At 71.7% G+C, this 56,479-nt stretch carries 53 protein-coding genes (1 of these 53 cut by a window edge); 37 read left to right on the forward strand and 16 right to left on the reverse strand.

Annotated elements, in window-relative coordinates; genetic code table 11:
• Positions 1–172 precede the first annotated feature (172 nt).
• Positions 173–520 carry a histone-like nucleoid-structuring protein Lsr2 gene (locus tag AC2CHE_RS16675; RefSeq protein WP_484505799.1) on the reverse strand — a complete coding sequence of 116 codons (348 nt, stop codon included), beginning with the start codon at positions 518–520 and terminating at the stop codon, positions 173–175.
• Between the two features lie 264 nt (positions 521–784).
• Between AC2CHE_RS16675 and lon the strand changes: the two genes are divergently transcribed.
• The gene (gene lon, locus AC2CHE_RS16680) at positions 785–3,121 is read left to right on the forward strand and encodes an endopeptidase La (protein WP_484505800.1); all 2,337 of its coding nucleotides are present in this window, start codon (positions 785–787) and stop codon (positions 3,119–3,121) included.
• An 87-nt stretch (positions 3,122–3,208) separates the two neighbouring features.
• On the opposite strand, the gene AC2CHE_RS16685 is transcribed toward lon, so the two are convergent.
• The gene (locus AC2CHE_RS16685) at positions 3,209–4,951 is read right to left on the reverse strand and encodes a DEAD/DEAH box helicase (protein ID WP_484505801.1); all 1,743 of its coding nucleotides are present in this window, start codon (positions 4,949–4,951) and stop codon (positions 3,209–3,211) included.
• Positions 4,952–5,345: 394 nt separating this feature from the next.
• Between AC2CHE_RS16685 and AC2CHE_RS16690 the strand changes: the two genes are divergently transcribed.
• The 3 genes from AC2CHE_RS16690 (at position 5,346) to AC2CHE_RS16700 (ending at position 7,367) form a co-directional block, all read left to right on the forward strand.
• A complete protein-coding gene (locus AC2CHE_RS16690; RefSeq protein WP_484505802.1) occupies positions 5,346–6,302 on the forward strand; it encodes a DUF5715 family protein in 957 nt (318 codons plus the stop codon).
• Between the two features lie 15 nt (positions 6,303–6,317).
• Positions 6,318–6,479: a hypothetical protein gene (locus AC2CHE_RS16695; protein WP_484505851.1), complete on the forward strand. Its 162-nt coding sequence runs from the start codon at positions 6,318–6,320 to the stop codon at positions 6,477–6,479.
• Between the two features lie 69 nt (positions 6,480–6,548).
• On the forward strand, positions 6,549–7,367 hold the full coding sequence (locus AC2CHE_RS16700) for a MerR family transcriptional regulator (protein WP_484505803.1): 819 nt from the start codon (positions 6,549–6,551) through the stop codon (positions 7,365–7,367).
• A gap of 279 nt (positions 7,368–7,646) precedes the next feature.
• Here the strand turns inward: AC2CHE_RS16700 and AC2CHE_RS16705 are convergent, their stop codons facing one another.
• Both AC2CHE_RS16705 and AC2CHE_RS16710 read right to left on the reverse strand, forming a co-directional pair.
• Positions 7,647–7,868: a DUF2188 domain-containing protein gene (locus tag AC2CHE_RS16705; RefSeq protein ID WP_164447321.1), complete on the reverse strand. Its 222-nt coding sequence runs from the start codon at positions 7,866–7,868 to the stop codon at positions 7,647–7,649.
• A 135-nt stretch (positions 7,869–8,003) separates the two neighbouring features.
• On the reverse strand, positions 8,004–9,461 hold the full coding sequence (locus tag AC2CHE_RS16710) for an LVIVD repeat-containing protein (RefSeq protein ID WP_484505804.1): 1,458 nt from the start codon (positions 9,459–9,461) through the stop codon (positions 8,004–8,006).
• Positions 9,462–9,600: 139 nt separating this feature from the next.
• On the opposite strand from AC2CHE_RS16710, the gene AC2CHE_RS16715 reads away from it, so the two are divergent.
• Complete coding sequence (locus tag AC2CHE_RS16715) at positions 9,601–10,308, forward strand: DUF305 domain-containing protein (RefSeq protein ID WP_484505805.1); 708 nt, start codon at positions 9,601–9,603, stop codon at positions 10,306–10,308.
• 20 nt (positions 10,309–10,328) lie between these two features.
• Here AC2CHE_RS16715 and AC2CHE_RS16720 read toward each other — a convergent pair whose 3' ends face one another.
• Together AC2CHE_RS16720 and AC2CHE_RS16725 are read right to left on the reverse strand one after the other, a co-directional pair.
• Positions 10,329–11,591 (reverse strand): nucleotide sugar dehydrogenase, encoded by a 1,263-nt coding sequence (locus AC2CHE_RS16720; protein ID WP_484505806.1) that lies wholly within the window; start codon positions 11,589–11,591, stop codon positions 10,329–10,331.
• Between the two features lie 105 nt (positions 11,592–11,696).
• On the reverse strand, positions 11,697–13,082 hold the full coding sequence (locus AC2CHE_RS16725) for a serine/threonine-protein kinase (protein ID WP_484505807.1): 1,386 nt from the start codon (positions 13,080–13,082) through the stop codon (positions 11,697–11,699).
• Between the two features lie 492 nt (positions 13,083–13,574).
• On the opposite strand from AC2CHE_RS16725, the gene AC2CHE_RS16730 reads away from it, so the two are divergent.
• The 9 genes from AC2CHE_RS16730 (at position 13,575) to AC2CHE_RS16770 (ending at position 21,187) form a co-directional block, all read left to right on the forward strand.
• A complete protein-coding gene (locus AC2CHE_RS16730) occupies positions 13,575–14,204 on the forward strand; it encodes an RNA polymerase sigma factor (protein WP_484505808.1) in 630 nt (209 codons plus the stop codon).
• 19 nt (positions 14,205–14,223) lie between these two features.
• A complete protein-coding gene (locus AC2CHE_RS16735) occupies positions 14,224–14,949 on the forward strand; it encodes a hypothetical protein (RefSeq protein WP_484505809.1) in 726 nt (241 codons plus the stop codon).
• A 289-nt stretch (positions 14,950–15,238) separates the two neighbouring features.
• On the forward strand, positions 15,239–16,474 hold the full coding sequence (gene egtA, locus AC2CHE_RS16740; RefSeq protein ID WP_484505810.1) for an ergothioneine biosynthesis glutamate--cysteine ligase EgtA: 1,236 nt from the start codon (positions 15,239–15,241) through the stop codon (positions 16,472–16,474).
• Positions 16,471–17,805 carry an ergothioneine biosynthesis protein EgtB gene (gene egtB, locus AC2CHE_RS16745; RefSeq protein ID WP_484505811.1) on the forward strand — a complete coding sequence of 445 codons (1,335 nt, stop codon included), beginning with the start codon at positions 16,471–16,473 and terminating at the stop codon, positions 17,803–17,805. Before egtA ends, egtB begins: the two co-directional genes overlap by 4 nt.
• A 22-nt stretch (positions 17,806–17,827) precedes the next feature.
• Positions 17,828–18,574, forward strand: a complete 747-nt coding sequence (gene egtC, locus AC2CHE_RS16750) for an ergothioneine biosynthesis protein EgtC (protein ID WP_484505812.1) — start codon at positions 17,828–17,830, stop codon at positions 18,572–18,574.
• 54 nt (positions 18,575–18,628) lie between these two features.
• Positions 18,629–19,594 (forward strand): L-histidine N(alpha)-methyltransferase, encoded by a 966-nt coding sequence (gene egtD / locus AC2CHE_RS16755; RefSeq protein ID WP_484505813.1) that lies wholly within the window; start codon positions 18,629–18,631, stop codon positions 19,592–19,594.
• 269 nt (positions 19,595–19,863) lie between these two features.
• On the forward strand, positions 19,864–20,451 hold the full coding sequence (locus AC2CHE_RS16760) for a TMEM165/GDT1 family protein (RefSeq protein WP_484505814.1): 588 nt from the start codon (positions 19,864–19,866) through the stop codon (positions 20,449–20,451).
• 95 nt (positions 20,452–20,546) lie between these two features.
• Positions 20,547–20,897 (forward strand): DUF1622 domain-containing protein, encoded by a 351-nt coding sequence (locus AC2CHE_RS16765; RefSeq protein WP_484505815.1) that lies wholly within the window; start codon positions 20,547–20,549, stop codon positions 20,895–20,897.
• Positions 20,894–21,187: a hypothetical protein gene (locus AC2CHE_RS16770; protein WP_484505816.1), complete on the forward strand. Its 294-nt coding sequence runs from the start codon at positions 20,894–20,896 to the stop codon at positions 21,185–21,187. The genes AC2CHE_RS16765 and AC2CHE_RS16770 overlap by 4 nt, the downstream gene beginning before the upstream one ends.
• A 13-nt stretch (positions 21,188–21,200) precedes the next feature.
• Here AC2CHE_RS16770 and nhaA read toward each other — a convergent pair whose 3' ends face one another.
• Positions 21,201–22,532, reverse strand: a complete 1,332-nt coding sequence (gene nhaA, locus AC2CHE_RS16775) for a Na+/H+ antiporter NhaA (RefSeq protein WP_484505817.1) — start codon at positions 22,530–22,532, stop codon at positions 21,201–21,203.
• A gap of 371 nt (positions 22,533–22,903) precedes the next feature.
• Between nhaA and AC2CHE_RS16780 the strand changes: the two genes are divergently transcribed.
• Positions 22,904–24,370, forward strand: coding sequence for a tyrosine-protein kinase domain-containing protein (locus tag AC2CHE_RS16780; protein WP_484505818.1), 1,467 nt, complete (start codon positions 22,904–22,906; stop codon positions 24,368–24,370).
• Here the strand turns inward: AC2CHE_RS16780 and AC2CHE_RS16785 are convergent.
• Positions 24,351–24,905 carry an arsenate reductase/protein-tyrosine-phosphatase family protein gene (locus AC2CHE_RS16785; protein WP_484505819.1) on the reverse strand — a complete coding sequence of 185 codons (555 nt, stop codon included), beginning with the start codon at positions 24,903–24,905 and terminating at the stop codon, positions 24,351–24,353. The two genes, AC2CHE_RS16780 and AC2CHE_RS16785, sit on opposite strands and share 20 nt — an antisense overlap.
• Before the next feature lie 162 nt (positions 24,906–25,067).
• Between AC2CHE_RS16785 and AC2CHE_RS16790 the strand changes: the two genes are divergently transcribed.
• The 6 genes from AC2CHE_RS16790 to AC2CHE_RS16815 all read left to right on the forward strand — a co-directional run bounded on the left by AC2CHE_RS16790 (position 25,068) and on the right by AC2CHE_RS16815 (position 30,830).
• Complete coding sequence (locus AC2CHE_RS16790; protein ID WP_484505820.1) at positions 25,068–26,321, forward strand: glycosyltransferase family 4 protein; 1,254 nt, start codon at positions 25,068–25,070, stop codon at positions 26,319–26,321.
• Positions 26,322–26,401: 80 nt separating this feature from the next.
• The gene (locus AC2CHE_RS16795) at positions 26,402–28,186 is read left to right on the forward strand and encodes a DUF4012 domain-containing protein (protein WP_484505821.1); all 1,785 of its coding nucleotides are present in this window, start codon (positions 26,402–26,404) and stop codon (positions 28,184–28,186) included.
• Positions 28,187–28,199: 13 nt separating this feature from the next.
• Positions 28,200–28,826, forward strand: a complete 627-nt coding sequence (locus AC2CHE_RS16800) for a hypothetical protein (RefSeq protein WP_484505822.1) — start codon at positions 28,200–28,202, stop codon at positions 28,824–28,826.
• A 3-nt stretch (positions 28,827–28,829) separates the two neighbouring features.
• On the forward strand, positions 28,830–29,081 hold the full coding sequence (locus AC2CHE_RS16805; RefSeq protein WP_484505823.1) for a hypothetical protein: 252 nt from the start codon (positions 28,830–28,832) through the stop codon (positions 29,079–29,081).
• Between the two features lie 85 nt (positions 29,082–29,166).
• Complete coding sequence (locus AC2CHE_RS16810; protein WP_484505848.1) at positions 29,167–30,117, forward strand: pirin family protein; 951 nt, start codon at positions 29,167–29,169, stop codon at positions 30,115–30,117.
• Between the two features lie 302 nt (positions 30,118–30,419).
• On the forward strand, positions 30,420–30,830 hold the full coding sequence (locus AC2CHE_RS16815; protein ID WP_484505824.1) for a DUF2267 domain-containing protein: 411 nt from the start codon (positions 30,420–30,422) through the stop codon (positions 30,828–30,830).
• A gap of 77 nt (positions 30,831–30,907) precedes the next feature.
• Here AC2CHE_RS16815 and AC2CHE_RS16820 read toward each other — a convergent pair whose 3' ends face one another.
• On the reverse strand, positions 30,908–32,074 hold the full coding sequence (locus tag AC2CHE_RS16820; protein WP_484505825.1) for a CaiB/BaiF CoA transferase family protein: 1,167 nt from the start codon (positions 32,072–32,074) through the stop codon (positions 30,908–30,910).
• Between the two features lie 243 nt (positions 32,075–32,317).
• Between AC2CHE_RS16820 and AC2CHE_RS16825 the strand changes: the two genes are divergently transcribed.
• The 6 genes from AC2CHE_RS16825 (at position 32,318) to AC2CHE_RS16850 (ending at position 37,212) form a co-directional block, all read left to right on the forward strand.
• Positions 32,318–33,331: a TerC/Alx family metal homeostasis membrane protein gene (locus AC2CHE_RS16825; protein WP_484505826.1), complete on the forward strand. Its 1,014-nt coding sequence runs from the start codon at positions 32,318–32,320 to the stop codon at positions 33,329–33,331.
• A gap of 78 nt (positions 33,332–33,409) precedes the next feature.
• Positions 33,410–34,009 carry a sulfite oxidase-like oxidoreductase gene (locus tag AC2CHE_RS16830; RefSeq protein WP_484505827.1) on the forward strand — a complete coding sequence of 200 codons (600 nt, stop codon included), beginning with the start codon at positions 33,410–33,412 and terminating at the stop codon, positions 34,007–34,009.
• Positions 34,010–34,017: 8 nt separating this feature from the next.
• On the forward strand, positions 34,018–34,740 hold the full coding sequence (locus AC2CHE_RS16835) for a ferredoxin reductase (RefSeq protein WP_484505828.1): 723 nt from the start codon (positions 34,018–34,020) through the stop codon (positions 34,738–34,740).
• A 13-nt stretch (positions 34,741–34,753) separates the two neighbouring features.
• Entirely contained in the window at positions 34,754–35,035 is a 282-nt protein-coding gene (locus AC2CHE_RS16840) for a DUF6510 family protein (protein WP_484505829.1), read from the forward strand.
• A 125-nt stretch (positions 35,036–35,160) separates the two neighbouring features.
• Positions 35,161–36,462: an NAD(P)/FAD-dependent oxidoreductase gene (locus tag AC2CHE_RS16845; RefSeq protein WP_484505830.1), complete on the forward strand. Its 1,302-nt coding sequence runs from the start codon at positions 35,161–35,163 to the stop codon at positions 36,460–36,462.
• A gap of 447 nt (positions 36,463–36,909) precedes the next feature.
• Complete coding sequence (locus AC2CHE_RS16850; protein ID WP_484505831.1) at positions 36,910–37,212, forward strand: hypothetical protein; 303 nt, start codon at positions 36,910–36,912, stop codon at positions 37,210–37,212.
• Between the two features lie 163 nt (positions 37,213–37,375).
• Here the strand turns inward: AC2CHE_RS16850 and AC2CHE_RS16855 are convergent, their stop codons facing one another.
• Positions 37,376–37,717 (reverse strand): STAS domain-containing protein, encoded by a 342-nt coding sequence (locus AC2CHE_RS16855; RefSeq protein WP_484505832.1) that lies wholly within the window; start codon positions 37,715–37,717, stop codon positions 37,376–37,378.
• Between the two features lie 65 nt (positions 37,718–37,782).
• Positions 37,783–38,124, reverse strand: coding sequence for an STAS domain-containing protein (locus tag AC2CHE_RS16860; RefSeq protein ID WP_484505849.1), 342 nt, complete (start codon positions 38,122–38,124; stop codon positions 37,783–37,785).
• 250 nt (positions 38,125–38,374) lie between these two features.
• Between AC2CHE_RS16860 and AC2CHE_RS16865 the strand changes: the two genes are divergently transcribed.
• From AC2CHE_RS16865 to AC2CHE_RS16875, 3 genes are all read left to right on the forward strand, one after another.
• On the forward strand, positions 38,375–40,129 hold the full coding sequence (locus AC2CHE_RS16865) for a PP2C family protein-serine/threonine phosphatase (RefSeq protein WP_484505833.1): 1,755 nt from the start codon (positions 38,375–38,377) through the stop codon (positions 40,127–40,129).
• Positions 40,126–41,172, forward strand: coding sequence for a cobalamin B12-binding domain-containing protein (locus tag AC2CHE_RS16870; protein ID WP_484505834.1), 1,047 nt, complete (start codon positions 40,126–40,128; stop codon positions 41,170–41,172). Before AC2CHE_RS16865 ends, AC2CHE_RS16870 begins: the two co-directional genes overlap by 4 nt.
• Positions 41,173–41,374: 202 nt before the next feature.
• A complete protein-coding gene (locus AC2CHE_RS16875; RefSeq protein ID WP_484505835.1) occupies positions 41,375–41,821 on the forward strand; it encodes a response regulator in 447 nt (148 codons plus the stop codon).
• A 40-nt stretch (positions 41,822–41,861) separates the two neighbouring features.
• Here the strand turns inward: AC2CHE_RS16875 and AC2CHE_RS16880 are convergent, their stop codons facing one another.
• The 3 genes from AC2CHE_RS16880 to AC2CHE_RS16890 all read right to left on the reverse strand — a co-directional run bounded on the left by AC2CHE_RS16880 (position 41,862) and on the right by AC2CHE_RS16890 (position 44,477).
• Positions 41,862–42,716, reverse strand: a complete 855-nt coding sequence (locus tag AC2CHE_RS16880; protein WP_484505836.1) for a hypothetical protein — start codon at positions 42,714–42,716, stop codon at positions 41,862–41,864.
• A 331-nt stretch (positions 42,717–43,047) separates the two neighbouring features.
• A complete protein-coding gene (locus AC2CHE_RS16885; protein ID WP_484505837.1) occupies positions 43,048–43,470 on the reverse strand; it encodes an OsmC family protein in 423 nt (140 codons plus the stop codon).
• Positions 43,471–43,529: 59 nt separating this feature from the next.
• Positions 43,530–44,477 carry a serine/threonine-protein kinase gene (locus tag AC2CHE_RS16890; RefSeq protein WP_484505838.1) on the reverse strand — a complete coding sequence of 316 codons (948 nt, stop codon included), beginning with the start codon at positions 44,475–44,477 and terminating at the stop codon, positions 43,530–43,532.
• Positions 44,478–44,640: 163 nt separating this feature from the next.
• Here AC2CHE_RS16890 and AC2CHE_RS16895 point away from each other — a divergent pair, with 163 nt between their 5' ends.
• The 5 genes from AC2CHE_RS16895 (at position 44,641) to AC2CHE_RS16915 (ending at position 50,475) form a co-directional block, all read left to right on the forward strand.
• Positions 44,641–44,865: a hypothetical protein gene (locus AC2CHE_RS16895; protein ID WP_484505839.1), complete on the forward strand. Its 225-nt coding sequence runs from the start codon at positions 44,641–44,643 to the stop codon at positions 44,863–44,865.
• A gap of 314 nt (positions 44,866–45,179) precedes the next feature.
• Positions 45,180–45,329: a hypothetical protein gene (locus tag AC2CHE_RS16900; RefSeq protein ID WP_210825305.1), complete on the forward strand. Its 150-nt coding sequence runs from the start codon at positions 45,180–45,182 to the stop codon at positions 45,327–45,329.
• A 10-nt stretch (positions 45,330–45,339) separates the two neighbouring features.
• On the forward strand, positions 45,340–46,815 hold the full coding sequence (locus AC2CHE_RS16905; RefSeq protein ID WP_484505840.1) for a class I SAM-dependent methyltransferase: 1,476 nt from the start codon (positions 45,340–45,342) through the stop codon (positions 46,813–46,815).
• Entirely contained in the window at positions 46,812–48,941 is a 2,130-nt protein-coding gene (locus AC2CHE_RS16910) for a sulfatase-like hydrolase/transferase (RefSeq protein WP_484505841.1), read from the forward strand. Before AC2CHE_RS16905 ends, AC2CHE_RS16910 begins: the two co-directional genes overlap by 4 nt.
• 250 nt (positions 48,942–49,191) lie before the next feature.
• A complete protein-coding gene (locus tag AC2CHE_RS16915; RefSeq protein WP_484505842.1) occupies positions 49,192–50,475 on the forward strand; it encodes a citrate synthase in 1,284 nt (427 codons plus the stop codon).
• Between the two features lie 119 nt (positions 50,476–50,594).
• Here the strand turns inward: AC2CHE_RS16915 and AC2CHE_RS16920 are convergent, their stop codons facing one another.
• Positions 50,595–51,164 carry a hypothetical protein gene (locus AC2CHE_RS16920; RefSeq protein WP_484505850.1) on the reverse strand — a complete coding sequence of 190 codons (570 nt, stop codon included), beginning with the start codon at positions 51,162–51,164 and terminating at the stop codon, positions 50,595–50,597.
• A 164-nt stretch (positions 51,165–51,328) separates the two neighbouring features.
• Positions 51,329–52,732, reverse strand: coding sequence for a glycosyltransferase family 4 protein (locus tag AC2CHE_RS16925; RefSeq protein WP_484505843.1), 1,404 nt, complete (start codon positions 52,730–52,732; stop codon positions 51,329–51,331).
• 357 nt (positions 52,733–53,089) lie between these two features.
• Here AC2CHE_RS16925 and glgX point away from each other — a divergent pair, with 357 nt between their 5' ends.
• Positions 53,090–55,207, forward strand: a complete 2,118-nt coding sequence (gene glgX / locus AC2CHE_RS16930) for a glycogen debranching protein GlgX (RefSeq protein WP_484505844.1) — start codon at positions 53,090–53,092, stop codon at positions 55,205–55,207.
• Between the two features lies 1 nt (position 55,208).
• Positions 55,209–56,479, forward strand: the 5' portion of a protein-coding gene (gene treY / locus AC2CHE_RS16935) for a malto-oligosyltrehalose synthase (RefSeq protein WP_484505845.1). Its footprint extends 1,015 nt past the window's final position; only the first 1,271 of its 2,286 coding nucleotides appear in the window; its start codon is at positions 55,209–55,211; the stop codon falls past the right edge of the window.

Consider the following 56,479-nt stretch of genomic DNA (forward strand, 5'->3'; position numbering starts at 1 on the left):
CCGCGACCACCACACCCCCCCCCCCCCGCGCCCCCCCCCCCCCCCCCCCCCCCCCCCCGCCCCCCCCCCCCCCCCCCCCCCCCCCCCCCCCCCCCCCCGCTGCGTGGAGGAAAGCCGGCGCAATCCTGTCGTGACCCGATTCCTAACCGCGCCAGAGCGACATTTCCGCTGCTCAGCGGTTCTTGTACGCCTCGACCACCTCGACCGGGATGCGACCACGTTCGGAAATCTTGTAGCCGTTCCGGACCGCCCATTCGCGGACGGCACGGTTCTGCTCGCGGTTCATTCCGGGGGTGGCCGAACCGATGCCACGACGTGGGTTGCGGCCCGTGTCGGCGGCACCACGGCCCAGTCGCCGGCCGGCATCGATAAACGGATCCAACGCCTTCCGCAGGACACCCGCGTTCTCGTCGGAAACGTCGATCGTGTACGCCACGCCATCCAGGCTGAACTCGACCGTGCGGTCGGCCTTTCCGCCATCGAGGTCGTCAGTCAGCACCGTGATTACTTGTTTGGCCATCGTCGATTACTCCCTGTGTCTGACGGGGTGTGCTCAAAGTTTGACTGATCGTCCGCCAATTACGCAACAAAAGCGCGCCCTGCGGCGGTTCGCGTTTTGCGTGACATCGAAATCCCCGATTTCGGATCTGCTCGGCGTGGGCGCGGTCCACCCCTGTGAGCCTCGGCCGACCCCAGTCGTGTGCTGGATCACATCGCGGAACAACCGAGGTCCGGCGCGACTTGAGCCAGACACGCTCAACTCATATGCGATAGCAGGTGTTCGATGGCGACTCTTCCGGTACTTCCACTGACCGACGCCGTACTACTGCCCGGCATGGTCATTCCGGTGACCCTCGACCCGACCACCCAGGCCGCGGTCGACGCGGCGCGTGCCTCCGGCGACCGCAAGCTGCTCGCCGTGCCCCGCCTGGACGGCGAGTACGGCTCAGTCGGCGCGATCGCGACCATCGAGAAGGTCGGTCGGCTGCCCAGCGGCGAACCGGCCGCCGTGATCCGCGGCCTCGCCCGCGCCCGCATCGGCTCCGGGGTGCCCGGTCCCGGCGCGGCGCTGTGGGTCGAGGCGTCCGAAATCGATGATCCGGCCCCGGCCGGCAAAGCCCGGGAACTGGCCCGCGAGTACCGCGCTCTGGTCACCTCCGTCCTCCAGCAACGCGGCGCGTGGCAGGTCATCGACGCGGTGGAGCGGATGACCGACCTCAGCGAGCTGGCCGACTCGGCCGGCTACGCGCCGTGGCTGAGCCTGGGGCAGAAGACCGAGCTGCTGGCCGCCGCGGACGTCACGGCCCGGCTGGAACTGCTCGTCGGCTGGGTCAAGGACCACCTGGCCGAGCAGGAGGTCACCGAGCAGATCAACTCCGACGTCCGCGAGGGGCTGGAGAAGTCGCAGCGGGAGTTCCTGCTGCGCCAGCAGCTCGCCGCGATCCGCAAGGAGCTTGGCGAGGACGCCCCGGACGGCTCGGCCGACTACCGGGCTCGCGTCGAGGCCGCCGACCTGCCCGAGAAGGTACGCGAGGCGGCTCTGCGGGAGGTCGGGAAGCTGGAGCGGGCCAGCGACGCCTCCCCGGAGGCGGGCTGGATCCGTACCTGGCTCGACACGGTGCTGGAGATGCCGTGGAGCACGCGTACCGAGGACAACACGGACCTGGCTGCGGCGCGGGCCGTGCTCGACGCCGACCACGCCGGCCTGGCCGACGTCAAGGACCGTATCCTGGAGTATCTGGCGGTGCGCAACCGACGCGCCGAACGTGATCTCGGGGTGGTCGGCGGTCGCGGCTCCGGTGCCGTACTGGCCCTCGCGGGCCCGCCCGGCGTCGGCAAGACCAGCCTCGGCGAGTCGGTCGCCCGGGCGCTCGGCCGGACGTTCGTCCGGGTCTCCCTCGGCGGTATTCGCGACGAGGCCGAGATCCGGGGACACCGCCGTACCTACGTGGGGGCGCTGCCCGGACGGATCGTCCGGGCGCTGCGCGAGGCGGGCTCGATGAACCCGGTGGTGCTGCTCGACGAGGTGGACAAGGTCTCCGTGGGATACGCCGGCGATCCGGCCGCGGCCCTGCTGGAAGTGCTCGACCCGGCGCAGAACCACACCTTCCGGGACCACTACCTGGAGGTCGACCTCGACCTGTCCGATGTGCTGTTCCTGGCCACCGCCAACGTGGTGGAGGCCATTCCCGGGCCGCTGCTGGACCGGATGGAGCTTGTCACGCTGGACGGGTACACCGAGGACGAGAAGGTGGCCATCGCCCGCGACCACCTGCTGCCGCGCCAGCGGGAGCGGGCCGGGCTGACCGCCGACGAGGTCGACGTGGACGCCGCGGCGTTGGCGCGGATCGCCGGGGAGTACACCCGCGAGGCCGGTGTACGACAGCTGGAGCGTGCCCTGGCGAAGATCATGCGGAAGGTGGCCGTGACCCTGGCCGGGGACCCGACCCCCGCCCGCGTCGGCGCCGACGACCTGGTCCGCTACCTCGGCCGGCCGAAGCACACCCCGGAATCGGCGGAACGCACCGCGACACCGGGCGTGGCCACCGGGCTTGCGGTCACCGGCGCCGGGGGAGACGTGTTGTTCATCGAGGCGACCAGCATGGACGGCGAGCCGGGGCTGACCCTCACCGGCCAGCTCGGCGACGTGATGAAGGAGTCTGCGCACATCGCCCTGTCCTACCTGCGCGCCAACGGTCGGCGTCTCGGCCTGGACCCGAACGCCCTCGCCGGGCGGCGGATCCACCTGCACGTCCCGGCGGGCGCGGTGCCCAAGGACGGCCCCAGCGCCGGCATCACGATGGTCACCGCCCTGGCGTCGCTGGCCAGCGGCCGGCCGGTACGCCCCGAATTCGGGATGACCGGCGAGGTGACCCTCTCCGGGCGGGTGCTGCCCATCGGCGGCGTGAAGCGGAAGCTCCTCGCGGCGCACCGGGCCGGACTGACCGAGGTGATCATTCCGGCCCGCAACGAACCGGATCTGGACGACCTGCCGACCGAGGTTCGCGAGGCGTTGACCGTGCACACCCTGGCCGACGTCGCCGACGTGCTCGCGCTGGCGCTGCGCCCCGCCGAGATCGACCCGGCCTCGTTGGGCGGACAGCGGGTCACCGCCGCCTGACCGTGCACGCGCCCCCGGCCCCCCGGCCGGGGGCGGGTGCACGAGCGGAACGGGCGAGGGCGCCCGGGCGCGGGAGGGCGACCGAACCTAATGTCGGTCGCGCCGGTCGCCGCCGTCGAAGCGACGCTCGCCGGGGCGTCCCTCGCGGTCCCGGCGGACGGTGGCCTTGCGGCCCTTGATGGTGCTGCCGCGTAGCCCGGCGATGACCTCCTCGGCGACGGCGAGGGGCACCTCGACCAGGGAGAAGCGGTCAGCGATCTCGATCGAGCCGATGTCCCTGCCCCGGACCCCGGTCTCCCCGGTGATCGCGCCCACCAGATCCTGTGGACGCACCCCGGCCCGCCGGCCCATTCCGATGAAGACCTGGGTGGTGCCGGCGGTGCGGGGGCGCGCCGGTCGGCGCTCGCCCCGACCCTCGTACCCCGTCGACCGGCCCTCCCGGGGCGGGCGGACCGCGACCTGCGGGATCTCCTCCTCGGCCTCGTCGGAACCGGGCAGCGTCGCCTCGTGGGCCAGCTTCACGGCGGCGAGCGCCACCTCCATCAGGTCGAACTCGTCGCTGAGCGTCTCGACGATCACCCGGAACGGGTCCAGGTCGTCCTCCAGCAGGCTTTCCCGCAGCGCGGCCTGGGTCAGCTCCAGCCGACGGGTCCGTAGGTCGGCGACCGTGGGAATCTTGTCGATCGTGATCCGTTGCCCGGTGACCCGCTCGATGGTCTTGAGCATCCGGTGTTCCCGGGGCTCGGCCAGGGTGATCGCCACCCCCTCCCGGCCGGCTCGGCCCACCCGACCGATGCGGTGCACGTACGACTCGGGCGCCGACGGCACGTCGAAGTTGACCACGTGGCTGAGCTGCTCCACGTCGAGCCCACGGGCCGCCACGTCGGTGGCGACCAGCAGGTCCGCGGTGCCGGCGCGCAGCCGCCCCATCACCCGGTCCCGCTGTTCCTGGCTCATGCCACCGTGCAGCGCCTCGGCCCGGTAACCGCGACCGTTCATCGTCTCGGTGAGTCGGTCCACCTCTTCCCGGCTGCGGCAGAACACGATTGCTGCGGTGGGTGACTCGACGTCCAGCACGCGCCCCAGCGCCGCCGGCTTGTGCGCCCGCGCCACCAGGTACGCGCTCTGCCGTACCCGGGGGGCCTCGCCGGCCACCGGTTGCTCGCGGGCGATCAGGATGCGCACCGGGTCGGTCAGGTGCGCTCGGGCCATCCCGTCGATACGTGCCGGCATGGTGGCGGAGAAGAGCAACGTCTGTCGCTGCTCGGGGGCGTGTTCCAGGATCGACTCGATGTCCTCGGCGAACCCCATGTCGAGCATCTCGTCAGCCTCGTCCAGCACCACGCTGGCGAGGTTGCCCAGCCGCAGCGTGCCCCGGGCGATGTGGTCCAGGGCGCGGCCGGGGGTGGCCACCACGACGTCGACCCCGGCGTCCAGCGCCCGCAGCTGCCGACCGATCGGCTGCCCACCGTAGATCGGCAGCACCCGCGCGCCGAGATCCTTGCCGTAGCGGTGAAACGCCTCGGAGACCTGCACCGCGAGTTCCCGGGTCGGCACCAGTACCAGCGCGTGCGGGTCGTCGCCGGCCCGGTCGTCGGGCATCCGCTGCAACAGCGGCAGGGCGAACGCCGCCGTCTTGCCGGTGCCCGTCGCCGCCTGCCCGAGCAGGTCCCGCCCGGCCAGCAGCGGCGGGATCGCCTCCCGCTGGATCGGCGTGGGCTCCTCGTACCCGAGCGCGGCGAGCGCGGCGAGCAGTTCGGGTCGTAGGCCGAGTTCCGTGAAGGCGGGCGGCTCGGCGGACGGGTCGGGCGGTACGGGCGTGGAACTCATGGGTCAAGCCTTTCATCACGCTCCCCGGTCCGCTGCGGCGACCACCCGAACATGTGCGCGGCGTCGCCGAGGGCGACCAGCAGGAGTTGCTCGACTCGCTGCTGCGCTAGCGGTCGACGACGGTGCCTGGCGGTTCTGGCGCCGGCTCGCCGACGACCGACGCCACCATGGCTGCCCTCCTGCCCGCCACCCGGCCGACCAGCCGGGCCGGGTGACGCCTCGCAACGGTGGCGACGCGTGCGGTGTGCCCGGTCTGGGTGCTACCTGGCGGCGCGCGGCCTTCCGCGCGATTAGCGCGTCTTAGAGGTAAACAGGAGCATTGCTCATGCTCATCCGGATTGGTGTGATTACTCTCTGTCATAGGCGACCGTCGCGGCGGCAGAGAGGACCGATCATGCGAGTGCCCAGCCGAAGCCCGGGACACCGACCAGGTCTCCCCGTGACCCCGGCCCGCCGACGCCCACCGGGTACCGGGCGCCCGCTCGCCGCAGCCCCGCCCTACCTGGCGGCCTACCGCGACGCCGTGGCCGAACTGCTGGTCGAGGTGAGCGCGCTCGCCGGGGTGAGCAGCGCGAAGGCGCGTCAGGTGCTGATCGACCAGCGGCTGCGGGAGCCGGCCATCATGCAGGTGCTCGACGCCACCTCCCAGGGGCTGATCGGAGCCCGCGAGACCCTGCTGCTGGAGATGGCCCGGTACCAGCCGAACGAGCGCAGTTCCGCCGCTGACCTGGCCGCGCTGGTGCGCATCTACCTGCTGTCCCGCATCGACGTGATGTGGTGGCGTGACGCCGCCACCTTCCTCACCGACGCGGAGGTCAACCACAGCGCCGAACTGGTCGACCTGGAGTGGTTGCGGCGGCGAGGGCTGCTCCGGTTCCAGTACACCGAGCAGCCCCGCACGGTCGTCGGCCGGGGCGTACGCGCGCTGCGCCGCCGGATGCTGCCCGACGCCACGCCGCGTACCGCCGGGTTGCTGTTCCGCCGGGCACGCCGTGAGGTGATCGCCCTGCTCAACGAGATCGGTCGTGAGTTCGCCGCCGCCACCCCGGTGGGCACCCCACCGCTATGGGTGACCAGCCTGGTCCGCAGCGCCGAACACCAGTACCGGTTGCGGCGCCTCGGGTACGCCGCGATGGTGCCCAGCGGCCACTGCCTGGGCTGGGCGGTGGACGTGGAGATGGAGTGGCACCGCCGCTTCGGAACCCGGGACACCCTGGCCGCGCTGCTGCTGAACCGGCAACGGGCGGGCGAGATCAACGTGGTGGACGAGGGTCAGGCGTGGCACGTCTGCCTCGCGCCGTCGGCGACGCTGCGGCTGCGCCGGGCGTACGAAGCCGAGATGGGAAGCTGACCCGTGTGCGGGTTCATGCTCAGCATCGGCCCGGAGGCGGACCCGGCGATCTTTCGACGAATGCTCGAACACGCCCGCGACCTGGTCGGCGCGGCGAGGTGGAACGCCACCCCGGTCATGCGCCGGCTGGTGTACCCACGCCGCAACCGCGGCGACGAGGCCCCACTGCCCGGCTGAGGCATTGCCGGCGTCCGGCGGCGCCGGCTTGACTCTGACACGGTGTCAGCGCCGACCGTGGAGGGTGCCATGTTGACCATCGGAGACTTCGCCGGCCTGGGCCGCGTGTCGGTACGGATGCTGCGGCACTACGACAGCCTCGGGCTGCTGCCGCCGGCCGCCGTCGACCCGCACAGCGGCTACCGCTACTACACCGCCGCCCAGCTGGGTCGGCTCAACCGGGTGATCGCGCTGAAGGACCTCGGGCTGACCCTGGCCCAGGTGCGGGCGATCCTCGACGAGGCGATCGACCTCGGTGAGCTGCGGGGCATGCTGCGGCTGCGCCGGGCCCAGTTGGCGGCCCAGTTGGCGGCGGACACGGCGCGGCTGTCAAGCGTCGAGGCGAGACTCCACATGATCGAGACGGAGGGTCGAATGACCAGCCAGGATGTCGTGCTCAAGCAGGTGCCGCCGATCCGGGTCGCGGAGCTGAGTGCCGTTGCCCGCAGCTACGAGCCCGTGGACATCGGTCCGGTACTGACGCCGCTCTACCCGGAGCTGTTCCGCCGGCTGGAGGCAGCCGGGGTGAACCCGGCCGGTCCGGCGGTGGCCTGGTACGACCAAGTCCCCGACGGCGATGGCGTGGTCGTGCATGCCGGGGTGGGGATCGAAAGCGGGACGGCGGCCGGTGGCGTCGCCGTGGTGGAACTGCCGGCGATCACGGCGGCGACGACGATCCACCACGGCCCGATGGACACGGCCGACCGCAGCATGCAGGTGTTGGCCCGCTGGATCGAGGAGAACGACTGGCGGCCGGACGGCTACGCTCGCGAGCTCTACGTGGAGTACTGGCCCGAGGAGGCCGACAAGGGGGTCACCGAGTTGCAGCTACCGGTGCGTCGGGCCTGAACCGAGTGGCCGCCCGCCAGTCGCTCGTCCGCCGATCGGGGTGGACCGGGTGCGCGGCGACGCCGTCGCGTCCGGTCGAGGCCGGCGCGGCGGGCGGCCGCCCGGTGGTGGATCGGCTGGCTGGACCGCCGCGTCCCGTCCAGTTAGGCCGGCAGATTGTTCCGGTGCCGTTGCCGGTGGCGGCGGGCACGAACCGGCGTGCCAGCGGAGCCGGGACGGCGGCCTGCCGACCGCACCCGGAGTGGATGGTGTCGGCGGGCCGCCGTCGGTGTGCCCCGCTCAGCCGGCGGGCGGGTACGGGTCGTCCTGGTAGGTGTACTCGGTCTCGATCTTCCCGTCGGCCGTGTGCACGACGAGCTGGCTGGGCTCGTTGCCGTGCGCCGTCTCGCGTCCGACCTCGACCGCCCGCTGCTTCGTGTCGTACGTCCCGACGACGGTGCTGCCCTGCTCGACCTTCCAGCCGGTGCCGTCGGGCACCACGTGGTACTCGTTGCGCGTCATCTTCCATCCCTTCCTGCGTGACGGACGAGGTACCCGCGACAGGTGGGAGGAAACTCGACAACCGGTGCCGCTGTGACGCGACCGGGCCCGGCCACCTCCGTACGGGGGCGGCCGGGCCCGATCGGTGCGCTGGTCCTACCAGCTGAGGTAGCTGGGCTGGGTCTGCACGTTCAGCTCGCGGAAGTGGGCCAGCTTGGCCGTCCACGTCCGCCAGTCGTTGAGTTCGAGCACGTCGAGCCCCTTCTGGATGTCGGAGGAGTAGATGTGCCCGTTGTAGTAGTAGGCCGACCAGGAGCCGCCCACGATGAGCTGGCTGTCCGACAGCGGGCCGCGCTCCCAGTAGCCGATCTCCTTCGGCTTGCGGGAGTCGGTGAAGTCCCACACCGACACGCCACCCTGGTACCAGGCCTGGACCATGATGTCCTTGCCGAGCACCGGGATGAGCGAGCCGTTGTGGGCCACGCAGTTCTCGGTGTCGCCGTTGGTCCGCGGGATCTTGTAGTAGCTGCGGAACTCCAGCTCGCGCGCGCCACCCCGACCGGTGATGTCGTAGATGGCGTTGGCACCGCGCTCCGGGCCCACGGTCTCGTTGCAGGTGGCGCCGCCGCCACCGCCCAGCTCGTCGGTGAAGACGACCTTGGTGCCACGGTTGTTGAACGTGGCCGAGTGCCAGAACGCGAAGTTGGTCGTGTCCCGCACGGTGTGCAGCACCCGTGGCGCCTCCCGCCTGCTGATGTCCAGCAGCACCCCGTCACCCATGCAGGCACCGGCGGCGAGGTCCTTCGTCGGGTACGCGGTGATGTCGTGGCAGCCGGTGGTCGCCGAGCCGCCGGTACGACCCTCGTAGCCACCGTCGGGGAAGAGGTTCGGCGTGGCGACGACGGCCGCGTCGGTCGGCTTCCTCAGCGGCACCTTGACGATGCTGATCGAGTCGTGCGGCGGTTGGCAGTCCGGGAAGGCGGCGTTCGGGCTGTACGAGGAGACGTACAGGTAGACCGACTTCTTGTCCTTCGCCGGTACCAGCGTGTGCGTGTGCGAGCCGCAGGCCGTCTCGACCGCCTTGAGGTACCGCGGACTGGCCTTGTGCTTGATGTCGAAGATCTTGATGCCCTCCCACGATTCCTTGTTCGTGGCGGACTGGGAGGTGCTGCTGCACGAGTCGTCGTTGCGGGACGAGTCCGTCGAGAGGAAGAGCAGGTCACCGTAGACGGAGACGTCGTTCTGCGCGCCCGGGCAGAGCACCTGGGAGACGATCTTCGGCTTGCTCGGCTTGGCGACGTCGTAGATGACGAAGCCGTCGTAGTTGCCGACGAAGGCGTACCTGCCCTGGAAGGCGATGTCGGTGCCGAGCGCAGCGGTGGTGTCGAACGGCGCCTGCTTCGGCAGGTTGGCGACCAGTTTGAGGTTGGGGCTGCTGGCGATCTCGTCGACACCGAGCGGTGCCTCGACGGCCGCGGCGGGCTCGTTTGCCGCTGACGAGACCGTCTGCGCGTTGCCGGGTGAGGCAACGGCGACGCTGGCGAGGAGGAGCCCGGTGGCGGCGACACTGACGATGCGCAGTTGCCGCCCCCGTGGCAGGGTCAATCCGACCATCGGCGACGCCCTTCGAGAGGGTAGTGACGTTGGCCGTACCCTACGCGAAGACGACCATCATCGATGTGATCGAAGTAACAATCGACGTCTAATGTGAATGGTTACGATCGCAGCGACCTCGACCCGGAGGAGGTGTGGCATGACCGCTCGGCGTGGACGGCTACTTGCCGCCGTCACATCGATTGTCGTCGCGCTCGCCGTCGGAGGCTTCGCGTTGCGGGCTGATATCTCCACGTCGGACGATCCGGCCCCGGCCGCCGCCACCGCGCCCTCCACCGCCAGCCCCGCGCCGGGCCCGGCGGACGCCTCCGTGCCGCCGGTCATCGTGCCGGGTCGCCCTGGCGAGGAGGCCGTCGAGCGCCCCGCCGACGAGGTACGCGACGACGCGCCACCGCGCTACAACGGGCTGGACACCTGGTTCGTCCGGATGATGATCCCGCACCACGAGCAGGCGCTGGAGATGGCGGATCTGGCCACAGACCGGTCCGCCGAAGCGCAGGTGCGGGCCCTCGCCGACCGGATCCGGGCCAGCCAGGGCCCGGAGATTGGTGTGCTGCGGGCCTGGCTGACCGCGCGGGGACTCTCCGCCGGTGTCGACGGGCACGACCACGCCACGATGCGCGGCATGCAGTCGGCCGAGGCGATGCGCCGGCTCGCGGCCGCCCGAGGCACCGAGTTCGACCGTCTCTTCGTGCGGATGATGACCGAGCACCACGAGGGCGCCGTGGTGATGGCGACCGACGTACTGAAGGTGGGGGTCGACCTGACCGTGGAGCAGTTCGCCACCTCCGTGGCCAGCGAGCAGGCCGTCGAGATCGCCCGGATGCGCGATCTTCTACCGTCCTGACCACGCTCGCGGACCGCTGGTCAGAGGCGTTCCACGGTGGGGCCGGTGCAGCGGTTGCGGGTGTCGAAGACGTATCGGGCATGCCGGACCACGAGGTCGTAGTCGAACACGTCGTGGTCGGTAACCACCACGACACCGTCGGCCTCGCGCAGCTCCCGCGCGGTCAGGCTCACCGTCAGCACCCCGGCGGGCAGGTGGTGCGCCTCGGCGTAGGGCTCGACCGCCCGCACCTCGGCACCGAGCTCCCGCAGCCGCCGGGCGACCTCGACGGCCGGCGAGTCGCGCATGTCCCCGGTGTTGCGTTTGTACGCCAGCCCGAGCAGTAGCAGCCGGGCGTCCTTGACCGCCCGCCCGGAGCGGTTCAGCCCGGCCATCACCCGTTGCGCCACGTGTTCGGGCATCTCGTGGTTGACGTCGTTGGCCAGCTCGATGAACCGGAACTGCCGGCCGAGGCGGCGCTTGACCTGCCAGGAGAGGTAGCAGGGGTCGATCGGCAGGCAGTGCCCGCCGACGCCCGGCCCGGGCCGGAACGGCATGAATCCGAACGGCTTGGTCTCGGCCGCTTCGATCGCCTGCCACACGTCGATGTTCAACTGATGCGAGAGCATCGTCAGCTCGTTGACCAGGGCGATGTTGACCTGCCGGAAGGTGTTCTCGATGAGTTTGGTCAGCTCGGCGACCCGGGTCGAGTCCACCGGCACCGTCCGCTCCACCAGTCGCCGGTAGAACGAGTCGATCCGGGTCAGCGCGGCGGCGTCCACCCCGGAAACCACCTTCGGGGTGTTGGCCAGCCGCCAGGTCGGGTTGCCCGGGTCGATCCGCTCGGGGCTGTACCCGAGGTGGAAGTCCCCGGGGCTGCGCAGTCCGCTGGCCGCTTCCAGCAGCGGCCGGAGCAGCTCCTCGGTGGTACCGGGGTAGGTGGTGGACTCCAGGACCACCGTGCAGCCGGGCCGCAGGTACGGCCCGATTTCCCTACCGGCCTGCTCCACGCAGCTCAGGTCGGGCGTGCCGTCGCGCAGCGGAGTGGGCACGGTGACGACGCAGATGTCGAAGTCCTCGGCATCGGCGTATTCGGTGCTCGGGCGGTACCGACCGGTGGCCAGCGCGCGGCCGAGCCGGTCGGCGGGAATGTCCGCCACGAACGACTCGCCAGAGGCGAGGCGCTTGATCCGGTCGGCGTCGACGTCGAGGCCGACCACGTCCAGGCCGGCCTCGACGGCCTGCATGGCCAGCGGTAGACCGACGTAACCCTGGCCGACGACTACCAACTTCTCCACGCTCACCCGGACTCCCGCACCGTAGGAGATAACTGCTGGTGAGGAGCCTAGAACGCGGTCTGGTGCCGTACGTCCGTTTTGGGAATCCCGGGGAGATTGTGGCGGGTGTGGTCAGTCGCCCCCGCCCCCGCCCCCGCCGTCGTCGGTGTCCGGCGGCGGGTCTACCACGGGCGGGGTGCTGGGCGGCGACGATGTGGGTGAGACCGGCGGTGTGGAGGCGCTGGACGAAGCCGTCGGCTCGGGGGCGTCGGGGCTGGACGTGGTCGGCTCAGGCGACGCGGGTTCGCTCGACTCGCTGGGCTGCGGCGAGGACGGCTCGGGGGACGGGGACTCGGTCGGCCGGGTCGTCGAACCGGCCGGGAGCAGCGACGGCGCCTTCGCCGGTGCGCTTTCCTGCGTGCTCGGTGGTGCCGCTTCCTCGTCGGTGGACTCCACCGCCGGTGCGGTGGTCGGCAGCTTGACCGCCGGGGTGTCCGCCTCCTGGGTGGCGCCGAGCACCGCGCCGAGCGCCGTCATCCCCACCAGCACGGCGGTCAGCGCACCCACCAGCTTGCCGCGTCGCCGACGCCCCGCTGGCGGTGCGTCGATCACCGGCAGTCCGGTGCGCGTGTCCGGCCCGGCGTCGCGCAGCGGTGTGGTCATCGGGACCACCGTGGCCGGCAGGGCCCCCTCGGAGACGGCCCCCCGTGCCGCTTCCGCCATCGCCGCGGCGCTGCTGAACCGGTCCGCCGGGTCCTTGGCCAGGGCTTGGTCGACCAGCACCCGCACCGCTTCCGGGATGTCGTGCGGCAGCTCCGGTGGCGGGTCGTCGAGATGCCGCACGGCAACCTGGAGGGGGTTGTCGCCGGTGAACGGCGGACTGCCGGTCAGGCAGCAGTAGGCGACGGCGCCGAGCGCGTACAGGTCCGTCGCACCGGAGACCGGTCGCCCGGCGGCCTGCTCGGGTGCCATGTACAGAGCGGTGCCCGGCACGGCGTTCGTGCTGGTGATGCTCGTGACGTTCGTCGAGCGGGCCACGCCGAAGTCGACCAGGACGACCGTGCCGTCCTCCTGGATCAGCAGGTTGCTCGGTTTGACGTCGCGGTGCACGATCCCGCCGGCGTGCGCGGCGTGCAACGCCTGGGCCGACTGTGCCACCACCGACATGGTCAGGCCCACGTCCAAGCGACCCTCGGCCTCGATCCGCTTGGACAGCGGCTGACCGGTGACGAACTCCATGACCAGGTAGTCGGCCCGGCTGCCGTCGGGCAGGTCGTCCTCACCGCAGTCGTAGACCTGCACGATCCCCGGGTGCCGCAGCGCCGCCATGATCCGCGCCTCGGCGCGGAACCGGGCGATGAAGTCGGGGTCGGAGACGAGCGAGGGCAGCAGCACCTTGACCGCGACCTGCCGTCCGAGGATCAGGTCGGTCGCCCGCCAGACGTCGCCCATGCCGCCGGTGGCGACACGTTCGTCCAAGCGGTAACGGCCGCTGAGTACGACCTCCGAAGCCAACACAGCATTACCGTACCCACAGCGGGCTCGGACGGCGCGTCGGCGGGTCGGGCGGTGCCGACGGTCGCGCCGGTGTCTCGGTCGACGCAGCCGTCGACCACGGACCACGGATGTCCCACGGTGACCCTGGCGGCACAGGGTGTCACATCGCCGTCGGTTTCGGCCCGGTACGACCGTCCGTAGCGTCGTGGGCCCGCGCCGCGTTACGGCGAACCGCGGTGGCGCCGGTAGACAATTCTCACTGCGATGCACCCGTCACGCCCTGTCCGGCGGCGGCGGCGTTTCGCAACGTCAGTCCCGATCCCGTCGCTCGGGACCGGCGCACGGTCAGGTTGTGGTCCTCGGCGTTGTCGGCGAGAATTCGCCACCGGGCCGTACGAGCCCGGTTCGTTCAGTTCGACGGGGGTGGGGTGCGGAACGCGGAGTGGGCCGAGCCGACGCGTGCCGCCGTTCGGTGTGCCGCCAGGAAGCGGCCGGCGGGTCGGCGGTGCGACCGTGACCGGTGACCTGGACCAGCTGGTGGCGGCCGCTCGGGCCGGTGACGAGGACGCCTTCCGTCACCTGTACCGCAACCTGCAGCCCGGGCTGCTGCGCTACCTGACCGCCCTGGTCGGTGCGGACGCCGAGGACGTCGCGTCGGAGACCTGGTTGCAGGTGGCCCGCGACCTGCCCACCTTCACCGGCGGTGAGTTTCGTGCCTGGGCCGTCACCATCGCCAGGAACCGGGCGATGGACCACCTGCGCCGGCAGCGCCGTCGCCCCGCCCTGCCGGTGCCCGTGCAGGAACTCAGCGAGTTGGCCGGGGATGCGGACACCGCCGAACGGGCGGGCGAGAGTCTCGGCACCGAGGCCGCGCTCGCGATGATCGCCAGCCTGCCGCCCCGGGAGGCCGAGGCGGTCCTGCTGCGTGCCGTGATCGGGCTCGACGCCGAGACCGCCGGGCGGGTGCTCGGCCGTCGGGCCGGTGCGGTGCGTACCGCCGCCCACCGTGGCCTGCGCCGGCTGGCCGTTATGCTGGACCAGCGAGCTGCCAGCACCGCACCCGACGATGTCCCGACCGCGGCCGACATCCGGGCACGGCGACGCGCCGGCCTGCCGCCGCAGACCGAACCGGTGGACGGCTGACATGCGTGGACTCCGAGTGATGCTGAGCCGTTCGCGGCGCGGTGACCACGAGCGGCTGCTGGACGCCGCCTCGCACGCCCGACCCACCCGGACGGCGCTGGATCCGAATGGCCCGCTCGCCGACCTGTTGCGGGCCGCGGCCGGTCCGGTCCAGGAGCGGGAACTGGCCGGCGAGGAGGCCGCAGTCGCGGCGTTCCGCACCGCCCGCGAACCCGGCGCGGCGGTGTCGACCCCCCGGCGACGACGGCACCGGTTCACGGTCGGCATGGTGGCCTGGGTCGCCGGGCTGGCGGCCACCGCCACCGCGGGCGTGGCCCTGGCGGCGGCCGGTCTGGACGGCTCCGGCCCGGCCTCGGCACCGGTTGTCACCAGCCCCGCCGCGCCGGCATCCAGCACCGAGGCCACCCCGTCCGGGGAGGCCGTTCCCACCGGCGAGGCCACCGCGGCCCCGACCGAGAGTCCGACCGGTGACTCGGCCTCCCCGCCCGCGCAGTCGCCGAGCGCCTCGGTGACACCGGGTCCCGGGGCCAGCGGGAACATCGGCCCCGGCAACTCGGACAACACCACCGACCGTCCGGGCCTGTGCCGGGCCTATCTGGCCAAGACGGCACGGCAGCGGGAACGGGCCCTGCGTACGCCGGCCTTCGAGGAACTCGTGGTCGCGGCCGGCGGCGTGGAACACGTCGAGGAGTACTGCCACGGCCTGCGGGCCGACCCGGAGCCGACCGGAAGCGCCGCCGGCTGAGTCACACCTCGGTCCGGCGGTCCGCGCGAAGATGCACCACCCCGATCCCGGGCCGAATTCGAACGAATCGTTAAATCCCTGCGCGCACGGTTGTCCCCTGATACACAGATGGTGGCGGGATCGCCGACTCCGACCCCGGGCGAATCGCCTCGTCACCTGCCGTGGACGGCGACGTGTGTCCGGCGTTCGGAGCCGGTGCGTTAACACCGTGCGGTTCAGGTTCACGAGGTTTCGATGTCACCGGGGTGGGCTACCGTGGCGGTGGATCGATCGGGGAGGGAAGCCACGCATGGTGATGTCACCGGAGGTGGACCGGATCCCGGTGCTGCGGGACCGTGCCGCCGCGGCCCGGCACCTCGCCCGGATCTGTTTCAAGACCGGTCCACCTACCCTCACCGGGGTCGAGCTGGAATGGACGGTCCACGACGCGGTCGATCCGGTGCGCTCCGTCGACGCCGCACGGCTACGCGCGGCACTGGGGCCGTACGGACCCACCACGCTGGACCCGACCAGCCCGGCCCGGCGCCTGCTCCAGGGCGGCGCGATCACCGTCGAGCCCGGTGGCCAACTGGAGATCTCCACCCCGCCACGAACCGGTGTCGCCGCGCTGATCGAGGCCACCCAGTCCGACGTGGCGCAGGCCACCACACTTCTGAACGCCGCCGGCCTGACTCTCGGCCGGGCCGGCATCGACCCGTACCGACATCCCCGGCCGGTGATCGACACTCCCCGCTATCGCGCCATGCGCCAGGTCTTCGACCGTCGCGGGCCCGACGGGCGGACGATGATGTACAGCACGGCCGGTCTGCAGATCTGTCTCGACGCCGGGCAGCCCGAGCAGTTGCCGGCCCGTTGGCAACTGGTACACGCGGTCGGGCCGCCTCTGCTCGCCGCCTTCGCAACCGCCACTCGGCACGCCGGCCGTGACACCGGCTGGGCGTCGGCCCGGATGGGCGCGTGGTGGCGCATCGATCCCGCCCGCACCGCCCCGGTCTGGACGCCTGCCCTGACCGACCGGGATCCGGTCGCCGCCTGGACGGCCTACGTGCTGGCCGCGCCGCTGCTCTGCGTCCGTGGCGACGGTCCGGACTGGACAGCTCCGCCGGACGTCACGTTCGCCGACTGGCTCGACGGGGCGCTGCACCGACGGCCCCGCGTCGACGACCTGGAATACCACGTCAGCACGCTCTTTCCGCCGGTGCGGCCACGCGGCTACCTGGAGGTCCGTTACCTCGACGCCCAACCGGGACGGGGCTGGATCCTGCCGTTGGCGGTGCTCAGCGCACTGCTCAGCGGCCCCGACACGATCGCCGCCGCGATGGCGGTGACCGCGTCCGCCGCCGACGGCTGGCACCGCGCCGCGCGGTACGGGCTGCGGGACGCCACCCTGGCCCGGGCCGCCGCTCATCTGTTCGACCTGGCCCGGACCGCGCTGCCGCGGCTGGAACTGCCGCCCGGCCTGCACCGGGATATCGACCACGGATTACGACGGCGGCGCGACGCCGCAGAAGGGAGTCAGCGGTGACCGACACCGGCATCGACCGCGACGCCGAGGGGCTGCGCGGCCGGATCGCGGCGGAACTGGCCCGTACCCGCGCCCGCACCGCCCGGCTGACCGAGGCGGTGGACGACGCCGACCTGATGCGTCAGCACTCACCGTTGATGTCCCCGCTGGTGTGGGACCTGGCGCACGTGGGCAACCAGGAGGAGCTCTGGCTGGTGCGCGACGTCGGCGGGCGGGAGCCGGTCCGGTGCGACATCGACGACCTGTACGACGCGTTCAAGCAGCCGCGTCGGGACCGCCCCTCGTTGCCGTTGCTGCCGCCGCCGGAGGCCCGGGCGTACGTGGCCACGGTCCGGGAGAAGGTGTACGACCTGCTCGATCGTGTCACCTTCGACGGCGATCGGTTGGTCGCCGACGGCTTCGCCTTCGGCATGATCGTGCAGCACGAGCAGCAGCACGACGAGACGATGCTCGCCACCCACCAGTTGCGTTCCGGCCCCGTGGCACTGCACGCGCCACCGCCACCGGAGCCGACGGTACGGGTGCCCGCCGAGGTGCTGGTGCCCGCCGGCCCGTTCGTGATGGGTACCGACACCGACCCCTGGGCGCTGGACAACGAGCGCCCCGCCCACCGGGTGGACCTGCCCGCGTACGTCATCGACGCCGCACCGGTGACCAACGGCGCGTACCGCGCGTTCATCGCCGACGGGGGATACGACGACCCGCGCTGGTGGACCGAGGCGGGCTGGCGGCATCGCCGGCAGGCCGGGCTCGCCGCGCCGATGCACTGGCGGCGGGACGGCGACGGCTGGTCCTACCGGCGGTTCGGCCGGTGGGATCGGGTCCGCGACGACGAGCCCGTGGTGCACGTCTGCTTTCACGAGGCGCAGGCGTACGCCACCTGGGCGGGCAAGCGGCTGCCCACCGAGGCGGAGTGGGAGAAGGCGGCCCGGTGGGATCCGGCGACCGGCCGGTCCCGGCGCTATCCGTGGGGCGACGACGACCCCACCTCCGCGCACGCCAACCTGGGCCAGCGGCACCTGTCGCCGGCACCGGTGGGCGCCTACCCGGCAGGGGTCTCGCCGTTCGGGGTGCACCAACTCGTCGGCGACGTGTGGGAATGGACCGCCACCCCCTTCCGGGGCTATCCGGGCTTCGCCGCCTTTCCCTATCGGGAATACTCCGAGGTCTTCTTCGGCGACGACTACCAGGTGCTGCGGGGCGGCTCCTTCGGCACCGACCAGGCGGCCTGCCGCGGCACGTTCCGCAACTGGGACTATCCCATCCGGCGGCAGATCTTCAGCGGCTTCCGCTGCGCCCGGGACGCCCGGCCCGACGAGGCGCATCGGTGACGGCCGGGAAGCCGGTCGCCTGATGTGTCGACACCTGGCCTATCTGGGGCCACCGGTGACCCTGCGGGAGCTGCTGCTCGATCCGCCGCACTCACTGCTGCGCCAGTCCTGGGCCCCACGCGACATGCGCGGCGGGGGGACCATCAACGCCGACGGGTTCGGCGTCGGGTGGTACCCGGACGGCGAGACGCCGGTGCGGTACCGCCGGGCGCAGCCCATCTGGAGCGACCCGACCATCGCCGAATTGGCGGCGGTCACGTCCTCCGGCGCGGTGCTGGCCGCCGTCCGCTCGGCCACCGTCGGCATGGCGATCGTCGACAACGCCGCCGCGCCCTTCGCCGATGGGCGGTGGCTGTTCAGTCACAACGGGGTGGTGCGGGGCTGGCCCGACTCCATGGTCCCGCTCGCCGCCGAGCTACCCGTACGGGACCTGCTCACCCTCGACGCGACGACCGACTCGGCACTGCTGTGGGCACTGGTCCGGGCCCGGTTGCGTGCCGGTGTCGGGCCGGCCCGGGCGGTCGCCGAGACGGTGACCTCGGTGGCTGCGGCGGCGCCCGGCTCCCGGCTCAACCTGCTGCTCACCGACGGACGCACGGTGGTCGCCAGCGCGGCCGGGCACGCCCTGTCACTGCGGGCCACGCCCGCGTCGGTGCTGCTGGCCTCCGAACCGCACGACGACGGACCGGGCTGGCGCGAGGTGCCAGACGGGCAGCTCGTGCAGGCCACGGCGACCGATCTGCGCCAGCAGGCACTGGCGGCCTGGTGAGAAGACGGGCCGGGTCCGTAGGCACCTGGCAGACACGACGGAAGGGAACAGCAGATGGGCGCTGAGCCGCTCGAGATCCACCTCGACGACCGGGACATCAGCCGCACCCTGCGAAGGGATGTCCGTATCGGGTTGACCGCCGCGGCGAAGTGGCTGCCGCCGAAGTGGTTCTACGACTCCCGGGGCAGCGAACTCTTCGACGAGATCACCCGACTGCCCGAGTACTACCCGACCCGGGCCGAGCGGGCCGTCCTGGCCGCGCAGGCGACGGAGATCGCCGAGCTGACCGGCGCGAAGACCCTCATCGAGCTGGGGTCCGGTTCCTCGGAGAAGACCCGCCTGCTGCTGGACGCCTTCACCGAGCGCGGAGGGCTCGGCACCTTCGTGCCGCTGGACGTCTCGGCCAGCGCGCTGGCCGGGTCCACCGCCGCCCTCGCCGCCGACTACCCGGGGCTGCGGGTGCGCGGCATCGTCGGGGACTTCACGCGCCACCTGGAGCACCTGCCGACCGGCGGGCGGCGGCTGGTCATTTTCCTCGGTGGCACCATCGGCAACCTGCTGCCGGAGGAACGGTCGGAGTTCGTTGCCGGGATGCGGGCCGCGCTGGAGGCGGGTGACTGGCTGTTGGTCGGCACCGACCTGGTCAAGGATCCGGCGGTGATCGTGCCGGCGTACGACGACGCGGCAGGGGTGACCGCGGAGTTCAACCGCAACGTGTTGCGGGTGCTCAACCGGGAACTCGGCGCCGACTTCGATCCGGCGCGGTTCGCCCATGTCGCGCTCTGGAATCCGGAACAGGAGTGGATCGAGATGCGGCTGCGGGCGGAGCGGTCCATGCGGGTGACGGTGCTGGACCTCGGCGTCGACTTCGCCGCCGGTGAGGACCTGCGTACGGAGGTGTCGGCGAAGTTCCGCCCGGAGGGGATCTCGGGCGAGTTGGCCGCCGGTGGTTTCCGTACCGAGCGGTTCTGGACCGATCCGGGTGGCCTGTTCGGGGTGACCCTCGCGCGCGCCGAATGAGCGCTGCCCGTCGGCGGCAGCTGATCGGCTCGGGACCGGGGTTCGGCGGCCGTCACGCCGGACCCCGGCGATCCGGGCAGGAACGATCGGCTAGGCTGGGCGCAGCGAAGGGGAGTAGCCCATAACGTCGTGGTCGACATACTGGTGCGTCACGCATCCGGCCACCCGGCCTCGTTCCGGCGAGGCGGGCGAGACCTTCGACCCAGGCTGTTGCGGCCGGGTCGAGGGCGCCCCAGCACCTTCTCCCGGCCTGATCCGGGAAGGACATCATGGACGGGTTCCTCGCCGCGCTGGTGATCAGCTTCGGCGTCGTCTTCGTTGCCGAACTGGGAGACAAGTCCCAGCTCATGGCCTTGGCCTTCGCCACCAGGTATCGCACGGCGCCGGTGCTGATCGGCATCACCGTCGCCACCACGGCGGTGCACCTCGCCTCGGTGGCGATCGGCCACGGCCTCGGCGCGGCCCTGCCGACCGGCTGGATCTCGCTGCTGGCGGGTCTGGCCTTCCTCGGCTTCGGCGCGTGGACGCTGCGGGGCGACCGGCTCACCGCCGACGACGAGCGCCGGGCCGCCCGTGGTGGCAGATCAGCCGTGATCACCGTCGGCGTCGCCTTCTTCCTCGCCGAGTTGGGCGACAAGACGATGCTCGCCACCATCACGCTGGCCACCCAGTACGGCTGGTTCGGCACCTGGATCGGCTCGACGATCGGCATGGTCGCGGCGGACGCGTTGGCGATCATCGCCGGTCGGCTGCTCGGCCGGAAACTGCCGGAACGGACCATCAGGTACGGCGCCGCCACACTCTTCGCCATCAGCGGTGTCTGGCTCGTCGTCGACGCGGTGGTTCAGTTGCGCTGACCTCCGTCGTCGCCTGCCCGACGACCACGCTGACCGGCCCGACGTCGTGCGGCCCGGTGTCGACTACCTGAAGGCAGGCCGGGTAAGGCACCGGAGTGGACGTCGAGGTGATCCTCCAACGGGGCCACGAGTTGCTGGTGACCGGGGTGGAACTCGTCGGCGCGTTCGTCATCGTCGTCGGTGCGACCCTGGCCGCGCTGCGGTTCGTGATCGACGGGCTGCGTCACCGCGACGCCGCGGTGTTCACCCGGATCCGGCTGTCCCTCGGGCGCTTCCTCACCCTCGGCCTGGAGTTCCAGCTGGCCGCGGACATCCTGCGTACCGCGCTGTCGCCGACCTTTGCGCAGATCGGCCAACTGGCCGCAATCGCCGCCATCCGGACGGTGCTGAACTACGTACTGGACCGAGAGATCGAACACGAGCAGCGGCAGGTCGACGACCGATGAGGATGCTGCTGTCCGCTCTCATCACGGCGTTCGGTGTGCTCGGTGCGACGGTGGCGTTGCTGACCACCGGCTCCCGCGCGACGGCCCTGGGGGTGCTGCTCGACATGCTGCTCGCCGCCGGCCTGCTGCGGCTGGCCGGGGAGCAGTCCTGGACGGAGATCGCCGTACTGGTGGTGATCGTGGCCCTGCGCCTGCTGGTGCGTACCGTGCTGACCGCGGATTTCCGCCGGTCGTCGAGAGACGGAAACGCCCGGCCGAGCGGGTCGATCGGGCGTTTCCCGGGTGGGTGAGCGGAGATCGTCGTCAGCCGGCGGGCTTCTGGTAGACGTCCGGCACACCGTCATGATCCTGGTCGACCTGCTCCTTGAGGGCGATCGCCCGGTACACCTTGTTGCGCCGCCGGAGCACCACGGTGGCCAGCAGCGCCGAGATCAACGAGCCGGCCAGCACCGCCGCCTTGACGTTGTCGCCCTCGGTGCCGTCGGAACCGAAGGCCAGATCCCCGATGAGCAGCGAAACGGTGAAGCCGATACCGGCCAGCAGCGATACGCCGAGCAGGTCAGACCAGCTGATGTCCTCGTCCAGGCTGGCCCGGGTGAACCGGGCCAGCAGGAAGGTGGAGCCGAGAATGCCGACGCACTTGCCGACGACGAGACCGAGCACGATGCCGAGGACGATCGGGTCGGTGACCAGCGCGCCGAGGTCCGCGCCGCGCAGCGAGACACCGGCGGCGAAGAACGCGAAGACCGGCACCGCGAAGCCGGCCGAGACCGGTCGCCACTTGTGCTCCAGGTGCTCGGCGAGCCCGGGCATCGGGCGACGTCCGTCGCCGCCCTTGCCGGCGAGTACCGGCACGGTGAAGCCGAGCAGCACGCCGGCCACCGTGGCGTGCACTCCGGAGGAGTGCACCAGGGTCCAGGCCACCACGGCCAGCGGGATGAGCGCCCACCACCAGGTGCGGCGCCGCTGCACCAGCAGGCCGAACAGGGCGATCGGCACCAGGGCGCCGAACAGCGGAAGCACGCTGAAGTCATCGGTGTAGAAGACCGCGATGATGGTGATGGCCAGCAGGTCGTCGACCACGGCCAGGGTGAGCAGGAAGGCCCGCAGTCCTTGCGGCAGGTAGGCCCCGATCACCGCCAGCACCGCCAGCGCGAACGCGATGTCGGTGGCGGTCGGGATCGCCCAACCGCGCAGCCCGTCGCCACCGCCGGCGAGGTTGACGGCCACGAAGATCAGCGCCGGTACGACCATTCCGCCGACCGCAGCCACCACCGGCAGCGCCGCCCGCCGCGGGTCGCGCAATTCGCCGGCGACGAACTCGCGCTTGAGCTCCAGCCCGACCACGAAGAAGAAGATGGCCAGCAGGCCGTCGGCCGCCCAGGTGGTCAGGTCGAGGTCGAGGTGCAACGCCTCACCCCCCGACCAGGGCACCCATCGTCCCAGTTCCGCGTAGGCGTCACCCCACGGTGAGTTGGCCCAGACCAGCGCGATCACGGCACCGAGGAGCAGCAGGGCGCCACCGACGGTCTCCGTGCGCAGCACGTCGGCCAGGAAACGCGCCTCGGTCCAGGAGGTGCGGGCGAAGAGGCCGCGCACGCCACGGTGCTCGGGCGGCGGAGTCTGATCGGTCATACGTGAGGTCCACCTCGTCGGTCGGAGGGCAGCACGGCACCATCGCCGACCAGGCTTCCCGGCACACCCGTGCAAGACCCTATCCAGTGCCGACTGCCGTCGCGAGCGGGGCGAACGCGACTCTTCCCACAGGAGGGGCGAGGAGTCACCCAACGTGCTCGGCGAAGACACCGCATCTTTTCCGGGTCGGAGCGATTCCGACAGACCCCCGGTCCGGTTGGTCACTGCGGGCACGATCCGCCATTGGGAAAATACCTAACTCCGGACATAAGCGGCATGAGCGGCTTTAATGGTTTCACGAGATGTGAGTCGACCTTGGGGGTTTTCGTGAAGTTCTTTGGCGTTACCGGCCCGGTACGGAGGCCCGCCTGATGGACCTGTACCGCCAACTACGCCTGGTGCGCCGGCACTGGTGGATCGTCCTGGTCACCCTGATGGTGGCCCTGGGCGTGACCGCGTTGGTCACCGTGCGGGCCCAGCCTCGCTACGTCGCCTCGGTCACCTTCTTCGTCACCACGCCGAGCCAGGGTGTCACCGATGCCTACCAGGGCGGGCTCTTTCTCCAGCAGCGGGTGAAGTCCTACGCGGAGCTGCTGAACAGCGACCGGCTGGCGCAGGCCGCAGTGGCCGACAACCAGCTCGGGCTGACCGCGGAGGAGATCCAGCGTCGGGTCGGCACCTCCACCGAGACCGGCACGGTGCTGCTGCGGGCGTCGGTGACCGACACCGACCAGACCCGGGCGTTGCGGGTGACCGAGGCGCTCTCGGCGAAGTTCGTCGAACTCGTACAGAAGGTCGAGGCGCGGCCGGACGGCAGTCCGGGGCCGATCAAGATCGAGGTGGTCAGTGGGCCACGGGTGACCCCGACGCCGGTGTCGCCGCAGCCGGTACGCAACACCGTGATCGGTGCCCTGCTCGGCCTGCTGGCCGGCGTCGGTCTGGCGATCCTGCGTGGCATGGCCGATGTCCGGCTGCGCGACGCGGCCGGGCTGCAGCGGGTGACCGGCAGCCCGCTGCTCGGCGAGATCCCGATCGACACCGGCGCGCGGTCGGCCCCACTGATCGTCGGCGAGGCCGCCACCTCGGCGCGGGCCGAGGCCGTCCGCAAGCTGCGGACGAACCTGCGCTTCGTCGACGTGCACGAGCCGGCCCGGGTCATCGCGGTCACGAGCGCCCTGCAGGGCGAGGGTAAGACCACCCTGTCGTGCAACCTCGCGATCGCCCTGGCCGAGGCGGGCTGGCGGGTCCTGCTGGTCGACGCCGACCTGCGTCGACCGAAGGTGGGCGACTATCTGGGCATCGACCCGGGGGTGGGTCTGACCGACGTGCTCGTCGGCGACGTGCAGGTGGGCGACGTGGTGCAGCGCTGGGGCGACAAGTCGCTGCTCGTGCTGCCCAGCGGCTCGGCGCCGCCCAACCCGAGCGAGCTGCTCGGCTCCAAGGCCATGTCGGACCTGCTGCTTGCCCTGCGGGAGTCCGCCGACATCGTGATCATCGACACCGCGCCGCTGCTCGCGGTCACCGACGGTGTGGTGGTCGCCGTGCAGGCCGACGGCGCGCTGCTGGTCACCCAGCAGGGACGTACCTCGCGGGCGCAGGTGGCGGCAGCCGCTCGGGCCCTGCACTCGGTCTCGGTGCGGATGCTCGGCTGTGTGCTCAACATGGCCCGGGTGCCCAAGGCCGAGGCGTACCAGTACGAGGCCTACCGGGTGGTCGCCGCCGCGGCCGGTGGCCAGTCGGTGCCGACGGACCGCAGCAGGAGTGGCCGGCACGCCGAGGGGGCCCACACCGGCGAGTCGGGCGACCACACGCAGGAACTCACCCGGCTGTCCCGATGAGCGTGGCCAGGGGGCGCAGCGCCCGGTCGATCTCCTCCGCGCAGCGTCGGAAGTCCTCCGGGGTGCCCCCCACCGGGTCACGCAGGTCGTCGACATCGGCGGGGGCGGGCTGCAACCGCCCCCGGGCCAGCGCGGCGGCGGCCACCGCGGCCCGTACCGGATCGTCCTGCTCGTCCAGCGGTGGTTCGGCCGCCGCGGCGAGCCGGCCGAACTGGCGCAGCGTGAACGTCCGGTGCAGCGCCGCCGGCGCCAACGCGGTGCAGATGGAGCGCTGGCGCCGGGTGGCGGTCAGCACCAGCACCGCCCCGGTGAGGTGTTCCGGTAGCAGCCGCCGGCTGCGGAAGGTCGCCGGGTCGTCACCGGTCCCGGCGGCGATCGCCGCCGCGTACGGATGCATGGCCAGGCCCTCGACGGCGTCGGTGCCGGCGCTGGCCACCGTCACCGGTCGCCCGGTGAGCAGGCGACGGGCGGCGTACTCGGCCATCGGTGACCGGCAGAGGTTGGCGTGGCAGACGAACAGCACCCCGCTGAGCATGTGGAACCCCCTGGACGACGCGGTCGCGGGCGGTGGCACCGCGACGTGGGACGGTCGCCGGCGGCGTCCGCCCGGTGAGGGGATGTCGAGATCGTACGCAGTCGTCGCGTCCCCGGTACCGGGCGGCGCGCCGAACCGATGCGCGGGGACGGGGGTGTCCGGGTGCGAATCGGGATGGTGACATACCACTTTCCACCGGAGCCGGCGTTCATCCCCGGCAGCCTCGCGGAGGAACTCGCCGGGCGGGGGCACGAGGTGCGGGTCCTCACCGGGTTCCCGGACTATCCGGGTGGGCACGTCTACCCGGGGTGGCGGCAGCGCTGGCACCACGAGACCCGAAGCCGGGGGCTGACCGTGCGCCGGGTGCCCCGTCACAGCACCGGCGACGTCACCGTACGCGGCCGGATGACCTCCTGGCTGACCTTCGCCGGCAGCGCGGCGCTGGTGGGTCGCCGGTTCCTGGCCGGTGTGGACGTGCTGTACGTGCATCAGCCGCCGGCCGCCGCGTTCGCCTCTGCGGCCCTGCTGCGCCTGCTCGGTCCGGTGGCGCTGGTACTGCACGTGCCGGACGTCTGGGCCGAACAGGTCCCCGAGGCCGTCGACGACGGACGGTGGGCGGCGCGGGTGCGGGCGGCCACCCTACGGACCTACCGCGCCGCCAGCCGGGTCGCGGTCACCACGCCGTCCCTGCGGGACGCGGTGGTGGCGGACGGGATCGACCAGGCGCGGGTCCGAGTGGTGCTCAACTGGACCGATGAGCGGATCTTCCGTCCGGTCTCGGCCAGTCCGGCCGCCCGGAGACTGGTCCGCCGGGACGAGCGGTGCGTGGTGATGCACGCCGGCACCATCGGTGTGCGACAGGGACTGGACACGGCGGTACGCGCGGCGGCGGCCCTCAGTGAGACGGTGGACCTGGTCCTGGTCGGCTCGGGCTCCGACGAGCGGCGGGTGCGGGGCCTCGCCGCCGAACTGCGGGCCGACAACGTCCGGTTCGTGGACCGGCGCTCCCCGTTGGACATGCCCGAGCTGTACGCCGCCGCCGACTACCAGTTGGTGATGGCGCGCGATCTACCGGAGCTGCGCAGCAGCGTGCCGGCCAAGCTTCAGGCGGCCCTGTCCTGCGGCGCACCGGTGGTCGCCTCGGCCGGCGGCGACACCGCGACCCTGGTCGAGCGGGTTCGGGCGGGGCTGTCCTGCCCGCCGGAGGACTGGGCCAGCCTGGCGGATCGGCTGTGGCTGGCGGCGCAGATCCCCGTTCCGGCGCGGGCCGAGATGGGTCGGCGCGGCCGGGAGGCGTACCTGCGGGAGATGTCGCTGCCGTCTGGCGTCGATCGGATCGAGGAACTGCTGCGCGAGGCGGCGGCCGTCGCCAGCGGACGTACCGGGAAACCCGAGCGAACCTCTCGTAATGCCTGATCCCGTCATTAACACACCGAAATGGTCGTTAGGTGTTAAGAACGATGGGGTCTTCTGTCCTTTTCGGGAAGAGGTGTGACGTGTCGAAGAGCGAAAGCCCTCGGCGGCGGCGTAGCCGATCCCGCCGTCGCCGGCACGCCCGAACGCGTCGCATCCTGCTGACCACGTTGGTGGTGGGCTCGCTGCTGCTGGGTCTCACCGGGTGGGTCGGCTTGCGCGGCTGGCAGGCGCGCGCCCACCTGGTCAACGCCGCCGGCCTGGCCGGTGAGCTGAGCGCCCAGTTGGTCGGTGGCGACACCGCACGCGCCCAGCGGACCCTCGCCGCCTTGCAGGAGCAGTCCGGCGCGGCGCGGCGGGCCACCGGGGACCCCGGGTGGTGGCTCGGCCGGCAGGCTCCCGTGGCTGGAGCGAACCTCACCGCGGTCCGGCGGATCGCCATCGCCATCGACGACCTGGCCCGCCAGGCGTTCCCGGCGCTGCTCCGCGTCGACCTCGGCGGGCTGATCCCCCAGGAGGGTCGGCTGGACCTCGAAGGGCTGCGTACCGTCGCCGACGATCTGGTCGCGGTGCACGCCACGGTGCAGCGTACCCGCACGGACCTGGCCGAGGTCTCCGGCGACCGGCTGGTCGGGCAGGTCCGGCGTGCCCTGGCGGAGTTGCGTGGCGAGATCGACCGGTTGGCCGCAATGACCTCGGCGGCGCACCGGGCGAGCCGCCTGTTGCCGCCGTTGCTCGGCGTGGATGGACCGCGACGGTATCTGCTGGTGTCACAGAACCCCGCGGAACTGCGCGCGACCGGCGGCATGTTCGGCGCGTTCGCGGTGATCGAGGCGAACAAGGGCCGGGTGAAGCTGGGCGCCCAGGGCAGCAGTTCGAATCTCGGCCGGTTCGAGCAGCCCTTGAAGATCCCCGCCGAGGTGCGTGCCCTGTGGGGGGAACTGCCCGGCATCTATCCGGCGGACGTCAACCTCAGCCCGCATTTCCCGACCGCCGCCGCGCTGTACCGGGAGATGTACCGGCGGCACAGCGGGGAGCGGGTGGACGGCGTCCTCGCCGTCGACCCGGTGGTGCTGTCGTACCTGCTGAAGGCCACCGGGCCGGTGCGGGTCCCCGGCGGGGTGGCGTTGAGTGCCGAGAACGCGGTCCGGACCCTGCTCAGCGACACCTACCAGCGGATGAGCCCGAAAGAACAGGACGGTTTCTTCGCGGGCGCGGCAGCTACCGTCTTCGACACGCTTTTTTCCCGTAACGTGCACCCTAATGGGTTGTTGTCTGCATTAGACAGGTCCATACGAGAACGTCGGATATTGTTCTGGAGTGCCCGACCGGAGGAACAGCGGACGTTCGGCGACAGCCGGATGGCCGGGACGCTTCCGGAGCAGGACGCCGTGCCCACGGTCGGCGTGTTTCTCAATGACGGCAGTGGCGCGAAGCTCGGCTACTACCTCCGGCAGACCGCCGACCTGACGGTCGGTGACTGCCACGCCGACGGTCGTCGGGAGCTGAGCCTGCGGGTGACGCTTCGGTCCACCGCACCGGCCTCGGGGCTCAGCGGGTCGGTTCTCGGCCTCGGCCGGGCCGGAGATCCCTACACCACCCGGACCCTCGTGTCGGTGTACGGCCCGACCGGCGGGGCGGTGCTCGACACCCGCCTCGACGGTGCCGAGACCTCGGTGGGCAACGGCACCGAGCGGCGGCGACAGGTCGCCACCGTGAACGTCGAGATCGGACCGGGCGGGACCCGCACATTGGAGGTCTCGCTGCTGACCGGCGAGACGGATAGCGGTACGGCCGAGCTGTGGCTGACTCCGACCGCCACCCCATGGACCACCCGAGTTGTTACCGCACCAAGCTGTTCTCAGTAGGAGGGAACGAACCATGCGGCTTTCCCGCATCATCATGGCGCTCACGGTCGGTCTGGCCGTGGTGGCCGTGCCGACCGCGGCGGGGGCGGCACAGCCGCAGCCGACGCCATCTGTCGACGGCACGCCCCAGCCACCGCCTTATCCGCCGGTGCTCGCGTCGCTGACGGTGAACCGACCCACCATCTTCCTCGGTGAGACGGTCATCCTCACCGGCCGCAACTTCGGGCCGAACGAGACGGTCGACATCGTCGTCTCGGTGTCGCCGCTGGCCGCACCGGCCGCCGGTACGGCCCGGCGCAGCGACGGCAGCACCGTCGCCATGGCACCGGTGGCCTTCCAGGCCAGCGCGCCGTTGAGCTTCACCGCCCGGACCAACTCCGACGGGGTCTTCACCCGGCGGTACAAGCCGTCGGTGACCGGCCTGCTCACCTTCACCGCGACCGGGCGGGAGTCCGGCCGTACCGCCTCGACCCAGCTGCGGGTACTGCCCAACAAGAAGCCAAACCTGCCGGTTACCGGCAGCAGTCTGGACACGCCGATGAAGGTCGGCGGCGGACTCGTCGCCGCCGGCGCGGTCCTGCTGCTCGGCACGCTGGCCTGGCGGCGGCGCAACCGCTTCGGTACGGATGGCGCGAACTGATCCATGACTCCGGGCAGTGCCCGGATCACGAAGGTACCGGTGCCCGCCGCCCCCTCCGACGGGCACCGGTACCCGTCTGCGTCCGGCCCTAGCGGATCTCCGCCGGCCTGCGAGAGGCACCACCGGACCGGCGAGCGCCGCGACGGCCTCGCCCTGGGTACGGTGCTCGGCTCACCGGGCTGGGACCGGGCCTCCGAACGGATTTTCCTGGTCCTGGTGGCCGGCGCCAACGTGGTGACCGTACGCGGTGGCTGAGCCTCCTCGCGGGGGTGCCCGCTCGCGACGGCCGGGCGGGCGGCCGGGGCGGACGTAGAGTCGACCCGTGGAGCGTGCCGAAGCGATGCCTGCCGAGACCCGTCCGCCCGGTGTGGCGACGGTCGATCCCGGCAGCGTGCTGCTGCCCGGCCACGATGTGCCGCTGGGGCGCTACACCACGGTGCGTCGGCTGCTGCCGCAGCGCACCCGCCGACTGGTCGGGGCGTGGTGCTTCGTCGACCATTTCGGCCCCGACGATGTGGCCCAACGGCCCGGCATGGAGGTGCCGCCGCACCCGCACACCGGTCTGCAGACCGTGACCTGGCTGCTCGACGGCGAGATCCTGCACCGCGACAGCCTCGGCAACCAGCAGCCGATCCGTCCCGGCCAACTCAACGTGATGACCTCGGGTCACGGCATCGCCCACTCCGAACGCTCACCGGCGCAGCATCCGCCCCTGATGCACGGGGTGCAGCTGTGGGTGGCGTTGCCGGACGAGGCCCGAGCCGACGCGGCCGACTTCGCCCACCACGCTGACCTGCCCCGGTGGCGCGACGGGGACCTCGACGTCACCCTGCTGGTCGGGGAACTCGCCGGGGAACGCTCGCCAGCCCGGGTGCACACCCCGCTGCTCGGCGCGCAACTGGACTTGGCCGGATCGGCGGTGGCCGGGCTGCCGCTGCGGCGGGACTTCGAGTATGCGCTGCTGGCCCTCGACGGCGTCGGCGAGGTCGACGGCCTGCCGCTGGCGTCCGGGGCGCTGCTCTGGCTCGGCGCCGGGCGGGACGCGCTGCACCTGCGCGGCGAGCCGGGTAGCCGGTTCATGCTGCTCGGTGGCACACCGTTCGAGGAGCCGCTGGTGATGTGGTGGAACTTCGTCGGCCGGGACCACGACGAGATCGTCGCCGCCCGGGAGGACTGGATGGCCGGGCGGCGGTTCGGGGTCGTGGCAGGCGACCCGGACCCGCCGTTGCCCGCACCGGCGCTGCCCACCGTCCGGCTCAAGGCCCGCGACCGTTCCGGCGGCTTCCACTAGTACGCCGCCCCGAGCTGACCGAATGAGGCCCTTCGCCGGCACCCGCCGTCCGTTCGGCTGATGGCCTGCGATAAGCTGACGGCAGTAACACACAGCCACCCGGTTCGGGTGGCTGTCGGCCGCTTGGTGGCCGCGACCCGGTTCGGGTGCGCCGCTGCCAGGGCAGGCGGTTACGCAGGGGCGCCCCCGGCAGCGGTTCGCTGCCGGGGCGCCTCCCTGTCCACCGGCGAGTCGAGACCCGGTGGGCCCTCGCCGTTTTCGCATCGGGCGGGTGGGTAAGCGCCGGCCGGAGGGGGTACGCGATGAACTACGACACGTTCGTCGACCAGGTCGCCCAGCGCACCGCCACGTCGTCGTCGCGGGCGGTGGAGCTGATCCGGGCGACGCTGGAGACGCTGGCCGAGCGGCTGACCGGTGGCGAGGTGCTGGACCTGGCCGTGCAGCTGCCCGCCCCGCTGCGGCTGCCGATGCGCCCGACACCGGACATCGAGGCGGCGGAGCGCTTCGGCGCCGCCGAGTTCGTCGCCCGGGTCGCGGTCCGCGCCGGGGTGGCCGAGCCGGCTGCCAGGGACACGGTCCGCGCGGTCTTCACCACGCTTCGGGAAGCGGTTACCGGCGGCGAATTCGACGAACTGGTGGTCCAGTTGCCCCGCGACTACCGCGACATGGTCGAGCCCGCCCTGGCGCCCGGCGCGACGCTGCGGCGCGGCTGACAGGCTGTCGGCGCAGCCCGCCGCGAGCGCCGACCCGCCGGTCGGGCCGCGCCTCGCTTCGACATGATCGACAGGGCCTAGCCGATCGCTCCGCTGGCGCGCAGCCGGCTGACCTGGTCCCGGTCGAAGCCGGCCTCGCCGAGAATCTCGTCGGTGTGTTCGCCCGGCCAGGGCGGCGGCCGGCGGATCGCGGCGGGGGTGGCGGAGAACCGGGGTGCCGGCGCCGGCTGGACGACCCCGTCGCGGAGCACGAACGTGTGCCGGGCGGCCAGGTGCGGGTGCTCCGGGGCCTCCCGCCAGTCCAGCACCGGCGCGGCGCAGGCGTCGGAGGCGGAAAGCAGCGTGGCCCACTCGTCCCGGGTACGGGTGCGGAACAGCCGCGCCCAGGCGGCCCGCAACGCCGGCCAGTTCGCCGGCTCGGTGCGGTCGACCGGTTCGTCCGGCGGCAGCGGGAAGCCGGTGAGCCGCACCAACTCGTCGTAGAAGCGCGGCTCCAACGCGCCGACGGCGAGATACCGCCCGTCGGCGCACTCGTAGGTGTCGTAGAAGGGGGCACCGCCGTCGAGCAGGTTGACTCCGCGCGGGTTCTGCCACATGCCGAGCCGGTGCAGGGCGTGGATCTGGGTGCTGAGCACCGCGACCCCGTCCACGATGGCCGCGTCGACCACCTGGCCGGTGGCGCCCCCGCGCACCGCGTACAGCGCGGAGACGACGCCCAGGGCGAGCATCATCCCGCCACCGCCGAAGTCGCCGAGCAGGTTCATCGGCGGCACCGGAGGCTCACCGACCCGTCCGATGCCGTGTAACGCGCCGGTCAGCGCCAGGTAGTCGATGTCGTGCCCGGCGTACGGGGCGTTCGGGCCGTCCTGGCCCCAGCCGGTCATCCGGCCGTAGACCAGTCCCGGGTTGACCGTGTGACACTCGGCCGGGCCGATGCCGAGCCGCTCGGTGACGCCGGGCCGGAACCCCTCGATGAGGACGTCGGCGTGGCGGACCAGCGCCAGCACCACCTCGCGTCCGTCGGCGGACTTCAGGTCGACCGCGATCGAGCGGCGCCCCCGGTTGAGCAGATCGGGGTGTGGAGTGCCGAAGGCCGTGCGATCCACCTCGGTGACCCGGTCGACCCGGATCACGTCGGCGCCGAGGTCGGCGAGCATCATGGCGGCGAACGGCCCGGGACCGATCCCGGCCAGTTCCACCACGCGTACGCCGGACAGCGGGCCGGTCGCCAGGTCTGCGGTCACCGGGTCACGATAGGCGCTCACCTCGCGTCCGTCCGGCCGCCCGCCGAGAGCGAAGCCACCAGGCCCGACAACGCCCCGCCTGGCGGGCGGAATTCGGCTGTCCTAACCTTGTCAGCACGAGGGGAGTACTTCCCAAAAACCATGCCGGTCAGTACGGCGCGCCCGGAGCGCGCCTCGGGTGGTTGCCCAGGAAACGTTGGGTGAAGGAGACCTCGAACATGACACGGTGTTCGAGGAGGCCCCATGTCCGATTTGTCTGTTGCGGCTGGTCTGCAGTCGGTGGGCACGCCCTCGCTGTGGGCGATCACCATACTTGGCGTGCTCGCCCTGCTGGTGCTGGACTTCCTGGTGACCCGACGCCCGCACGAGGTGTCGCTCAAGGAGGCACTCGGCTGGACCGCCTTCTACATAGCCCTGCCACTGGCCTTCGGGGCCTGGGTCTGGCACCGCTACGGCTCCGAGCGCGGCTTCGAGTACCTCACCGGGTACCTGGTCGAGAAGTCGCTGTCGGTCGACAACCTCTTCGTCTTCATGCTGCTGTTGGCCGCCTTCGCGGTGCCGGCCGTGCTGGCCCAACGGGTGCTGCTGTTCGGCATCACCGGAGCGCTGGTGCTGCGTGGCGGGTTCATCGCCCTCGGCGCCGCGGCCCTGCAGAGCCTGGACTTCGCTTTCCTGATCTTCGCGTTGATCCTGCTGTTCACCGCCGCGAAGCTGCTCCGCGACGCGTTCACCGGGCACGAGCAGACGGTGGACATCGGCACCATGCGCTCGGTGCGACTGCTGCGCCGATTCATGCCGGTGGTCCACGAGTACCACGGCACGAAGATGACCGTGCGGGTCGACGGGCGTCGGGCGCTCACCCCGCTCGCGCTGGTGGTGGTGGCGGTGTTCGCCACCGACGTGGTCTTCGCCGTCGACTCGGTACCGGCGGTGTACGGCATCACCGAGGACCCGTACCTCGTCTTCGCCACCAACGCCTTCGCCCTGCTGGGCCTGCGGGCGCTGTACTTCGTGCTGCACGCTGCGCTGAGCCGCCTGGTCCACCTCACCTACGGCCTGGCCACCATCCTGGCCTTCATCGGCATCAAGCTCGGCCTGCACTGGGCGCACGGTGTCTGGGAGGGCGTCCCGGAGATCCCCACGGTGGCCTCGTTGCTGGTCATCGTCGGCGTGCTGACCGTGGTCACGTTCACCAGCCTGCGGGCGACCCGCAACGTGGTGCCGGGCGCCAAGGAGGTCGTCACCGAACGCAAGTGAGAGCCTGCCGGCCCGGGCCGGCGACACCGCGCCGGTCGAACCCGCGCATGGCGGTCTCCGCCGTGGTAGGACTGAGCGGTGGGTATCGTCACACCGGGCTTCCAGGGACGGCCGCGCGCCGACGCCCCGGATCTGCCTCCCGGCCAGTACCTGACGCCTGACTTTCCCGTGCTCTCCGCCGGCCCGACCCCACGGGTGCCCCGCGACCAGTGGGAGTTCGTGATCAGCACCGAGACCGGTACGGAGCACCGGTGGAGCTGGGGCGAGATGATGACGCTGCCCCAGGAGACGCCGACCGTCGACATCCACTGCGTCACCCGGTGGTCCAAGCTCGGCACCACCTGGCGGGGCGTCTCGCTGGACACTCTGCTCGACGGCGTGGACACCGCCGCCGACTACGCCCTCGCGCACTCCTACGGCGGCTACACCACCAACCTCCCGCTGGAGGACCTGCGTGACGGGCAGGCCTGGCTGGTGCACACCTACGACGGTGACGACCTGCCGGCCGAGCACGGCGGGCCGGCGCGGCTGATCGTTCCCCACCTCTACTTCTGGAAGTCCGCCAAGTGGGTGCGGGGCATCCACCTCACCGTCGATGACACCCCGGGTTTCTGGGAGACCGCCGGCTACCACGACTACGGCGACCCGTGGCGTGAGCAGCGGTACCAGGGCGATTGAGCGGCCGGATGAGCTGGCGGGCGGCCCGGTTGGTGGAAGATCGGGTCGAGACGCCCACGGCGCGGACCCTGGTGCTGGAGGTGCCGGGCTGGCCGGCCCACCTGCCCGGCCAGCATGTCGACATCCGGCTGACCGCGCCGGACGGTTACCAGGCCGCCCGGTCGTACTCGCTCGCCGCCCCCGCCGACGGTGACCGGATCGAGGTGTCCGTCCAGCGGGTGTCCGACGGCGAGGTGTCGCCGTTCCTGGTGGACGCATACCGCGAGGGTGACCCGGTCGAGGTGCGCGGCCCGGTTGGCGGCTGGTTCGTCTGGCGGCCACAGCAGACCGAACCGGTGCTGCTGGTCGCCGGGGGATCGGGGGTCGTCCCGCTGATGGCCATGATCCGCAGCCGGCGGGCGGCCGGAAGCCGGGCGCCGTTTCGGCTGATCTACTCCGTCCGCACCCCCGGCGACGCCTTCTACACCGACGAGCTGCGGCGACGGGTACGCGACGACGCCGGTCTCGACGTGGCGTACGTGTACACCCGGCAGGCGCCCGAGGGCTGGCGCGGCGAGCCGCACCGGCTCGGCCTCGCCGACGTCAACATCCACGGCTGGCCGCCGGAGCTGGAGCCGTTGGTGTACGCGTGCGGGCCCACCGCTTTCGTGGAGACCGTCTCCGACCTGCTCGTCGGGCTGGGCCACCCGGCACGGCGGGTCCGCACCGAACGTTTCGGCCCGACCGGTTGAGAGGAGACCGCGGATGACCGCGCTGCCCTACGTGGACGGCAACATGCTCGACGGTCCGTTGGGGGAGGTGTTCGCAGTCGACCTGAGCAGCGCCACCGCCCGGTGCGCCCACTGTGGCACCCCCGGTCCGGTGGCCGGCCTGCGGGTCTACTCGCACGCGCCCGGTCTGGTGGGTCGCTGCCCCACCTGCGTCGAGGTGATGGTGCGGCTGGTACGCGCGCCCGACCGCGCCTGGCTCGACCTGCGCGGCGCCACCTTCCTCCAGTTCCCGATGCCCCCCGAACAGACGCGCTAGATTCCGCGATCTTGCACTTCCGGTCGCCATTTTGCGGTCTTTATGCCGGTCTGACCCGATGAGAAGTGCAAGATCGACGGGGGAAGTGGACGTTTGCCGGCGGAGATGACGGGAACCGTGCCGGAATGACGAAGCCTCGTGTAGTGATCGTGGGCGCCGGGTTCGCCGGGTACCACGCGGCGAAGACGTTGAGCCGGTTGGCCCGCGGCCGAGCCGAGATCGTCCTGCTGAACTCGACAGATTATTTCCTGTACCTGCCGCTACTGCCGGAGGTGGCGGCGGGGGTGGTGGAGCCGGGCCGGATCGCGGTGCCGCTGGCCGGCGGCCTAAACGGCGTACGGGTGGTCATCGGCGAGGCCGACAGCGTCGACCTGCAGAACCGGTGGATCGGCTTCACCCAGCCGGAGGGCGACCACAATCGGCTGGCGTACGACCGGCTGGTCCTCTCCGTCGGCAGCGTGAACAAGCTGCTACCCATTCCCGGCGTGACCGAGTACGCCCACGGCTTCCGTGGCCTGCCCGAGGCGCTCTACCTGCACGATCACGTGGTCCGGCAGATCGAGCTGGCCGAGCAGGCAGAGGACCCGGCGGAGCAGCAGGCGCGCGCCACGTTCGTGGTGGTCGGTGCCGGCTACACCGGTACCGAGGTGGCCGCGCACGGCGTCCTGTTCACCGACGAACTGGCCGCCCAGCATCCCCGGCTCAAGATCCGGCCGAGGTGGATGCTGCTGGACATCGCCCCACGCGTGCTGCCGGAGATGGACCGGCGGATGTCGGTCACCGCCGACAAGGTGCTGCGGCGGCGCGGGGTCGACGTACGGACGGGCACCTCGGTGGCGGTCGCCACCTCCGACGGGGTCAAGCTCACCGACGGCGAGTACGTGCCCACCTGCTCGCTGGTCTGGTGCGTCGGCGTACGCCCCGACCCGTTCGTGGCGGAACTGGGTCTGCGGACCGAGAGGGGTCGGTTGGTCGTCGACGAGTACCTCAACGTCCCCGGGTTCCCCGAGGTCTACGCCTGCGGCGATGCCGCCGCGGTGCCCGACCTGACCCGGCCCGGCGAGATCTGCACGATGACCGCCCAGCACGCGCAGCGGCAGGGCAAGCAGGCCGCGCGCAACATCGCCGCCTCGTACGGCCAGGGCCGCCGGCGACCGTACAAGCACCACGACCTCGGCTGGGTGGTCGACCTGGGCGGCAAACAGGCCGCGGCGAATCCGTTGAGGGTGCCGCTGTCCGGTTTGCCCGGCAAGGCGGTCACCCGGGCCTACCACCTGCTCGCGATGCCCGGCAACCGGGCCAGGGTGAGCGCGGACTGGTTCCTCGACGCCGTACTGCCGCGGTCGGCGGCACAGCTCGGACTGATCTCCGCCAACGCCGTACCGCTGGAGAGTTCGTCGCCCGAGATGCCGGCGCGGGTCGGCTGACCGCGGGGCCGTCGACTCGGCGGGTCGTGCGGTCGAGGGCCCAGGCCAGCACGAGCACCGTCGACTCGACCCCGACCTTGGCGGTGCGGAAGTCGACCCCGGCGCGGCGGACGACGTCCTCGACCAGGTCGCGGTAGCCCATGGTGGTGGTCCTCGCTGCCTGCACCCCTGGCTCCGGACGGGGCCGAGGGGTCTGCGGGACACCGGCTGACGGGGGAGCGGGACCGCGCATGGTGCACACCTCGCTTCCGCTGGTGTTGGCTGGCCTCGTCGATGGCCTTCCCGGCCGTCCACGGTGCGAAACGATCAGGTCGGCGTGGGGTCGGGCGCTGGTCGCCGCCAGTGGTGCGGCTTCATCCGGCCGGGGTGAGGGCTCGTCACCCGGGCGGGGCCGACGATCGTGGTGGACCGAAGATCTTCCGAGGTACGGCGGAAGGGAAGGTCGTCATGAAGCGGATAGTCGAGATCGTCCCCGCTCGACCCGGTTGGTACGCCCGGTGGCGGATGGCGCCCGAGCGCACCCGCTGTTACCCGGTGAGCCTGTGGGCGCTGTTGGAAGAGGCCGACGGCAGTGGTCGCGAGGTGATCGGCGTCGACTGCGCCGGCCAGTGGCCCGGAGAGCAGGACGACGGGACAGGTGCGGAGTTCGTCCGCTATCTGTTCAAGGCTCCGGATTCCGGTCCACCGGAGGACGTGGAGCCGACCATGCAGCCGCACCGTACGGGTCGGTACCCCGTCCCGGCCTCCTGAGCCATCCTCCGGCCCCCGACCCCTGGTCCCAGGGTCGGGGGCCACCCCTTCGGTGGTCCGCTCACTCGCCGGTCGGTCCTGCATCCTGGCGGGCACCCCGACATCTCGCGGGTTAAGCGCGACCGGGCGCTGGTCCGGCGGCGTCTTCGGCGGCCTGGACGGGTCAGCCGGCCGCCTGCACGTCCCCGGCGGCCAGGGAAAGCTCCAGCAACTCGGTGAGGCCGGTGCGGTCGAGCAGTTGGCGCACGGTGGGGTTGACGCCGGTCAACCGCAGGGGCACCGAGCCGCCCCGATGGGCCACCACGAACGCGCTCAACCCGGAGGAGTCGCACAGCCCCACACCGCTGAGGTCGATGACGAACCGCTGGCAGCCGTCGCGTCGCAGGGTGGCCACGGCGTCGATCAGCTCCGGAGCGCTGTCGAAGTCAAGGTCGCCGGTCAACCGCAACTCGGCCTGACCGGCGTCGCGCCGGTCGACCTCGATGACCAACAGCTGTGCCGACATGCCTACATGCTCCCAGTACGCCGGCCAGACGCAAGTCGCGGGGTGAGAAGTTTTCCCGACGACCGCTACGCGGTGACCGGAGACTGACCGTCCGGCTCGCTGCCGGCCGGCTCGCGGGCCAACAGGCCGGTCACCCCCGTCATGTCGAGGATCGTCTCGAGGAACCGGGGGACTGCCTTCAGCCGCAGTCGGAGGCCGCGTTGCTGGCACTCGCGCCAGGCGTGCACGATGACGCTGAGCCCGGTGCTGTCGATGAACTTCAGGCCACCGAAGTCGAGCACCAGCGTGGCGGGGGCGGCGCTCATCAGCCGGTCGATCTCGGCCCGCAGCGGCGCGGCTGTCGTGTAGGCGAGATCACCGACGACCGTGATCACGGACGCGTCAGGATCAGACCGGTCGACGGACATGCTCAGCGGCGGCGTCTCGGGTCTGCGAGCGTGGGACAGCAACAATCACGCCTTCCGCGGGTGCGGGCGGGTAGGGGCGCTCGGATCGTAACAACCACCTAGCTGGCCCGCCTGTCGGGCGGCCGTGGGTGCCCGGCGGACGGTTGCTCGGGTGGCGGCACCGACAGACCCGCGTAGGCTGGTGTCAGGACGTGGCCATACGTGCTGCTCGAAGCGGCTGCGGATTCGACAAGGAGCGAGGCTCAAGCTGGTGACAGGTGCCGACGTCAGGGACCTCGACTCCGGCGACGGACGGTCTTCCACGCCGAGCGCCGCCGGGGTTCCCGCCTGGCGTCCGACCAGCTCCCGGTCGGCCGCCGCGCTGTCCGCGCTGGAGCGGGCGCAGGGCCAGCTCGCCGTCGACTGGCCCGAGGTCGCCGAGCATCTCCGCGAAGGCGTGGTGGTGTGCGGTCCGGACGGAACCGTACGGCACGTCAGCCCGGTCGCGCAGCGTCTGCTGCCCGAGGTGGTCGTCGGCGGGACGGTCGCGGCGGTTGAGCGGCTGGCCGCGCCCGATCCACACCTGCGTCATCACGGCCGACGGCTTCGGGTGCGTCGAGTCCCGCTGTCCGCCGGGCGTAGCTGCTGGTACGTCGAGGATGTCAGCGACAGCGAGCAGCGCTCCGCGGAACTGGCGGACGAGCGGTCCAGATCGGCCTTCCTCGCCATGGTCGGCGACAAGCTGGGCAACCCGCTGCACCCGGACCGGGCCGCCGCGGCGGTGGTCCGCCTCGCCGTGCCCACCCTCGCCGAGGTGGCGGTGCTGGTGCTGGCGTCCCGGTCCGGACGGGCCCGCTGGTGGCGGGCCAGCCAGGCCGCAGACGAGACACCAACCGTCGATCGCGGAGTGATCGCCGCGACGGCGCTGCCGCCGGCTATCGCCGAGAGCCTGCGGGGTAACCAGCCGCATGCCGTCGACTGGCTGGTCGAGCAGGTCGTCGACGCGGGCTGGCTGCCCGGTGTATCCGCCACCGAGGTGGCTGCCCGTCTGGTGTCGCTGCCGGGCCGGGACTCGCCTGCGGGGGTGCTGCTCGTCGCGCGGGGGACGGGCGGCTGGTACGGCGAGGACGACCTCGACCTGGTCCGGGCCTTCGCCGCCCGGGCCGGCGCGGCGTTGACCACCGCGCTGCTCTACCGCGAACAGGCGGAGGTGGCCGACATGTTGCAGGCCAGCCTGTTGCCGGTCGAGCCGTCGTCGGTGCCGGGCGTGGAGTGGGGTACGGCGTACCGTCCCGCCCAGGCCGGCCTGCGCATCGGCGGTGACTTCTACGGTTCCCATCGGCTGCCCGACGGCGGCTCGGTGTTCTTCCTCGGCGACGTTTCCGGTAAGGGCGTCGAGGCGGCGGTCTTCACCGGGCAGCTGCGGCAGTGCCTGCACGCGTTGCACCGGGTCGAGCAGCAGCCGGCCCGGCTGCTGCGGCTGCTCAACGACGCGCTGCTGGAGACGACCCTGGCGCATGGTCAGGGTCGGTTCGCCACGATGGTGCTGGGCGTGGTCCGTCCGCACCGCGACGGTGGCGTGGGGCTGACGCTGGCCGGCGGCGGGCACCTGCCACCGGTGGTGCTGCGTGCCTCCGGCGAGGTGGAGCAGTTGCCGTTGAACGGCATGCTCATCGGCGTGGTGCCGGATCCGCGCATCGGTCAGGTCTCCACGCGGCTCGCCCCCGGCGAAACCTGCCTGCTCTACAGCGACGGCGTCACGGAGGCGCGCGGCGGCCGGCGGGGCGAGGAGTTGTTCGGCGCCGATCGTCTCGTGCAGGCGCTCAGCGGGTGCCACCGGATGCCGGCGCCGGCGCTGGCCGAGCGGATCGAGCAGGTGACCTACGACTGGTTGGCCCAGCGTGACCACGACGACATCGCGGTGCTCGCGCTGCGCGCCACCGGCGTAGCCGGCCGCCCGCAACGGCATCTGCACGCCGTGCCCACCGTGGCCGGGCCGGACCCTGTGGGGGCGGCGGCCCGGTGACCCTCGCAACGGATGACACCTCGGTAGAAGCTGTCTACCCGGACTATCTGCACTGTCTCGCCGAGGCCGACGAGTACGCCGCCGTCGAGGTGGCGCGCGGGCTGCTCGACGCCGGCTTGGCGGCCGAACGCGTGTTGCTGGATCTGGTCGCTCCGGCGCAGGCCGAGGTGGGGGAGCGATGGGCGCGCAACGAGTGGAGCGTGGCCCAGGAGCATGCGGCGACGCACATCAGCGAGCGGGTGGTGGCGGCGGTCGCCGCGTACACCGACGTGCGCCCGACCCGTCCCCGGATCGTGGTGGCCTGCATGGACGGGGAATGGCACGCGCTGCCGGCGCGACTGGTCGCCGAGGTGCTGCGGCTACGCGGCTGGCAGGTCACCTTCCTGGGCGCCAGCGTTCCCGCCGCGCACCTGGTGTCCTACCTGCACCGGTACGACGCGTACGCGGTGGCACTGGCCTCCGCGTTGCCGATGCGGCTACCGCACGCGCACCGGATGATCGAGGCGTGTCGGCGCTCGGACGTGCCGGTGCTGGTCGGTGGTCGGGGCTTCGGGGTGGACGGCCGGTGGGCTCGACGGCTCGGGGTGCCCTGGGCCGGCAACGCGCCCGCCGCTGCCGAGCTGCTCGGCGACGAGCGGGCCCTGCGTGCGGCGGCGTCTGTCGACCTGGCGCACCTGGCCGACGACGAGTACACCAGCCTGGTGAACCGGCGCGGCGAGTTGATCGACAGCGCCCTGGCCGACCTGGCGCAGCGGTTTCCGGCCATTCGCGACCACACCCCGGCCCAGCTGGACTCGACGGTGAGCGACCTCGGACACATCCTGGATTTCCTGGCCGCGGCCCTCTACGTCGACGACGGCTCGCTGTTCACCGAGTTCATCGAGTGGCTGGTGACCATCCTGGGCAGTCGGAGCGTGCCGGCCGCGACGGTGGACGCGTCGCTGGCACACTACGGCCGGTCGCTGCACGACTTTCCCCGGGCGATGGACTGTCTCCAGCGGGGCCGCGAGGTACTGCCGGTTGTCGTCCGGCAATCTGCCTGACCGCCTGGTGATACGCCTCCCGTCCGGGAGCCCCTATACTTGTCGCGCAGCAAGCATCTGTGCCGTGGCCGGCCAGGTCGGGTCCTCGAGGTCCGCCGCGACTTCGCGGACCCGGCGGTCGTCGACCCGCCGGCGATGGGCTAGATTTCCGCCAGCGCGGGGCCGGCAGGTTCCCGTCCTGGCCGACCTGAGGCAGGTAGAGATGGGCACACGCACCCTCGCTCCGGTTCGCATTCTCGTGGTGGACGACGACCCGGGCGACGTGCTCATGATCGAGGAGGCCCTGGCCACCTCGGACGTCGAGAAGGTGATCGACGTGGTCGCCGACGGTCATGAGGCGATGGAGTTTCTCCGCCGCGAGGGCCGGCACGGCGACGCCCAACGCCCGGACGTGATCCTGCTCGACCTCAACATGCCCCGGATGGACGGGCGTCAGGTGCTGGGCGAGGTGAAGGGTGACGAGAACCTGCGGACGATCCCGATCGTCGTGCTGACCACCTCGAACGCGGACACCGACATCATCAGCAGCTACACGCTCCAAGCCAACGCCTACGTCACCAAGCCGATCGACCTGGACGACTTCAACGACGTGGTGCACCGGATCGACGAGTTCTTCGGTCGGGTGGTCGTGCTGCCCAAGCGGGCCTGACCCGCCGTTGCCGGCGGGTCTGACCCGACCTGCCTCCGGCTCAGGTCAGTGCCGCCACCACGGTGGCGGCCCGGTCCTCGTGCTGGGCGTAGGCGTAGGGAAAGGCGGAGATCTGCACGGCCTGGGCGGCCAGGGTCAGGCTCATCTGCTGCCAGCCGGGCACCTGGAGCAGCGCCTCGTAGAACGCGCGGGCCGCGTACGCCGGCCGCATCAGATTCCGTACGCTGCCCCACCCGCTGCTGGGGCGTTGCTGGAACAACCCGACGGAGTCGTGGTCCCAGCCGACCGCCTGGTGCGGGTAGTTCTGCGACTCGGGCAGCACGCCGCTGGCGTAGTTGAGCAGGGTGCTCTCCTGCATCGCGGTGGCTACCGCGATCACCAGCCCCTGGCGGGGGATGTTCATGTCGACGCCGACGTCCACGATCGCCCTGGCGTTGTCCATCTGCGTCTGGGTCAGCCCGGCGACGGGTCGGGGGCGCGTCGGCCTGGTGGGGGCCCTCTTCTTCGGCTTCGGCTTGGGGGTGGGCGACGGCTTGGCGCTGGGCGAGGCGGTGGGGCTGGCCGGGGCGGGCGTGGGGCTGCGGTCAAAGGATCGGGAGGCCGCCTTCTCCTGGACGGCTAGCGCGCGGTCGGTGAGCGCCTCGGTCACCGGGGGTGGGGGTACCTCCTCGTGGTGCCTGGTGGCCGCGATGGCGGTGGCGCCGAGGCAGCAGGTCACGCCGGTGGCCAGGGCCACCCGGACCGGGGTGGAGGCGAGCACCGAACGAACGCTCCGGCGCGGTGTCGGCACGGCGCGATGTCGCCTGATCGCCCTTTCGGATGAGGTCTCGTCGGCCGAAAGGCTCGCCGGTCGCCCGGGGGTCAGCTTCTGGTCGAAGTCGTCGTCGGGATGCACCCGCCGAGGTTAGAAAGCCAATCCCCGTCTGCCACCGGCCCGGTTGGTGGCATGCGTCACAATTTGCGGCTATCCGCCGGATCATTCTCCGCCCTAGCCCGCATAGCGGTCGAGACCGGCCTATCCGTCGAGGAGTAAATGTCGGAAATAAACGCCCAAAGCAGGACGAAAATGGGATCTTGTAGCCGTCTATCGACCTCTTTGGGCGCCTCCCCCGAACGGGTGAGGCTGAGCTCGACCCAATCGAGCCGGCGCGTGGGGCCGTCGGACCATACGATGCCCTCCGGCGTCGGTACGCCGCAGGAACCCAGCGGTCCAGGTCGCCAGCGGTTCAGTGTCGGCCGTTCTCCGCCGGACTGACGGTGAGCCGGTGCCGGCCGCTGTCCTCGCTGGAGAACGGCCACAGTCGGTCGGCGTGCTCGACCAGTTCGGTGAGTTGCTGTCGACTCAGGCCGACCGACGAGATGGAGGCGTGCACGTCGACCCGGTACCGGCCGTCGTCGTCCCGTCCCAGCTTCGCCTCCGCGCGTACCTGCACGGTGTGCGCCTCGTCGGTGATCCCGCCGGCCGCCTCCACCGCCGCGTGATGCAGGCAGGAGGCGAACGCGGCGGCCAGCAGCTGCGACGGGGTCAGCCCGGTGCAGTGCGGCGCCAGCGGCGAGGCGAGGGCGGTGGACAGCGCCTCGTCGTCGGTGTGGATGTGACCGCCCGCGGCGGTCGCGGCGGCAACCTCGTTCAACCAGGAACTCGGCATCGTGTTCCTCCCGTCACTCCCTGCCGGGCTACCCGGGGCCGGGCGCGTGAAACCGGGAGTCAACCGCCGTGCCGACTCCACTGGGCCAGGGCAGCGGCCTCGGTGACCTCAGCTGCCGCCTGTTCCGTCCACGGGCTCGCCGCCGCTGGCCGCTGCCGTGGCATCAGTGGCTCGTGCATCGGCACGTACACCCGGGCGTCGACCGCCTCGGCGAGCAGCAGCGCGGCCACCAGGCTGCTCGGCCGGCGGGTCGGGTCGTCGGCGAGACAGCGCCGGCACAGATCGGCCACCTCGGCGGGCAGCCCGGACAGCTCAGGCAACGGGCGCGGGGTCCGGTGTCGCCCCTGCCCGAGCAACTGGCTGACGCTGTCCGCCGGGTACGGCAGCCGTCCCGCGAGGCTGTAGTAGAGCAGCACCCCGAGGGCGTAGATGTCGGCCGCCGGAGTCGCCGGGGCCCGGTGCAACTGCTCCGGCGCCAGATACGCGGGCGTACCGATCACGACGTCGTCGGGCGTGGTGTCGGGGGCGCCAGCCGGAGTGGCGATACCGAAGTCGAGCACCTTCACCCCGGACGGGGTGAGCATCACATTGGCTGGCTTGATGTCGCGGTGCACGATGCCGTGGGCATGTGCGGCGGCCAGCGCGGCGCTCACCTCCGCGCAGACGCGTACCGCGATCCGCCAGTCCAGCGGCCCGGTGCGCAGGTGAGCGGCGAGGGTCTGCCCCTCGGCCAGCTCCATCACGATGTACGGCAGCTCGTGCCCCATGCCGGTGTCGCAGCTGCCGAAGTCGTGCACGCTGGCTACGTTGGGGTGCACGAGTCGGGCCGCGGACCTGGCTTCGGAACGGATCCGCTCCACCGAGGCCGTCCCGTCCGGCTGCCCGGGCGACACCAGTTTCACCGCGACGGACCGGTCCAGCACGGCGTCGTACGCCCGCCACACCTCGGACATCCCGCCGATGCCGACGCGCTGTTCGAGCCGGTAGCGCCCGTCCAGCGTACGCATCGACCGCCTCCTACTCTCGTGGTGCCCCGCCACGACCCGCGCGGCCGTGGCCTCGGCACGGTACCCCGGCTCCGATCAGGGCAAACCCGCCTCGGACGGCGGCTGGTGCGTTAGCGTGCGAGCCGGACGCCCGACGGGCCGGGCGGGCTGGAGGCGGAACGTGATGAGTGAGGTGACCGTACGTTTCGTCGGCGGTCCGGCCCACGACCTGGTCCGGTCCTTGCCGGCCGGCCCGGACGGCGCCCCGCCGCGGCTGTGGGTGCTGCGCCGGCCACCGGAGGCGCCGACGCCGGCAGCCGACCATCTCTACGTGCGGCAACGACCCGACGGGTCAAGAACCTGGTCCATGCGCTTCGTCCGGACCGACCCGGTCGGCGTGACCGAGTGACCCCGTGCTGACCTCGCCCGCACAGCTGGCACACAGCAGCCGCACAAGCGGGCCCAAGCGCCCGGCACCACCATGGCAACCATGAGGATCGAGGGCGAGGCGGCGGCTGGCCGGCATGGACAACACGGGCAACCCGTCGCCGTCGAAGATCAAAGCAGGCGAAAACCTCTTGATCGGCAGTGAAGTGTGCCGTTGTGCCCGACAGGGGGCAGATGGCGGCGTACGGTGACACAAGTCCGACCAGACCGCTTGATCCGAAATGTGAGCTACAGCGGTTGGTGTCGGTTTGTGAGGGCAGAGGGAAGGAGCGGTCGGTGAACCACCTGGCCTACCTGGACGCGGGATCCGGCAGCCTGATCGTGCAGGCGGTGGTCGGCGGGATCGCCGGGGTCGCGGTGGCGGCCAAGCTCTACTGGCGCAGGCTCGTCAGCCGGTTCCGCCGCCAGCCCACCGACCAGGGCTGACCCCGACCCGATGGTGATCCCGGACCTTGGCCGGTCGACCCGACCGACCCCCCTGCATGTCGGCCCTCGGCCGGAGCCCGGCTCGTTCCGTGACCCGGCCAACCGGGTGTTCCATGCCGGCGACGAGGTGCTGCGCGCGCTCGACCGGACCGCCGCCGAGGACTGGCGTGCCCTCGCCGCCAGCAGCTTCTTTCCGCCGTTGCTCGCCGCCGGCAAGGTCTGCGGCACCGAGGAACTGCCGGCGGAGTCGCCGTTGCGGGAGCTGCCGGCCGGTCCGGCGTCGTCGGGCTGGGCGACGGTGCTTCGGCACGAGCGCGTTCCGTTCGTCTCACACCCGTACGAGTGGTCGTTCGCCATGCTGCGCGACGCCGCGGTGCTGCACCTGGAGATCCTCCGGGCCGCCCTGCCGGCGGGCTTCACCACGAAGGACGGCTCGGCGTACAACCTCCAGTGGCGCGGCACCGAGCCGGTCTTCATCGACATCGGGTCCTTCACCCCGCTGCGCGACGGTGAACCGTGGGCCGGCTACCGACAGTTCTGCCAGACGTTGCTCTACCCGCTGATGCTCGGCGCCCACCTGGGGCTGGCCTTCCAGCCGTGGCTGCGGGCCCAGGTAGACGGCATCGAGCCGGAGCAGATGGGACCACTGTTCCGGGGTGCCCGTCGGCTGTTGCCCGGGGTGCTCACCCACGTCCACCTGCACGGCTCCGTACAGCGCCGCAGCGCCGCCACCAGCACCTCCGACGTACGCGCCCAGTTGCGCGACGCCGGATACACCCGTGAGCTGGCCGTGGCGACCGTGCGGGGGCTGGAAAAGCTCGTCCGCCGCCTGGATCATCAGCCGGCCGCCACCCACTGGGTCGACTATCAGCACACCTGCGGCTACTCCGGCGACGACCGGGCGGGTAAGGAGCGCTTCGTCGTCGCCGCGCTCGACGCCGCCGGTCGCCGCCGGCTCGTGCTCGACCTGGGCGCCAACGATGGACGGTACGCCCGCCTCGCCGCCCGGCATGCCGACTACGTGGTCGCCGTGGAGCAGGACCCGGCGGTGGTCGACCGGCTGTACCGCACCCTGCGGGGCGCGGGTGAACGGCAGGTGCTGCCGTTGGTGATGGATCTGGCCGATCCGTCCCCCGGCGGTGGCTGGCGCGGCATCGAACGGGCCTCGTTCGCCAGCCGGGCCAACGCGGACACCGTGCTCGCCCTGGCCCTGGTGCACCACCTGGCGATCGGACGCAACGTGCCGCTTCCGGAGGTGCTGGCCTGCCTCGCCGGTCTCGCCGCACCCGGCGGCCGGCTGGTGGTCGAGTTCGTCCACCCGGACGACCCGATGGCGGCCCGGCTGCTGGCGAACAAGCCCGACGGCATCTTCCCCGACTACCGGCGGGACGCCTTCGAGGCCCTGCTCGCCGGCCACGGCACCGTCGAGGACCGGCTGGAGCTGCCCTCGGGTACCCGGACCCTGTACCGGGTGGCGCTTCCGTGACCGACCGCTCCGGCACCGGAGCCGAGGCGAGCAGCCGCGGCGCCGCCCGGACGGGCGCTACCGCCGACGGCGATCCGACGCCTGACGGATCCGCGCTCCCGGGCACCGGGGAGCCGGCCCGCCGCGTACGGCGGTGGTGGGGTTCGGGCGGCTGGCGAGCCGAGGGGCGGCGGCTGCTGGAGGTCACCGCGCTGGTCGGGCTGGTGATCACTCAGCCGTTGCTGGACATCCTCGGCCGCAGTCCGGACTTCTTCCTGTTCCACCGGGCCGACCGGGGCGAGATCCTGCTGCTGGTGGCCCTGGTCGCGGTGCTGCCGACGGTGGCGCTCGGGCTGCCGGGCCTGCTCGCCGGCCTGGCCGGAGCCGCGGTGCGAACGGTCACCCACAGCCTGCTGCTCGGGCTGCTGGTCGCCGCGCTGGCGGTGCAGGTGGGCCGGCACACCACGCCGCTGCGGGGCGTACCGCTGCTGCTGGTGGCGCTGACGGTCGGCGCCGCCGCAGCCATCGCCCACCGCCGCTGGACGGCCCCCGGCCGGGTGCTGCGCCTGGCGGCTGTCGGCCCGGCGATCTTCGTCGGGCTGTTCCTGTTCGCCTCGCCGACCGGGCCGGTGGTGCTGCCGCTGGGCGACGGCGGCGTGGCGGGCACGGCGACCGGCGACCGGCACCCGCCGGTGATCATGCTGATCCTCGACGAGCTGCCGCTGGTCTCCCTGCTCGACGCCGCCGGTGGCGTCGACGCGACCCGGTTCCCGCACTTCGCCGAGCTGGCCGCCGCATCGACCTGGTACCGCAACGCGACCGGGGTCAGCGGATGGACCCCGTACGCGCTGCCGGCGATGCTGACCGGCCGCTACCCGGCGGAGCCGTACGCCCCGCACTACTCGCACTACCCGGACAACCTCTTCACCGCCTTCGGCGGGCTGTACGACATCCGCGCCGAGGAGAGCATCACCCGGCTCTGCCCACCGAGCCGCTGCGAGCAGCCGGTCACCCCGGAACAGGGGATCGGCGTGCTGGTCCGCGAGACGGCACAGCTGCTGCGCCAGGTGACCGCGCCGCACGACAGCCGGATCGACCCGGAGGACTCCTACCGTGAACGCACCGCCGAGGAGGCCGGCATCGACGCCGCCGAGCCGGTGCCGACCGACCCGAAGTTCCGCTGGGACAGTCTCAACGCCAACCAACCGGCCCGGTTCACCAGCTTCCTCGCCGGCCTGACCCCGTCGGCACGACCGACCCTGCACTTCCTTCATCTGCTGATGCCGCACTCGCCGTGGGCGTTCCTGCCGTCCGGGGCGCGGTACGAGGCCCCGGAGGACTTCCCGAACGAGGGTGACGGCTGGGTGCACCTGGCCCGCGCCCGGCATCTCGCCCAGCTCGGCTACACCGACCGACTGATCGGCGAGACGATGCGTACGCTGCGCGTCAGCGGCCTGTGGGACGAGGCGCTCGTGGTGGTCACCGCCGACCACGGGGTCAGTTTCACCAAGGGTGTGCAGGGGCGCGGCGAGGACGCGATCCGGGCCGCCGCCGACGAGGTGGCCTGGGTGCCGCTGTTCGTCAAGACACCCGGCCAGCACGGCGGGCGGGTGGACGACCGCAACTGGCAACACGTCGATCTGCTGCCGACGGTCGCCGACGAGGCCGCCATCCGGCTGCCCTGGCGAGTCGACGGTCGTTCCGTCCGGCAGCCGCCCCGCGCCGACCCGGGCAAGGTCTTCTACGACCGGCCGTCCCAACCGGTGCCGATCAGCGGCGGAGTACCGGCCGCGCCACCACCGGCGGCACCGCATCGGCTGGTCGGCACCGCCGTGGGCGCGGTGCCGACCGCCGGCAGCGCCCGGGTCGGTGGGCTGGACGCCTTCCGCGCCGTCGATCCCGACGAGGGTGTGCTGCCCGGCATGATCTGGGGCACCGTCGACGACGACATCCCCGACGGCACCGAACTGGCGGTGGCCGTCAACGGCACCGTCGCGGCGGTGGTCCCGGTGGTCGCTCCGGACCCCGGCGGCCGACGCTTCGCGGCGTTGCTCGCCGACGACCGGCACTTCCGGGCCGGCGCCAACCGCCTCGACCTCTACCTGGTCGGCCAGGACGGCCGGCTTCGTCAGCTGTCGATCTCCTGACCGGTCCGTCGGGGCCGCCGAGGTCGGCACGCACGCCGGTCCGCGATCCTTCCTCGTCCCGCCTCTTTGCGCGCTACGTGTGCCTTTCATGCCTGTCCGTCCCGGTCGTCGGGGTTTCCCGGCGCTTCGGTCGGGAATCGGGTGACGCATGCCTCACCGCCGAACCACGAGCGGCGGTGTTGCCGCCACCGCAATTACGGTAGAAGCGAAGGCAATTCAACGTAGATCTGCCGGCGAAGCGAGGAACCACATGACGGAAGTCAAGCTCGATCACCCCGGCGGGCAGCTGTCGATGCCGGTGCATTCCGCGGTCGAGGGCCCCGCCGGGATCGGTGTGGGCAAGCTGCTGAAGGAAACCGGGCTGACGACGTACGACCCGGGGTTCGTCAACACCGCCGCCTGTTCGTCCGCGATCACCTACATCGACGGTGACGCGGGCATCCTGCGTTACCGGGGCTACCCGATCGATCAGCTGGCCGAGAAGAGCTCCTTCCTGGAGGTCTCCTACCTGCTGATCTACGGTGAGCTGCCGACCACTCAGGAGCTGACCGAGTTCACCGAGCGGATCCGTCGGCACTCGTTGCTGCACGAGGAGATGCGGCGCTTCTTCGACGGCTTCCCCCGGGAGGCCCACCCGATGGCGGTGCTCTCCTCCGCCGTCAGCGCCATCTCCACCTTCTACCAGGACAGCCTCGACCCGTTCGACGCCGAGCACGTGGAGATGTCCACGGTCCGGCTGATGGCGAAGGTGCCGACCATCGCCTCGTACGCGTACAAGAAGGCGATCGGGCAGCCGTTGCTGTACCCGGAGAACTCGCTGGGCTACGTGGAGAACTTCCTGCGGATGACGTTCGGTGTGCCGGCGGAGCCGTACGAGGTCGACCCGGTGATCGCCCGGGTGCTGGACATGCTCTTCGTGCTGCACGCCGACCACGAGCAGAATTGCTCCACCTCGACGGTGCGGCTGGTGGGCTCGAGCAACGCCAACCTGTTCGCCTCCGTCTCGGCCGGCGTCAACGCGCTGTTCGGCCCGCTGCACGGCGGCGCCAACCAGTCGGTGCTGGAGATGCTGGAGCGCATCCAGGCCGACGGCGGTGACGTGCAGTCGTTCGTCCGCAAGGTGAAGGACCGCCAGGACGGCGTCAAGCTGATGGGCTTCGGCCACCGGGTCTACAAGAACTACGACCCGCGGGCCGCGATCGTGAAGAAGGCGGCCCAGGACGTGCTCGGCCGGATGGCCAAGCCGGATCCGCTGCTGGACATCGCGATGCAGCTGGAGGAGATCGCGCTGGCCGACGACTTCTTCGTCTCGCGCAAGCTCTACCCGAACGTCGACTTCTACACCGGCCTGATCTACAAGGCCATGGGCTTCCCGACGAAGATGTTCACCGTGCTGTTCGCCCTGGGGCGGCTGCCGGGCTGGATCGCCCAGTGGCGCGAGATGATCAACGACCCGGAGACCAAGATCGGCCGGCCACGGCAGGTCTACGCCGGTGCCACCGAGCGGAACTACCTCCCCGTCGAGCAGCGCTGACCACGGGCAGCCCGACGCCGCCCGCACGACGACGGCCGCCGCACCCGGATCACGGGTACGGCGGCCGTCGTCGTGCCACCTTCAGTGCGCCGGATGACCGTCGTCGTCGACGTCGCGGGTCAGCCGACGGCGGCCTTCAGCACCCAGGACGCCAGCCGGGGACGGCCGGGCAACTCGATCCGGCCGGTGCACCAGAGCAGCACATCGACCGGATCCCCCGCCGGGGCCTGCGGAAAGAGCCGGGCGAGCACCGTCGCGCACAGTGCCGCCGGTGGCCGCCAGTCGATCCCGAGCCCCTGGGTGATGTCCCAGGTGTGCACCAGCGTCTCGCTGACCCCGAGTGCGGCGAAGCCACCCGGGTCGGTCGGCCCCCAGTGCCAGCCACGGGCGGCCGGTTCCGCAGCGCCGACCGCGTCGCTCAACAGTCGCCCGCAGGCGGTGACCACGGCGAGGACGTCGCGCGGTGCGGCGTCATCCCGGACGACCAGGTCGAACGGCAGGTACGCCTCAACCGGGCGGGCTGCGACCTGACCCGCGTACGCCAGCAGGTCGTGAGCGACGTGTACCGCCGTCGTCCAGCAACTCCACTCCAGGCTCCCCGCCCGGTGTGCCCGCCAGTCCCGGGACACGTGCGGCGTGAGCACCCTCACCATCTCGGTCACCGCCAGGTCGACATCGCCACTGTCCATTCCTGCCATGTCCACATTCTGTCAGCCGACCCGCTGGCCTGGCCCGACGATGACCACGCGCGGCTGACCTACGCGAGCGGCGCCCCGGTGGGGGTCAGCGCCCCGCCCCGACCCGGCCAGGGACCGGGGCGGGCGCGACGGAGGCGCGTCAACGGAGGCAGCGGTCAGCGCAGGCCGGCGGCGGCGAGCAGGTTGCCCTCCGGGACAGCCGGGAGGGCCCGCCCGTGCGCCATCTGCTGCGCCGCGCGTTCGGCGGTGAACGTCGGTGCCTGGGCGATCGCCGAGGCGTACGCCGAGGCGGTGCGGCTGGCGATGGCGGCCCAGCCGTACTGCTCGTGCACCATCACGCGGGCCCGGCGGGCCAGCGTCCGGGCGCGTTCGGTGTCAGCGAGCAGGGTGTGCACCGCGTCGGTCAGCGCGTCCGGATCGTGCGGCCGGAAGGTCACGCCGGTGACGCCCGGCTGGACGATCTCGGCCAGCCCACCGGTCTGGGCGACCGCGAGCGGCGCACCAGCGGCGGCGCCCTCCAGGGCGACCATCCCGAACGGCTCGTAGATGCTGGGCACGGCGAAGCAGTCCGAGGCGGCCATCACCGCGGGCAGGTCGGTGCCACCGAGGAAACCGGGCAGGCTGACCGTGTCGTGGAGGCCGAGCCGGTGCACGTCGGCCTCCAGCTCACCCCGGTACGGGCCGTCGCCGACGATCACCGCACGCAGCCCCGGGTGCCGCTCGCGCAGCCGGGGCAGCCCGGCGATCAGGTGCTGCACGCCCTTTTCGTACACCAGCCGGCCGGCGAACGTGACAAGCGGGCCGTTCCCGGCGAACCGGGCGCGCGCCTTCACCACGGCGGCGGCGGAGACCCGCCACCGGTGCGGCTCGACCCCGTTGGGCACCACGTCGACCCGGTCGTTCGGCACGCCGAACAGGCCGGTCACCTCGTTGCGCATGTAGCCCGAGCAGACGATCACCCGGTTCGACTCGCCGCCCAGCCAGTGTTCGACGCCGTGGATGGTGCGGTTCATCTCGTCGGGTAGCCAGCCCTGGTGTCGGCCGGCTTCGGTGGCGTGGATGGTGGTGACGAGGGGGAGGTCGAGGTGGTCTCGCAGGGTGATGGCGGTGTGGGCGACGAGCCAGTCGTGGGCGTGGATGAGGTCGTAGTGTTCGGTGGCGGCGGCGCGGAGGGCGGCGCGGGTGAGGGTGTGGTTGAAGGCCATGGTCCAGGCCAGTAGTGATCCGGTGGCCAGTGGGAAGGTGACGGGGTCTTCGGCGGCGCGGACGACGCGTACGCCGTCGACGTATTCCTCCAGGGGTGCGTCGTCGGTGTGGCGGGTGACGACGGTGACGTGGTGACCGGCGGCGACCAGCGCCACCGACAGGGCGTGCACGTGCCGACCCAGGCCGCCCACGAGCACCGGCGGGTACTCCCACGACAGCATCAGGATGCGCCGGGTCTGCGACCCGGCGGTCGGGCCCGACAGCGTCGGGACCTGGGGTCGCGAGGTGAGCGTGGGGCGGTGGACGCGGTCCGGAGCGGTGGCGGTACGTCCGCCGACCCGCAGGGTGGTCACATCAGTCTCCGTCCGTGCAGGGAGGAGCGCGCCGACATCGGTGGCGGCGAGCGGGCAGGGTTGGGTTCCGGACACGCGTGAACGCGCCAGCGGTGCGAGGATCTGATAAGCGCGCGCACTGCGCGCCCGCGGACAAGGAAACGTCATGACGGCCGATCCCGCATCTAGAACAGGGCAACAGTGACCGACGACACCGCAGGGTTCATCCCGGCTTAGTCGGGCGGATACCGTTGCATCCCACCCGATCGGATGGATTGCCGGTGGACGGTGCGGGGCATTACCACCGTGCGTATCACCGGGTTGCTCCGGCGGGTGCGCTCATGGGCGTGCTCATGACATGTGGGCCGAAGGAGCGAAATGCAGGTCTGGCCGGGCGAGCGGTACCCCCTCGGGGCCACCTACGACGGGATGGGCACCAACTTCGCGATCTTCTCCGAGGTCGCGGAGAAGATCGAACTCTGCCTCTTCGACGAGTGGAACCTGGGCCACGAGCGCCGGGTCGAACTGCGGGAGGTCGACGCGTACGTCTGGCACGCCTACATCCCGGGAATCGGGCCGGGACAGCGGTACGGCTACCGCGTGCACGGCCCGTACGATCCGGCCAACGGGCTGCGTTGCAACCCGGCCAAGCTGCTCATCGACCCGTACGCCAAGGCCATCGACGGTGACGTGCGGTGGGATCCGGCGGTCTACGACTACACCCACGGCGACCCGGAGCGGATCAACACCGACGACTCGGCGCCGTACATGCCGAAGTCGGTGGTGGTGAACCCGTACTTCGACTGGGGCAACGACGCGCCGCCGCGCATCCCGTACCACCACTCGGTCATCTACGAGGCCCACGTACGCGGGCTGACCATGCGGCTGCCCGGCATCCCCGAGGAGCTGCGCGGCACGTACGCCGGCATCGCCTCGCCGTCGATGATCGAGCACCTGACCCGGCTCGGCATCACCGCCATCGAGCTGATGCCGGTGCACCAGTTCGTCAACGACCACCGCCTGACCGACCTGGGCCTGCGCAACTACTGGGGTTACAACACCGTCGGCTTCTTCGCGCCGCACCACGCCTACTCGGCCCTGGGGCACCTCGGCCAGCAGGTGCAGGAGTTCCGGGGCATGGTCAAGGCGCTGCACGCCGCCGGCATCGAGGTGATCCTCGACGTGGTTTACAACCACACCGCAGAGGGCAACCACCTTGGCCCCACGTTGAGCTTCAAGGGGGTCGACAACCCCAGCTACTACCGGCTCTCCGAAGAAGACCGGCGCTACTACGTCGACTACACCGGCACCGGCAACAGCCTCAACGTCCGCAGCCCCCACTCCCTGCAACTGATCATGGATTCGTTGCGGTACTGGGTGACCGAGATGCACGTCGACGGCTTCCGTTTCGACCTGGCCGCCACGTTGGCCCGCGAGTTCTACGACGTGGACCGGCTCTCCACCTTCTTCGAGGTGGTGCAGCAGGACCCGGTGGTCAGCCGGGTGAAGCTGATCGCCGAACCGTGGGACGTCGGCCCCGGCGGCTACCAGGTCGGCAACTTCCCGCCACAGTGGACCGAGTGGAACGGCAAGTATCGGGACACGGTCCGCGACTTCTGGCGTGGCGAGCCGGCCACCCTCGCCGAGTTCGCCTCCCGCATCTCCGGCTCCGCCGACCTCTACCAGGATGACGGCCGCCGTCCCTTCCACAGCATCAACTTCGTCACCTGCCACGACGGGTTCACCCTGAACGACCTGGTGTCCTACAACGACAAGCACAACGAGGCCAACGGCGAGGACAACCGCGACGGCGAGAGCCACAACCGCTCCTGGAACTGCGGCGTCGAGGGCGACACCGACGACCCGGGCGTACTCGGCCTGCGCGCCCGCCAGCGCCGCAACTTCATCGCCACCCTGCTGCTGTCGCAGGGCGTACCGATGATCGGCCACGGCGACGAACTGGGCCGCACCCAGCGGGGCAACAACAACGCCTACTGCCAGGACAGCGAACTGGCCTGGATCGACTGGGACAACGTCGACGCCGGACTGCTCGACTTCACCCGCCGGCTGGTGGCGTTCCGCCGCCAGCACCAGGTGTTCCAGCGTCGCCGCTTCTTCACCGGCCTGACCGTGCGCGGCCGCGAGGTCGACGAGCCGCTGCCCGACCTGGCCTGGTACACCCCGGACGGCCGGGAGATGACCGGCGAGGACTGGGGCAACGACTTCGGTCGCTCGGTGGCGCTGTTCGTCAACGGTGAGGGCATCCGCGAACGCGGCCAGTACGGCCAACGCCACCACGACGACTCGTTCTGGCTCTGCTTCAACGCCCACGACGCACCGCTGGACTTCACCCTCCCGCCGGCCGAGTTCGGCCACCGCTGGGAACTGGTGATCAGCACCGCCGAACCGGATCATGACAAGGGCACCACCGTGGAGGCCGGCGACACGCTCTGCGTACCGGACCGCTCCCTGGTGGTGCTGGAGAGGGTGGCCTGAGATGCCCGCCAAGCCCGTCGGTGCCACCTACCGGGTGCAGGTACGCCCCGGCTTCGACCTGGACGCCACCGCCGGTCTCGCCGGCTACCTCGCCGACCTCGGCGTCACCCACCTCTACAGCGCGCCGCTGCTGGCCGCCGCCCCGGGCAGCGCGCACGGCTACGACGTCGTCGACCACCGGCAGGTCAACCCGGAAATCGGCGGTGAGGCGGGCCGGCAGCGGCTGCTGCGGGCGCTGCGGGACGCCGGCCTCGGCCTGGTCGTGGACATCGTCCCCAACCACGCCGGAGTGGCCGTGCCAATGGCCAACCCGCCCTGGTGGGACGTGCTGCGCCGGGGCCGCGAGTCGGCGTACGCCGGCTGGTTCGACATCGACTGGCAGCGGGGCCGGCTGCTGCTGCCGGTGCTCGCCGACACCCCCGACGCGCTGGACGACCTCGAGCTCGCCGACGGGGAACTGCGCTACCACGAGCACCGCTTTCCGATCGCCGACGGCACCGGCGACGGCACCGCCCGCGAGGTGCACGACCGGCAGCACTACGAGCTGGTCTCCTGGCGACGCGGGGACACCGAGCTGACGTACCGCCGGTTCTTCGCCGTCTCCAGCCTGGCCGGGCTGCGGGTGGAGGACCCGGACGTGTTCGCCGCCACCCACGAGCTGATCCTGGCCTGGGCGGCGGCCGGTGAGGTCGACGGCATCCGGGTCGACCACCCCGACGGGCTACGCGACCCCGCCGGCTACCTGGCCCGGCTGCGGGAAGCCGCCCCCGAGGCATGGCTGATCGTGGAGAAGATCCTGGAGTACGGCGAGGAACTGCCGGCCTGGCCGGTCGACGGCACCACCGGCTACGACGCGCTGGGCGCCGTCGGCGGGCTCTTCGTCGACGGTGACGCCGAAGCCGACTTCACCGCCCTGGACACCCGCCTCGCCGGCCGGGCCACCTCCTGGGCCGACCTGACCCACGACACGAAGCTCGGTGCCGCCACCCGGCTGCTGGCCGCCGAGCTGAGCCGGCTGACCGTGCTCGCCCCCGACGTCGAGCCCGACGCGGCCCGCGCCGCCCTGGCCGAACTCGCCGCCGCCTTCGCCGTGTACCGGGGCTACCCGCCCGACGGTGCCCGGCACCTGGCCAACGCCCGCGCCGAGGCCGGCCGCCGCCGCACCGACCTGACCGGCGCGCTGGACGAGATCACCCGCCGACTCCGCGACCCCGACGACGAACTGGCCCGCCGCTTCCCGCAGTTCACCGGCGCGGTGATGGCAAAGGGCGT

The sequence above is a fragment of the Micromonospora sp. ATLC16 genome (assembly GCF_057196645.1).

Excerpts from the sequence above, each read along its gene's own strand:
- AC2CHE_RS16675 (WP_484505799.1), bottom strand. The coding sequence starts at position 520 with ATGGCCAAACAAGTAATCACGGTGCTGACTGACGACCTCGATGGCGGA.
- lon (WP_484505800.1), top strand. The coding sequence starts at position 785 with ATGGCGACTCTTCCGGTACTTCCACTGACCGACGCCGTACTACTGCCC.
- AC2CHE_RS16685 (WP_484505801.1), bottom strand. The coding sequence starts at position 4,951 with ATGAGTTCCACGCCCGTACCGCCCGACCCGTCCGCCGAGCCGCCCGCC.
- AC2CHE_RS16690 (WP_484505802.1), top strand. The coding sequence starts at position 5,346 with ATGCGAGTGCCCAGCCGAAGCCCGGGACACCGACCAGGTCTCCCCGTG.
- AC2CHE_RS16695 (WP_484505851.1), top strand. The coding sequence starts at position 6,318 with ATGCTCAGCATCGGCCCGGAGGCGGACCCGGCGATCTTTCGACGAATG.
- AC2CHE_RS16700 (WP_484505803.1), top strand. The coding sequence starts at position 6,549 with ATGTTGACCATCGGAGACTTCGCCGGCCTGGGCCGCGTGTCGGTACGG.
- AC2CHE_RS16705 (WP_164447321.1), bottom strand. The coding sequence starts at position 7,868 with ATGACGCGCAACGAGTACCACGTGGTGCCCGACGGCACCGGCTGGAAG.
- AC2CHE_RS16710 (WP_484505804.1), bottom strand. The coding sequence starts at position 9,461 with ATGGTCGGATTGACCCTGCCACGGGGGCGGCAACTGCGCATCGTCAGT.
- AC2CHE_RS16715 (WP_484505805.1), top strand. The coding sequence starts at position 9,601 with ATGACCGCTCGGCGTGGACGGCTACTTGCCGCCGTCACATCGATTGTC.
- AC2CHE_RS16735 (WP_484505809.1), top strand. The coding sequence starts at position 14,224 with ATGCTGAGCCGTTCGCGGCGCGGTGACCACGAGCGGCTGCTGGACGCC.
- egtA (WP_484505810.1), top strand. The coding sequence starts at position 15,239 with ATGGTGATGTCACCGGAGGTGGACCGGATCCCGGTGCTGCGGGACCGT.
- egtC (WP_484505812.1), top strand. The coding sequence starts at position 17,828 with ATGTGTCGACACCTGGCCTATCTGGGGCCACCGGTGACCCTGCGGGAG.
- egtD (WP_484505813.1), top strand. The coding sequence starts at position 18,629 with ATGGGCGCTGAGCCGCTCGAGATCCACCTCGACGACCGGGACATCAGC.
- AC2CHE_RS16760 (WP_484505814.1), top strand. The coding sequence starts at position 19,864 with ATGGACGGGTTCCTCGCCGCGCTGGTGATCAGCTTCGGCGTCGTCTTC.
- AC2CHE_RS16770 (WP_484505816.1), top strand. The coding sequence starts at position 20,894 with ATGAGGATGCTGCTGTCCGCTCTCATCACGGCGTTCGGTGTGCTCGGT.
- nhaA (WP_484505817.1), bottom strand. The coding sequence starts at position 22,532 with ATGACCGATCAGACTCCGCCGCCCGAGCACCGTGGCGTGCGCGGCCTC.
- AC2CHE_RS16780 (WP_484505818.1), top strand. The coding sequence starts at position 22,904 with ATGGACCTGTACCGCCAACTACGCCTGGTGCGCCGGCACTGGTGGATC.
- AC2CHE_RS16785 (WP_484505819.1), bottom strand. The coding sequence starts at position 24,905 with ATGCTCAGCGGGGTGCTGTTCGTCTGCCACGCCAACCTCTGCCGGTCA.
- AC2CHE_RS16800 (WP_484505822.1), top strand. The coding sequence starts at position 28,200 with ATGCGGCTTTCCCGCATCATCATGGCGCTCACGGTCGGTCTGGCCGTG.
- AC2CHE_RS16805 (WP_484505823.1), top strand. The coding sequence starts at position 28,830 with ATGACTCCGGGCAGTGCCCGGATCACGAAGGTACCGGTGCCCGCCGCC.
- AC2CHE_RS16810 (WP_484505848.1), top strand. The coding sequence starts at position 29,167 with ATGCCTGCCGAGACCCGTCCGCCCGGTGTGGCGACGGTCGATCCCGGC.
- AC2CHE_RS16815 (WP_484505824.1), top strand. The coding sequence starts at position 30,420 with ATGAACTACGACACGTTCGTCGACCAGGTCGCCCAGCGCACCGCCACG.
- AC2CHE_RS16825 (WP_484505826.1), top strand. The coding sequence starts at position 32,318 with ATGTCCGATTTGTCTGTTGCGGCTGGTCTGCAGTCGGTGGGCACGCCC.
- AC2CHE_RS16835 (WP_484505828.1), top strand. The coding sequence starts at position 34,018 with ATGAGCTGGCGGGCGGCCCGGTTGGTGGAAGATCGGGTCGAGACGCCC.
- AC2CHE_RS16840 (WP_484505829.1), top strand. The coding sequence starts at position 34,754 with ATGACCGCGCTGCCCTACGTGGACGGCAACATGCTCGACGGTCCGTTG.
- AC2CHE_RS16845 (WP_484505830.1), top strand. The coding sequence starts at position 35,161 with ATGACGAAGCCTCGTGTAGTGATCGTGGGCGCCGGGTTCGCCGGGTAC.
- AC2CHE_RS16850 (WP_484505831.1), top strand. The coding sequence starts at position 36,910 with ATGAAGCGGATAGTCGAGATCGTCCCCGCTCGACCCGGTTGGTACGCC.
- AC2CHE_RS16855 (WP_484505832.1), bottom strand. The coding sequence starts at position 37,717 with ATGTCGGCACAGCTGTTGGTCATCGAGGTCGACCGGCGCGACGCCGGT.
- AC2CHE_RS16860 (WP_484505849.1), bottom strand. The coding sequence starts at position 38,124 with ATGTCCGTCGACCGGTCTGATCCTGACGCGTCCGTGATCACGGTCGTC.
- AC2CHE_RS16875 (WP_484505835.1), top strand. The coding sequence starts at position 41,375 with ATGGGCACACGCACCCTCGCTCCGGTTCGCATTCTCGTGGTGGACGAC.
- AC2CHE_RS16885 (WP_484505837.1), bottom strand. The coding sequence starts at position 43,470 with ATGCCGAGTTCCTGGTTGAACGAGGTTGCCGCCGCGACCGCCGCGGGC.
- AC2CHE_RS16890 (WP_484505838.1), bottom strand. The coding sequence starts at position 44,477 with ATGCGTACGCTGGACGGGCGCTACCGGCTCGAACAGCGCGTCGGCATC.
- AC2CHE_RS16895 (WP_484505839.1), top strand. The coding sequence starts at position 44,641 with ATGAGTGAGGTGACCGTACGTTTCGTCGGCGGTCCGGCCCACGACCTG.
- AC2CHE_RS16905 (WP_484505840.1), top strand. The coding sequence starts at position 45,340 with ATGGTGATCCCGGACCTTGGCCGGTCGACCCGACCGACCCCCCTGCAT.
- AC2CHE_RS16915 (WP_484505842.1), top strand. The coding sequence starts at position 49,192 with ATGACGGAAGTCAAGCTCGATCACCCCGGCGGGCAGCTGTCGATGCCG.
- AC2CHE_RS16920 (WP_484505850.1), bottom strand. The coding sequence starts at position 51,164 with ATGGACAGTGGCGATGTCGACCTGGCGGTGACCGAGATGGTGAGGGTG.
- glgX (WP_484505844.1), top strand. The coding sequence starts at position 53,090 with ATGCAGGTCTGGCCGGGCGAGCGGTACCCCCTCGGGGCCACCTACGAC.